The 54715-nt window shown below is 68.6% G+C and carries 62 protein-coding genes and 1 pseudogene (1 of these 63 cut by a window edge); 30 read left to right on the top strand and 33 right to left on the bottom strand.

Features of this window, described 5'->3' with window-relative positions:
- Positions 1-263 (top strand): annotated as a pseudogene (locus ACIQF0_RS15945) (molybdenum cofactor biosynthesis protein MoaE) (it extends 630 nt beyond the left edge of the window).
- 686 nt (positions 264-949) lie between these two features.
- On the opposite strand, the gene ACIQF0_RS15940 reads toward ACIQF0_RS15945, so the two are convergent.
- A complete protein-coding gene (locus ACIQF0_RS15940; protein WP_401030108.1) occupies positions 950-1591 on the bottom strand; it encodes a transglycosylase family protein in 642 nt (213 codons plus the stop codon).
- A gap of 410 nt (positions 1592-2001) precedes the next feature.
- Between ACIQF0_RS15940 and ACIQF0_RS15935 the strand changes: the two genes are divergently transcribed.
- Positions 2002-2496, top strand: coding sequence for a hypothetical protein (locus ACIQF0_RS15935; RefSeq protein ID WP_401030106.1), 495 nt, complete (start codon positions 2002-2004; stop codon positions 2494-2496).
- Here the strand turns inward: ACIQF0_RS15935 and ACIQF0_RS15930 are convergent.
- Both ACIQF0_RS15930 and moaA read right to left on the bottom strand, forming a co-directional pair.
- Positions 2460-2708 carry a MoaD/ThiS family protein gene (locus ACIQF0_RS15930; protein ID WP_401030104.1) on the bottom strand — a complete coding sequence of 83 codons (249 nt, stop codon included), beginning with the start codon at positions 2706-2708 and terminating at the stop codon, positions 2460-2462. The two genes, ACIQF0_RS15935 and ACIQF0_RS15930, sit on opposite strands and share 37 nt — an antisense overlap.
- 11 nt (positions 2709-2719) lie before the next feature.
- Positions 2720-3778 carry a GTP 3',8-cyclase MoaA gene (gene moaA / locus ACIQF0_RS15925; RefSeq protein WP_401030102.1) on the bottom strand — a complete coding sequence of 353 codons (1059 nt, stop codon included), beginning with the start codon at positions 3776-3778 and terminating at the stop codon, positions 2720-2722.
- A 115-nt stretch (positions 3779-3893) separates the two neighbouring features.
- Between moaA and ACIQF0_RS15920 the strand changes: the two genes are divergently transcribed.
- Genes ACIQF0_RS15920 through ACIQF0_RS15905 form a run of 4 tightly spaced genes read left to right on the top strand, consistent with a single transcriptional unit; the run spans position 3894 to position 7585 of the window.
- Positions 3894-4340, top strand: a complete 447-nt coding sequence (locus ACIQF0_RS15920) for a MarR family transcriptional regulator (RefSeq protein ID WP_319975810.1) — start codon at positions 3894-3896, stop codon at positions 4338-4340.
- Positions 4341-4344: 4 nt separating this feature from the next.
- A complete protein-coding gene (locus tag ACIQF0_RS15915; protein WP_360046565.1) occupies positions 4345-5136 on the top strand; it encodes an HAD-IIA family hydrolase in 792 nt (263 codons plus the stop codon).
- Positions 5137-5189: 53 nt separating this feature from the next.
- A complete protein-coding gene (locus tag ACIQF0_RS15910; protein ID WP_401031431.1) occupies positions 5190-5975 on the top strand; it encodes a metallophosphoesterase in 786 nt (261 codons plus the stop codon).
- A 14-nt stretch (positions 5976-5989) separates the two neighbouring features.
- On the top strand, positions 5990-7585 hold the full coding sequence (locus tag ACIQF0_RS15905) for an AMP-binding protein (protein ID WP_401030099.1): 1596 nt from the start codon (positions 5990-5992) through the stop codon (positions 7583-7585).
- Here the strand turns inward: ACIQF0_RS15905 and ACIQF0_RS15900 are convergent.
- Complete coding sequence (locus ACIQF0_RS15900) at positions 7582-8064, bottom strand: DUF3558 family protein (RefSeq protein WP_401030097.1); 483 nt, start codon at positions 8062-8064, stop codon at positions 7582-7584. The genes ACIQF0_RS15905 and ACIQF0_RS15900 overlap by 4 nt on opposite strands.
- Positions 8065-8170: 106 nt before the next feature.
- On the opposite strand from ACIQF0_RS15900, the gene ACIQF0_RS15895 reads away from it, so the two are divergent.
- Entirely contained in the window at positions 8171-8563 is a 393-nt protein-coding gene (locus ACIQF0_RS15895; protein ID WP_401030095.1) for a VOC family protein, read from the top strand.
- Positions 8564-8620: 57 nt separating this feature from the next.
- Here the strand turns inward: ACIQF0_RS15895 and ACIQF0_RS15890 are convergent, their stop codons facing one another.
- Positions 8621-8995, bottom strand: coding sequence for a YccF domain-containing protein (locus tag ACIQF0_RS15890; RefSeq protein ID WP_360046573.1), 375 nt, complete (start codon positions 8993-8995; stop codon positions 8621-8623).
- 22 nt (positions 8996-9017) lie between these two features.
- On the opposite strand from ACIQF0_RS15890, the gene ACIQF0_RS15885 reads away from it, so the two are divergent.
- Positions 9018-9968, top strand: a complete 951-nt coding sequence (locus ACIQF0_RS15885) for a Gfo/Idh/MocA family protein (RefSeq protein WP_401030093.1) — start codon at positions 9018-9020, stop codon at positions 9966-9968.
- On the opposite strand, the gene ACIQF0_RS15880 is transcribed toward ACIQF0_RS15885, so the two are convergent.
- Positions 9950-11152: an Nramp family divalent metal transporter gene (locus tag ACIQF0_RS15880; protein ID WP_401030091.1), complete on the bottom strand. Its 1203-nt coding sequence runs from the start codon at positions 11150-11152 to the stop codon at positions 9950-9952. The genes ACIQF0_RS15885 and ACIQF0_RS15880 overlap by 19 nt on opposite strands.
- A gap of 55 nt (positions 11153-11207) precedes the next feature.
- Positions 11208-11750 carry a TetR/AcrR family transcriptional regulator gene (locus ACIQF0_RS15875; protein ID WP_401030089.1) on the bottom strand — a complete coding sequence of 181 codons (543 nt, stop codon included), beginning with the start codon at positions 11748-11750 and terminating at the stop codon, positions 11208-11210.
- Positions 11751-11802: 52 nt separating this feature from the next.
- On the opposite strand from ACIQF0_RS15875, the gene ACIQF0_RS15870 reads away from it, so the two are divergent.
- Complete coding sequence (locus ACIQF0_RS15870) at positions 11803-12420, top strand: HAD family hydrolase (RefSeq protein WP_401030087.1); 618 nt, start codon at positions 11803-11805, stop codon at positions 12418-12420.
- On the opposite strand, the gene ACIQF0_RS15865 is transcribed toward ACIQF0_RS15870, so the two are convergent.
- Positions 12392-12595 carry a hypothetical protein gene (locus tag ACIQF0_RS15865; RefSeq protein ID WP_319975801.1) on the bottom strand — a complete coding sequence of 68 codons (204 nt, stop codon included), beginning with the start codon at positions 12593-12595 and terminating at the stop codon, positions 12392-12394. The two genes, ACIQF0_RS15870 and ACIQF0_RS15865, sit on opposite strands and share 29 nt — an antisense overlap.
- A gap of 124 nt (positions 12596-12719) precedes the next feature.
- Between ACIQF0_RS15865 and ACIQF0_RS15860 the strand changes: the two genes are divergently transcribed.
- Both ACIQF0_RS15860 and ACIQF0_RS15855 read left to right on the top strand, forming a co-directional pair.
- The gene (locus tag ACIQF0_RS15860) at positions 12720-13109 is read left to right on the top strand and encodes a cold-shock protein (protein ID WP_258947641.1); all 390 of its coding nucleotides are present in this window, start codon (positions 12720-12722) and stop codon (positions 13107-13109) included.
- A 13-nt stretch (positions 13110-13122) separates the two neighbouring features.
- Positions 13123-13707 carry an HD family hydrolase gene (locus ACIQF0_RS15855; protein ID WP_360046582.1) on the top strand — a complete coding sequence of 195 codons (585 nt, stop codon included), beginning with the start codon at positions 13123-13125 and terminating at the stop codon, positions 13705-13707.
- Here the strand turns inward: ACIQF0_RS15855 and ACIQF0_RS15850 are convergent, their stop codons facing one another.
- Genes ACIQF0_RS15850 through ACIQF0_RS15840 form a run of 3 tightly spaced genes read right to left on the bottom strand, consistent with a single transcriptional unit; the run spans position 13708 to position 16433 of the window.
- Positions 13708-14163 carry a DUF2771 family protein gene (locus tag ACIQF0_RS15850; RefSeq protein ID WP_360046584.1) on the bottom strand — a complete coding sequence of 152 codons (456 nt, stop codon included), beginning with the start codon at positions 14161-14163 and terminating at the stop codon, positions 13708-13710. It abuts the gene before it with no gap.
- A 10-nt stretch (positions 14164-14173) separates the two neighbouring features.
- On the bottom strand, positions 14174-15676 hold the full coding sequence (locus ACIQF0_RS15845; RefSeq protein WP_401030083.1) for an MFS transporter: 1503 nt from the start codon (positions 15674-15676) through the stop codon (positions 14174-14176).
- A 4-nt stretch (positions 15677-15680) separates the two neighbouring features.
- The gene (locus tag ACIQF0_RS15840; RefSeq protein WP_401030081.1) at positions 15681-16433 is read right to left on the bottom strand and encodes a glutaminyl-peptide cyclotransferase; all 753 of its coding nucleotides are present in this window, start codon (positions 16431-16433) and stop codon (positions 15681-15683) included.
- 58 nt (positions 16434-16491) lie between these two features.
- Here ACIQF0_RS15840 and ACIQF0_RS15835 point away from each other — a divergent pair, with 58 nt between their 5' ends.
- The gene (locus ACIQF0_RS15835; protein ID WP_401030079.1) at positions 16492-17229 is read left to right on the top strand and encodes a DUF3027 domain-containing protein; all 738 of its coding nucleotides are present in this window, start codon (positions 16492-16494) and stop codon (positions 17227-17229) included.
- Positions 17226-20000, top strand: coding sequence for a sacsin N-terminal ATP-binding-like domain-containing protein (locus tag ACIQF0_RS15830; protein ID WP_401030077.1), 2775 nt, complete (start codon positions 17226-17228; stop codon positions 19998-20000). Before ACIQF0_RS15835 ends, ACIQF0_RS15830 begins: the two co-directional genes overlap by 4 nt.
- 9 nt (positions 20001-20009) lie before the next feature.
- On the opposite strand, the gene ACIQF0_RS15825 is transcribed toward ACIQF0_RS15830, so the two are convergent.
- Positions 20010-20579: a TetR/AcrR family transcriptional regulator gene (locus ACIQF0_RS15825; protein WP_401030075.1), complete on the bottom strand. Its 570-nt coding sequence runs from the start codon at positions 20577-20579 to the stop codon at positions 20010-20012.
- Between the two features lie 84 nt (positions 20580-20663).
- On the opposite strand from ACIQF0_RS15825, the gene ACIQF0_RS15820 reads away from it, so the two are divergent.
- Entirely contained in the window at positions 20664-21122 is a 459-nt protein-coding gene (locus ACIQF0_RS15820; protein ID WP_401030073.1) for a cupin domain-containing protein, read from the top strand.
- Here ACIQF0_RS15820 and ACIQF0_RS15815 read toward each other — a convergent pair.
- From ACIQF0_RS15815 to ACIQF0_RS15805, 3 genes are read right to left on the bottom strand one after another with little or no spacing between them, the layout of a single operon-like run.
- Entirely contained in the window at positions 21119-22381 is a 1263-nt protein-coding gene (locus ACIQF0_RS15815) for an MFS transporter (protein WP_401030071.1), read from the bottom strand. The genes ACIQF0_RS15820 and ACIQF0_RS15815 overlap by 4 nt on opposite strands.
- Positions 22382-22439: 58 nt before the next feature.
- Positions 22440-22865 carry a MarR family winged helix-turn-helix transcriptional regulator gene (locus ACIQF0_RS15810; RefSeq protein ID WP_396424978.1) on the bottom strand — a complete coding sequence of 142 codons (426 nt, stop codon included), beginning with the start codon at positions 22863-22865 and terminating at the stop codon, positions 22440-22442.
- Positions 22866-22905: 40 nt separating this feature from the next.
- On the bottom strand, positions 22906-24339 hold the full coding sequence (locus ACIQF0_RS15805; protein ID WP_401030068.1) for an NCS2 family permease: 1434 nt from the start codon (positions 24337-24339) through the stop codon (positions 22906-22908).
- A 17-nt stretch (positions 24340-24356) separates the two neighbouring features.
- On the opposite strand from ACIQF0_RS15805, the gene ACIQF0_RS15800 reads away from it, so the two are divergent.
- A complete protein-coding gene (locus ACIQF0_RS15800) occupies positions 24357-24620 on the top strand; it encodes a DUF2530 domain-containing protein (RefSeq protein ID WP_401030066.1) in 264 nt (87 codons plus the stop codon).
- On the opposite strand, the gene ACIQF0_RS15795 is transcribed toward ACIQF0_RS15800, so the two are convergent.
- Both ACIQF0_RS15795 and ACIQF0_RS15790 read right to left on the bottom strand, forming a co-directional pair.
- Entirely contained in the window at positions 24617-24739 is a 123-nt protein-coding gene (locus ACIQF0_RS15795; protein ID WP_401030064.1) for a hypothetical protein, read from the bottom strand. The two genes, ACIQF0_RS15800 and ACIQF0_RS15795, sit on opposite strands and share 4 nt — an antisense overlap.
- Positions 24740-25416: 677 nt before the next feature.
- Positions 25417-26040: a superoxide dismutase gene (locus ACIQF0_RS15790; RefSeq protein ID WP_401030062.1), complete on the bottom strand. Its 624-nt coding sequence runs from the start codon at positions 26038-26040 to the stop codon at positions 25417-25419.
- Positions 26041-26131: 91 nt separating this feature from the next.
- Between ACIQF0_RS15790 and ACIQF0_RS15785 the strand changes: the two genes are divergently transcribed.
- The 3 genes from ACIQF0_RS15785 (at position 26132) to ACIQF0_RS15775 (ending at position 29219) form a co-directional block, all read left to right on the top strand.
- The gene (locus tag ACIQF0_RS15785) at positions 26132-27784 is read left to right on the top strand and encodes an ABC-F family ATP-binding cassette domain-containing protein (RefSeq protein ID WP_401030060.1); all 1653 of its coding nucleotides are present in this window, start codon (positions 26132-26134) and stop codon (positions 27782-27784) included.
- Positions 27781-28191, top strand: a complete 411-nt coding sequence (locus ACIQF0_RS15780; RefSeq protein ID WP_360046606.1) for a hypothetical protein — start codon at positions 27781-27783, stop codon at positions 28189-28191. The genes ACIQF0_RS15785 and ACIQF0_RS15780 overlap by 4 nt, the downstream gene beginning before the upstream one ends.
- 65 nt (positions 28192-28256) lie before the next feature.
- Complete coding sequence (locus ACIQF0_RS15775) at positions 28257-29219, top strand: hypothetical protein (protein WP_401030057.1); 963 nt, start codon at positions 28257-28259, stop codon at positions 29217-29219.
- On the opposite strand, the gene ACIQF0_RS15770 is transcribed toward ACIQF0_RS15775, so the two are convergent.
- Positions 29216-30712 (bottom strand): glutamate--cysteine ligase, encoded by a 1497-nt coding sequence (locus ACIQF0_RS15770; protein ID WP_401030055.1) that lies wholly within the window; start codon positions 30710-30712, stop codon positions 29216-29218. The two genes, ACIQF0_RS15775 and ACIQF0_RS15770, sit on opposite strands and share 4 nt — an antisense overlap.
- 209 nt (positions 30713-30921) lie before the next feature.
- On the opposite strand from ACIQF0_RS15770, the gene ACIQF0_RS15765 reads away from it, so the two are divergent.
- Positions 30922-31713 carry a TrmH family RNA methyltransferase gene (locus ACIQF0_RS15765; protein WP_401030053.1) on the top strand — a complete coding sequence of 264 codons (792 nt, stop codon included), beginning with the start codon at positions 30922-30924 and terminating at the stop codon, positions 31711-31713.
- Positions 31714-31715: 2 nt separating this feature from the next.
- Here ACIQF0_RS15765 and ACIQF0_RS15760 read toward each other — a convergent pair whose 3' ends face one another.
- From ACIQF0_RS15760 to ACIQF0_RS15750, 3 genes are all read right to left on the bottom strand, one after another.
- Positions 31716-32312, bottom strand: coding sequence for a DUF2537 domain-containing protein (locus tag ACIQF0_RS15760; RefSeq protein WP_401030051.1), 597 nt, complete (start codon positions 32310-32312; stop codon positions 31716-31718).
- Between the two features lie 234 nt (positions 32313-32546).
- Complete coding sequence (locus tag ACIQF0_RS15755) at positions 32547-34382, bottom strand: ABC transporter ATP-binding protein (protein ID WP_401030049.1); 1836 nt, start codon at positions 34380-34382, stop codon at positions 32547-32549.
- Complete coding sequence (locus tag ACIQF0_RS15750; protein ID WP_401030047.1) at positions 34379-36118, bottom strand: ABC transporter ATP-binding protein; 1740 nt, start codon at positions 36116-36118, stop codon at positions 34379-34381. The genes ACIQF0_RS15755 and ACIQF0_RS15750 overlap by 4 nt, the downstream gene beginning before the upstream one ends.
- Positions 36119-36275: 157 nt before the next feature.
- On the opposite strand from ACIQF0_RS15750, the gene ACIQF0_RS15745 reads away from it, so the two are divergent.
- Positions 36276-36500: a hypothetical protein gene (locus tag ACIQF0_RS15745; RefSeq protein WP_360046619.1), complete on the top strand. Its 225-nt coding sequence runs from the start codon at positions 36276-36278 to the stop codon at positions 36498-36500.
- On the opposite strand, the gene ACIQF0_RS15740 is transcribed toward ACIQF0_RS15745, so the two are convergent.
- From ACIQF0_RS15740 to ACIQF0_RS15710, 7 genes are all read right to left on the bottom strand, one after another.
- Positions 36490-36909, bottom strand: a complete 420-nt coding sequence (locus tag ACIQF0_RS15740; RefSeq protein WP_360046621.1) for a hypothetical protein — start codon at positions 36907-36909, stop codon at positions 36490-36492. The two genes, ACIQF0_RS15745 and ACIQF0_RS15740, sit on opposite strands and share 11 nt — an antisense overlap.
- 68 nt (positions 36910-36977) lie before the next feature.
- Positions 36978-37325 carry a hypothetical protein gene (locus ACIQF0_RS15735; protein WP_401030044.1) on the bottom strand — a complete coding sequence of 116 codons (348 nt, stop codon included), beginning with the start codon at positions 37323-37325 and terminating at the stop codon, positions 36978-36980.
- A 29-nt stretch (positions 37326-37354) separates the two neighbouring features.
- A complete protein-coding gene (locus ACIQF0_RS15730; protein WP_401030042.1) occupies positions 37355-37759 on the bottom strand; it encodes a hypothetical protein in 405 nt (134 codons plus the stop codon).
- A 42-nt stretch (positions 37760-37801) separates the two neighbouring features.
- A complete protein-coding gene (locus tag ACIQF0_RS15725) occupies positions 37802-38170 on the bottom strand; it encodes a hypothetical protein (RefSeq protein ID WP_360046627.1) in 369 nt (122 codons plus the stop codon).
- A 16-nt stretch (positions 38171-38186) separates the two neighbouring features.
- Positions 38187-39128 (bottom strand): septation protein SepH, encoded by a 942-nt coding sequence (gene sepH, locus ACIQF0_RS15720; protein WP_401030039.1) that lies wholly within the window; start codon positions 39126-39128, stop codon positions 38187-38189.
- Positions 39129-39229: 101 nt separating this feature from the next.
- Positions 39230-40372 carry a sensor histidine kinase gene (locus ACIQF0_RS15715; RefSeq protein WP_401030037.1) on the bottom strand — a complete coding sequence of 381 codons (1143 nt, stop codon included), beginning with the start codon at positions 40370-40372 and terminating at the stop codon, positions 39230-39232.
- On the bottom strand, positions 40369-41028 hold the full coding sequence (locus ACIQF0_RS15710; protein WP_401030035.1) for a response regulator transcription factor: 660 nt from the start codon (positions 41026-41028) through the stop codon (positions 40369-40371). The genes ACIQF0_RS15715 and ACIQF0_RS15710 overlap by 4 nt, the downstream gene beginning before the upstream one ends.
- 89 nt (positions 41029-41117) lie before the next feature.
- Here ACIQF0_RS15710 and ACIQF0_RS15705 point away from each other — a divergent pair, with 89 nt between their 5' ends.
- The 4 genes from ACIQF0_RS15705 to ACIQF0_RS15690 are packed head-to-tail and all read left to right on the top strand — an operon-like array spanning position 41118 to position 44456.
- Positions 41118-41618 carry a hypothetical protein gene (locus ACIQF0_RS15705; protein WP_401030033.1) on the top strand — a complete coding sequence of 167 codons (501 nt, stop codon included), beginning with the start codon at positions 41118-41120 and terminating at the stop codon, positions 41616-41618.
- Positions 41619-41626: 8 nt separating this feature from the next.
- Complete coding sequence (locus ACIQF0_RS15700; RefSeq protein WP_401030031.1) at positions 41627-42667, top strand: peptidoglycan-binding protein; 1041 nt, start codon at positions 41627-41629, stop codon at positions 42665-42667.
- Positions 42664-43314, top strand: a complete 651-nt coding sequence (locus ACIQF0_RS15695; RefSeq protein WP_401030029.1) for an ABC transporter ATP-binding protein — start codon at positions 42664-42666, stop codon at positions 43312-43314. The genes ACIQF0_RS15700 and ACIQF0_RS15695 overlap by 4 nt, the downstream gene beginning before the upstream one ends.
- 29 nt (positions 43315-43343) lie before the next feature.
- Complete coding sequence (locus tag ACIQF0_RS15690; protein WP_401031429.1) at positions 43344-44456, top strand: ABC transporter permease; 1113 nt, start codon at positions 43344-43346, stop codon at positions 44454-44456.
- A gap of 59 nt (positions 44457-44515) precedes the next feature.
- Here the strand turns inward: ACIQF0_RS15690 and serC are convergent, their stop codons facing one another.
- From serC to ACIQF0_RS15665, 5 genes are all read right to left on the bottom strand, one after another.
- Positions 44516-45643 (bottom strand): phosphoserine transaminase, encoded by a 1128-nt coding sequence (gene serC / locus ACIQF0_RS15685; protein ID WP_401030027.1) that lies wholly within the window; start codon positions 45641-45643, stop codon positions 44516-44518.
- 138 nt (positions 45644-45781) lie between these two features.
- Positions 45782-46384, bottom strand: a complete 603-nt coding sequence (locus tag ACIQF0_RS15680) for a response regulator transcription factor (RefSeq protein WP_360046638.1) — start codon at positions 46382-46384, stop codon at positions 45782-45784.
- On the bottom strand, positions 46381-47436 hold the full coding sequence (locus tag ACIQF0_RS15675) for a sensor histidine kinase (protein WP_401030024.1): 1056 nt from the start codon (positions 47434-47436) through the stop codon (positions 46381-46383). The genes ACIQF0_RS15680 and ACIQF0_RS15675 overlap by 4 nt, the downstream gene beginning before the upstream one ends.
- Entirely contained in the window at positions 47415-48230 is an 816-nt protein-coding gene (locus ACIQF0_RS15670) for an ABC transporter permease (RefSeq protein WP_401030021.1), read from the bottom strand. Before ACIQF0_RS15670 ends, ACIQF0_RS15675 begins: the two co-directional genes overlap by 22 nt.
- Entirely contained in the window at positions 48227-49051 is an 825-nt protein-coding gene (locus ACIQF0_RS15665) for an ABC transporter ATP-binding protein (RefSeq protein ID WP_401030018.1), read from the bottom strand. Before ACIQF0_RS15665 ends, ACIQF0_RS15670 begins: the two co-directional genes overlap by 4 nt.
- Before the next feature lie 144 nt (positions 49052-49195).
- On the opposite strand from ACIQF0_RS15665, the gene ACIQF0_RS15660 reads away from it, so the two are divergent.
- The 6 genes from ACIQF0_RS15660 (at position 49196) to pdxH (ending at position 54232) form a co-directional block, all read left to right on the top strand.
- On the top strand, positions 49196-49795 hold the full coding sequence (locus ACIQF0_RS15660) for an urease subunit gamma (protein WP_360046642.1): 600 nt from the start codon (positions 49196-49198) through the stop codon (positions 49793-49795).
- A complete protein-coding gene (locus tag ACIQF0_RS15655) occupies positions 49792-51474 on the top strand; it encodes an urease subunit alpha (protein ID WP_401030014.1) in 1683 nt (560 codons plus the stop codon). The genes ACIQF0_RS15660 and ACIQF0_RS15655 overlap by 4 nt, the downstream gene beginning before the upstream one ends.
- A complete protein-coding gene (locus tag ACIQF0_RS15650; RefSeq protein WP_401031427.1) occupies positions 51471-52082 on the top strand; it encodes an urease accessory protein UreF in 612 nt (203 codons plus the stop codon). The genes ACIQF0_RS15655 and ACIQF0_RS15650 overlap by 4 nt, the downstream gene beginning before the upstream one ends.
- A complete protein-coding gene (gene ureG, locus ACIQF0_RS15645) occupies positions 52072-52707 on the top strand; it encodes an urease accessory protein UreG (protein ID WP_401030012.1) in 636 nt (211 codons plus the stop codon). The genes ACIQF0_RS15650 and ureG overlap by 11 nt, the downstream gene beginning before the upstream one ends.
- 10 nt (positions 52708-52717) lie before the next feature.
- Entirely contained in the window at positions 52718-53419 is a 702-nt protein-coding gene (locus ACIQF0_RS15640) for an urease accessory protein UreD (RefSeq protein ID WP_401030009.1), read from the top strand.
- Between the two features lie 156 nt (positions 53420-53575).
- Positions 53576-54232, top strand: a complete 657-nt coding sequence (gene pdxH, locus ACIQF0_RS15635; protein WP_401030006.1) for a pyridoxamine 5'-phosphate oxidase — start codon at positions 53576-53578, stop codon at positions 54230-54232.
- Positions 54233-54715 lie beyond the last annotated feature (483 nt).

Below are 54715 nucleotides of genomic sequence, written 5' to 3'. Positions count from 1 at the left end.
ACCCGTCTGCTTCGGACGTGGTGGCTGAGGTTGTTTCTTCCTTGGCTGAGAAGTACTCCGGGGTGCACGGGATTGCTGTTTCGCACCGGGTCGGGCCGTTGAAGATCGGCGATGTCGCGCTGGCCTGTGCGGTGGCTGCCGAGCATCGGGGGGAAGCGTTTTCCCTGTGTGCTGACCTGGTGGACGAGGTCAAGGCTCGGTTGCCGGTGTGGAAGCGGCAGGTGTTTCCCGGGGGCGAGGACGAGTGGGTCAACTGCCCCTGAGTCGTTGGGGTGCGGGAGCCGTGCGGGTCGGCTTGCGGGCGTTTGTCGCGTTCCAGCGGGGTTGGTCGCGTTCCTGACGTTCCGTCGCCTTGCGAGGGTGGTCCATCAGGCAGTGACGAAGTGCGGGGTTGCGATTGGGGCTTGACCTTGAGCCTCTAGCTGGGCGCGTAGTCGGCCTCACAAGCCGGGGTTGAAAGCGCCCCGGCCGAGCCCAGACAGGGTGGCACCCAGCCCCTCAAGGTCAAGCCCCAATCGCCATGAGCGGGGCTCACCGCTGCCCGGCGCTCTAGGTTCAGACGGCTCGCTTCGCATCGCCACGCCAGGACTTGTAGGTGGTTGCCTTGCGTTGCTGGCTTCCTGGTGGCACCGCGCGGGTCGTTTTGCGATGGCGGCAAGGGGGCTGCGCGGGTCGGCTTGCGGGCGTTCGTCACGTTCCAGCGGGGGGCGCTTTGCGTGCGGGTCGTTGCCCGGCTTCCGCCTGGCCCTGCTCCCGCCCGGCCCGTCGGCACTCGTTCGCCATGCGTCCGCCCTCGCCCCGCTCGCCGCCCTTGTGCGGATACGCAGGCAGGGACCTCACCGTCGGGGGGTAACGGTGAGATCCCTGGTCCTGTGTCAGCCCAAGTCAAAAGGACTGGCGTTCGTGCGGCCTGTCAGATCCGTGGTGGATCGGTCTGGTCTTGGAAGACTCAGATCAGGATCTTGTGGCCCGGGAAGATCAGGTCGGGGTTCGTGAGGAAGTCCTTGTTCTTCTCCACGATGGCCTGGTAACCGCCGGCGACCTTGTTGGCATCGGCGATCTTCGACAGGGTGTCGCCCGCCTTGATCTCGTAGTTGCCGGCCGGGTTCGTCTTCGAGCCCGCGAGCGTCACGGCCGGGGCCTGCTGCACCGGTGCGGACTGGCGCTGCTGCGGCTGGGCCTTGCGCTGCTGCTGCGGGACGGCCTTGGCGGCGGGGGCTGGGGCCGAGTTGGCGCCCAGCTTGCGGCTGCAGGCGGGCCAGGCGTTGCTGACGCCCTGGCCGGCGGCCACGCGCTCGGCGACAGCGATCTGCTGTTCGCGGGAGGCGTTGGCCGGGCTGCCCTGGCCGCCGTAGGCGTTCCAGGTCTGCTGGGTGAACTGCAGGCCGCCGTAGTAGCCGTTGCCCGTGTTGGCGCCCCAGTTACCACTTGCCTCGCACTGCGCGAGGGCGTCCCAGTTCACGGGGGCCGCGTTGGCGGTGCCAACGGCCAGGCCCAGAGGGGCGCCGGCGATGATGCCGACAGCCGCGACCTTGGCGATAGTGCGAGCGGCGGAACTCTGCTTGCCCTGCTTGCCTCGGTTGAAAGCCATGTGCCTCTCGGTCCACCGCACCTGCTGCCAGGAACTCGGGTTCGGGGCCCGGTGCGTTCCTGCGTCCCAGTCCGGCGGTTTCTCTCGCTCGGGGTTGTTCCGGAACACCGTTGGACTGGGCTCGGTGCTGGTGCTCCGGTAGTGCTCGTGGCCGGTTCGGGGCCAGCCGAGGAGCGACCGTACGTAACCGGCGGGGCCCTCACCAAATGTTTGCGGCTGTGACGCGCATCACAGTAACAGTTTGGCGCGTTGTGCGGAGCCTACAAACGAGCAGGTCAAAGGTGTCGTTATCGGTCCGTTTCCATTCTGAGATCGGGCGAAAACTATTACGGAAAGTGAGGCGTGGCTCACGCGCACTGGGCCATCGGAGGCGGGGACCGGTCCCCTGAAAGGGGCGCCACGCTGACCCCATGACCGAGCCGCTGCAACGCCCGAAGCGCCCCGCGGTGTTGATCACCGCCCTGGTTCTGCTGCCGCTGGCGTCACTGTTCTTCGCCATGGTCGAGACGAGGGTCGGCGCCAGGCAGGGGGCGAGCTACGGACTCGCCAACCTGAACTTCTTCTTCGCCCTGCTGGCGATCTGGTTCAACTGGGCCCGGATCACCTCGGTGGTCCTGCTGGCCTTCGAAACGGTCCTGTGGCTGCCCGGCGCCGTCATGTTCATCGCAGGCGAGGGCTGGAGCCAGCTCGCGAGCTACGCCGTGATCGGAACCGTCTTCTTCGCGGCAGGTGCCGTGCTGGTCTTCCAGGTCCCGTCGAACCTGTTCTACCGGCGGATCAAGCGCGTGCGGAAGATCCGGAGGCGCACCGTGGTCGACTGGGAGGGCGATCTGAAGGAGGAGGATCGACGCGCGGGCGGAGAGGTGCGTCAGCCGCCCGCGAACGGCGGCAGCACGTCCAGCTGAGAGCCCGCGGGCACGCGCACCGACGTGTCGCGGACCGCGACACCGTCCAGCAGGAAGCTCGACGCGGCGAGGACCTTGCCGAGCTTGTCGCCGTGCCGTTCGCCGATGGTGCTGACCACGAGGGCCACGGTCGGCTCGGAGGAGTCGAGCAGCAGGTCCTCGTCGGCCACCCCGGCCGCGGCTCTGGCGCCCGCGAAATAGCGGATCTTCACGGCCGTCACTGTCATCCTCCGATGGCGCTCATGGGGCGGTCCGGCTGCGAGAAGCCCGCGTCGTTGATGCCGTGACCGGCCGCCTTGGCCCACATCGTGGCACGCCAGGCGTCGGCGATCGCGGCGTCGGGGGAGCCGTCGCGCAGCAGCGCGCGCAGGTCGGTCTCGCCCTGGCTGAACAGGCAGTTGCGGATCTGGCCGTCCGAGGTGAGCCGGGTGCGGTCGCAGGCCGCGCAGAACGGCCTGGTCACCGACGCGATCACGCCGACCACCGCCGGGCCGCCGTCGACCAGCCAGCGTTCGGCGGGGGCACCGCCGCGCGGGGTCTCCTCCGGCGTCAGCGTGTAGGCGGACGAGAGCATCGTGAGGATCTCATCGGCCGTGACCATGTTCGTGCGCGTCCAGCCGTGCTGCGGGTCCAGCGGCATCTGCTCGATGAACCGCAGCTGGTAGCCGTTCTCGACGCAGAACCGCAGCAGCGGAACGGCCTCGTCCTCGTTCATGCCGCGCAGCAGCACGGAGTTGACCTTCACCGGTTCCAGCCCGGCCTCGCGGGCGGCGTCGAGGCCGTCCAGCACGTCCGTGATGCGGTCGCGCCTGGTCAGCGTCGCGAACCGGTCGGGGTCGAGGGTGTCGAGCGAGACGTTGATGCGGTTCAGGCCGGCGTCCTTGAGCGACTGGGCCCTGCGCTTGAGGCCGATGCCGTTCGACGTCATCGACATGCGCGGACGGGGCTCCAGCGCGGCCGTCGCGGCGATGACCTGCTCCAGGCCGCGCCGCAGCAACGGCTCGCCACCGGTGAACCTGATGTCCGTCACGCCCAGATCGACCACGGCGATGCGCATGAGCCGGATCAGTTCGTCGTCGGTGAGCAGCTCGTCCTTCTGCAGCCAGTCGAGGCCCTCGGCGGGCATGCAGTAGGTGCAGCGCAGGTTGCACCGGTCGGTCAGCGAGACCCGGAGGTCCTTCGCGACCCGGCCGAACCTGTCGACGAGCAGCGGCGAGTCCGGACGTGCGGACACGTCAGGGGTGCCGCGCACGATGGGTAGTCCCAGCTCAACTGCAGTCACCTTGTTCAGCTTAATGAACAACCCGTTGTAGGTGACTCCACAAACGAGGTTTCTCACTCTCTGCCCGTTTGGAGCACTCTCACAACCAATTGTCTTAGCGGCTAAGATGTTCAACATGGAACCTGAAGTGCTCGAGAGGTTCACCTGGTACATGCGGGAGCAGAGCGCGCTCACCGTCATGTTCCACACGAAGGTCGCCGCGCGGATGGGTCTGTCCGCGACCGACGAGAAGTGCATCGACCTGGCGATGAGGGCCGAGGGGCCGATCACGGCCGGTCGTCTCGCCGAGCTCTCCGGGCTCTCCACCGGCGCCGTCACGGGCGTGATCGACCGCCTCGAACACGCCGGTTTCGTCCGCCGTGTCCGGGATCCGCACGACCGCCGCAAGGTGCTGGTCGAGGTCACCGTCGGCGACGTGGAGAAGTTCGGGCAGCTGTTCGAGGAGGCCCGGCAGAGCCTCATCGAGGTGCTCGGCCACTTCGGCGACGATGAACTCCAGGTGATCGAACGTTATCTCCAGCTCCAGATCGCGACGTTCCGCGCCCGCGTGATCGATACTTAGACCCATGTGGCACTACTTGATGGACATGGACGGCGTCCTCGTGCACGAGGAGCACCTGATCCCGGGAGCGGACGAGCTGGTCGCGGAGCTTCGTGCCGCCGAGACCCCGTTCCTCGTGCTCACCAACAACTCCATCTACACGCCACGGGACCTCCGCGCGCGTCTGCAGCGCACCGGCCTGGACATCCCGGAGTCGTCGATCTGGACGTCCGCGCTGGCCACTGCCAAGTTCCTCGACTCGCAGCGCCCGAACGGCTCGGCGTTCGTCATCGGCGAGGCCGGCCTCACCACCGCGCTGCACGAGATCGGCTACGTGCTGACCGACCGCGACCCGGACTACGTGGTGCTCGGCGAGACCCGCACCTACAGCTTCACCGCGATCACCAAGGCCATCCGCCTGGTCGAGGAGGGCGCGAAGTTCATCGCGACCAACCCCGACGCGACCGGCCCGTCGCGCGAGGGCTCGCTGCCCGCGACCGGCGCCGTGGCGGCGTTGATCGAGCGCGCCACCGGCCGTGAGCCTTATTACGTCGGCAAGCCGAACCCGTTGATGATGCGCTCGGCCCTGCGCGCGCTGGGCTCGCACTCCGAGAACGCGCTGATGATCGGCGACCGCATGGACACCGACGTGCGCTCGGGCCTGGAAGCGGGTCTGTCGACCATCCTCGTGCTGTCCGGCGTCTTCACCGCCGAGAGCGCCGAGATGTTCCCGTACCGCCCCACGCGCGTGCTGAAGTCGATCGCCGAGCTCGTCGGTCACTCTCAGGACCCGTTCGGCGACTGGACTGACCACTGACGCGCGAGGGTTCATCACCTATCGTCGCGGAGGTGGACACGGATCGACGCCCTATGTACGTCGTGGGTGACGTGCACGGGCACCTCGAGGAACTGATCAGAGCGCTGCACGTGGCCGAACTGTGCGACGAGGACGGGCACTGGACGGGTGGCGAGGCCGAGCTCTGGTTCCTCGGCGACTTCGTGGACCGCGGGCCCGACGGGGTGGGCGTGATCGATCTGGTCATGCGCCTCGGTGAGGAGGCGGCGGAGGCGGGCGGCACGGTCAGCTCGTTGATCGGCAACCACGAGGTCCTGCTGCTCGGCATGCACCGGTTCGGCGACGAGCAGGTGCCGGACAGCATGGGGCCGCGGTCGTTCGCGCGCAGCTGGCTGCTCAACGGCGGGCTGCGCAGCGACCAGGACCGGCTGACCGACGAGCACGTCGAGTGGCTCACCAACCGGCCCGTGCTGAAGCTGCGCGACGACCACCTGCTGATGCACTCCGACACGGTGGCCTACCTCGAATGGGGGGCCTCGATCGAAGAGGTCAACGAGGCCGTCCGGCACGTGCTCAAGGGCGACGACCTCGTCGACTGGTGGGAGTGCTGGCGCAAGATGACGACCCGGTACGCGTTCCGGGGTCCGCAGGGGCCGGAAATCGCGGACGAGCTGCTCGCGACCCTCGGAGGCAGCACGATCGTGCACGGCCACAGCGTCATCGCCGACCAGCTCGGGGTGCCGCCGGACCAGATCGACGGGCCGCTCGTCTACGCCGACGACAAGGTGCTGGCGATCGACGCGGGCCTCTACAGCGGCGGTCCGTGCCTGGTCGTCCCCTTGCCATACGCCGGAGCCTGACTACCGTCTGGTGGATGACCGCCAGCTACTCCTCGGGCACGTCCGCCGCGCCGCTGCTGGGCGACACGATCCACGCGAACCTCGCGGCGACCGTCGCGCGCTTCGGTGACCGCGAGGCACTTGTCGACAAAGCCACAGATCGACGGTGGACGTACGCGGAACTCGCGCAGGAGGTCTCCCGCGCGGCCGCCGGGCTGCACGCGCTCGGGGTGCGCAAGGGCGACCGGGTCGGGATCTGGGCGCCGAACTGCGCCGAGTGGGTGTTCGTGCAGTACGCGACGGCCCGGATCGGCGCGATCCTGGTCAACGTCAACCCGGCGTACCGCGTGCACGAGCTGGAGTACGTGCTGAACCAGGCGGGCATCCACACGCTGGTGTCCGCGCGGTCGTTCAAGACCTCCGACTACGCGGCCATGATCGACGAGGTGCGGCCGCGATGCTTGTCGTTGCAGAACGTCGTCTTCGTCGACGATCCACAGTGGACCGGCGACGAGATCCCGGACGTCGAACTGGACCGCGACGACCCGATCAACATCCAGTACACGTCCGGCACCACGGGCTTCCCCAAGGGCGCGACGCTCTCGCACCACAACATCCTCAACAACGGCTACTTCGTCGGCGAGCTGATCAACTACACCGAGCACGACCGCATCTGCGTGGTGCCGCCGTTCTACCACTGCTTCGGCATGGTCATGGGCAACCTCGCCGCCACCAGCCACGGCGCGTGCGTCGTGATCCCCGCGCCCGCGTTCGACCCGGCTCGAACCCTTGCGGCCGTTGAGGAAGAGAAGTGCACGTCGCTCTACGGCGTGCCGACGATGTTCATCGCGATGCTGGACCTGATCGACGGCTACGACCTGAGCAGTCTGCGCACGGGCATCATGGCGGGCTCGCCGTGCCCGGTCGAGGTGATGAAGCAGGTCGTCGACCGGATGGGCATGCGCGAGGTCTCGATCTGCTACGGCATGACCGAAACCTCCCCGGTGTCAACGCAAACGCGCGTGGACGACTCCCTCGACCGTCGCGTGGGGACGGTCGGCCGGGTCGGCCCGCACCTCGAGGTCAAGATCGTGGACCCGGAAACGGGCCGCACGGTCCCCCGCGGCGAGCCGGGGGAGCTGTGCACGCGCGGCTACTCCGTCATGCTCGGCTACTGGAACGAGCCGGAGAAGACCGCGGAGGCCGTCGACGCGGCGGGCTGGATGCACACCGGCGACCTCGCGGTGATGGATGACGACGACTACGTGAACATCACCGGCCGCATCAAGGACATGGTCATCCGCGGCGGCGAGAACGTGTACCCGCGCGAGATCGAGGAGTTCCTCTACACCCACCCCGACGTGCTCGACGCCCAGGTGATCGGCGTGCCCGACGCCCGGTACGGCGAGGAGCTGATGGCCTGGGTGCGCCTGCGCGACGGGGTCTCCGGGCTGACCGCCGAGGCCGTCCGGGAGTTCTGCACCGGCAAGCTCGCCCACTACAAGATCCCGCGGTACGTGCACGTGGTGGACGAGTTCCCGATGACGGTCACCGGCAAGATCCGCAAGGTGGAGATGCGGGCGAAGTCGGTGGAACTGCTCGGCCTCGACGACAGCGCGAAGCACGCCTAGGACAGCTTCGGCTCGATCACCTTCATCACGGCCTGGGCGATCTCGCACGACCTGCCACCGGCGTCGGTGAGGACCTCCGCGACCGCGACGCCGCCGGGACGCGTCAGCACGACACCGCACGTGCCTGGTCCCCTGCTGTTCTCGGCGAGCAGCCCGGAGTGTCCGCCGATGGTGATCGGGGAGGTCTTCAGGCCCTCCGGCTTCGCGAGGTACTGCTCGGGCGTGGACCTCTCGCGAAGGCTGATCGAGAGCGGGCCGGAGTCGTCCGAGAGCCAGAAGCAGCTCGAAGCGTTCGCGTACCCGTTGTAGAACCGGTGCTCGGTCAGGTCGGCCGGATCGAACAGGCGGCACGCGGGCGTGTCCGCGGGCGTCGTCGACGGCGCCACGAAGGGCTCGACGGTCTTGACCGGAGGTCGGATCATCGCGCAACCGGACAGTCCGAGGGCAATGGCGAGCACAGCGAGGCGCAGAGCGTTCACGGAGCGAAATCGTCCCGCGAATCAACAATCTGCGCAGGTCAAAGTGCCTCTTGCGGGATAGGTGTGACCGGCGCAACATCAGTGGATTCCGCCGAAGGAGGCGCGCATGCTCACCGCCACCCGAACCACGACGATGCTGCCCGTCGAAGACCCCGAGCGCGCCGGCCGCTTCTACGCCGACATGCTCGGCCTCAAGCCCATCACCACGACCGAGGACGGCACGCGGATCTTCGCGCTCGGGCAGGGCGACGCGCTTGGCCTGAGGCCCGCCGAGAAGGGCGCGCAGAGCCGGCAGACGGCCATCAGCTTCGAGGTGCCCGATCTGGAGGGCGAGATCGCGGAACTCGAAGGCAAAGGCGTGCGCTTCGAGGACTACGACCTGCCCGACTTCAAGACCACCGGCCACATCGCGGTCATGGGCAGCGAACGCGCGGCGTGGTTCACCGACACCGAGGGCAACATCCTGTGCCTGCACGAGCTGTTGGACGGCGAAGCCTGACGGCGCGTGCTCCTGAGTGGTTCCCCGCGCCTCGCCCCGACGAGGCGCGGGGGACCCTCACGGGACCTCGATGATCTCCTTGCCCAGCGGCACCAGCGAGACCTTCACGAGCTTGAAGTTCGCGATTCCCAGCGGGATGCCGATGATCGTGATGCAGAGCGCGATGCCGGTGAGCACGTGGCCGATCGCGAGCCACAGGCCGGCGACGATGATCCAGATGACGTTGCCCAGCAGCGATCCGGTGCCCGCGCCCGGCTTGTCCACGACCTCGCGGCCGAACGGCCAGAGCGCGTAGTTCGCGATCCGGAACGACGCGATGCCCCACGGGATCGTGATGATCAGGACGCAGCAGATGAGGCCGGCGACCGCGTAGCCGACGGCCATCCAGAAACCGGCGAGCACCAGCCAGATCACGTTGAGGATGAGGCGCATGCCTCCAATCTAAGCTCAAGCCATGAAGTGGGGTGTGATCGCTACAGGTGGAATCGCGCATGCCGTGACCGCCGACATGCTCAGGGCGGGTGCCACCGTGCTCGCGGTGTCCTCGCGGGACATCACCAAAGCCCAGAAGTTCGCGGAGAACTTCGGCATCGAGCGCGCGTACGGCGACTACCGCGACCTGCTCGCCGATCCTGATGTCGAGGTCGTCTACGTCGCCACGCCGCACGGCCAGCACCACGAGGTGACGCTCGCCGCGCTCGACGCCGGCAAGCACGTGCTGTGCGAGAAAGCTTTCGCGCTCACGGTCGCGGACGCCGAGGAGATGATCGAACGGGCACGATCCAAGAACCTCTTCCTGATGGAAGCCATGTGGACGCGGTTCAACCCGCTGATCCGCAAGGTCCAGGAGGCGATCGAGGCCGGTGAGATCGGTGAGGTGCGGATGATCCGCGCCGACTTCGGCTTCCGGCACGCCTTCAGCGACGGCGATCGCCTGTGGGCCAAGGAGGCCGGCGGTGGTGCGACCCTCGACCTCGGCGTCTACCCCGTCGCACTCACGCACCAACTTCTCGGCGTGCCAACGCACATCCACGCGCACGGCAGCCTCGCACCGACCGAAGTGGACGCTGACGCGGGCATCTACCTGGCCTACGACAACGGTGCCCACGCGTTGCTCAGCTGCTCGCTCGTCGCCAACACCGGCGCACGTGCGGAGATCGTCGGCACGGAGGGCCGCATCGAGCTCGTCGACCCGATGTTCAACCCGACCGCCGTCGTGATCAACGGCATCGAGCACGCCATCGAGGACGAGGGCTACCAGCACCAGATCCGCGCCGTCGAGGAGAGCATCACCGCCGGACTGACGCAGAACCCGCGGATCACCTGGGAGAACACCCTGGAGGTCATGCGCACGCTCGAAGAGGCGCTGCGCCAGATCGGCGTCAGCTACGCCAGCGTCAAGTAGATCAACACCACGTTCAGCACGACGACCGCGAAGGCCACCACTCCAGCGGCGAACGTGACGGAGCGCCGGTTCGTGAACGAACCCATCACGGACCGGCGCGAGGTCAGCCAGACCAACGGCACCAGCGCGAACGGGATGCCGAACGACAGCACGACCTGCGACAGCACCAGGGCGAACGTCGGATCGACCCCGACCGCCAGGATCGCCAGCGCCGGCACCAGCGTGATCAAACGCCTTGCCGGCAAAGGGATCCGCACGCGCAGCAGTCCGTCCATCACCACGGCACCCGCGTAGCAACCGACGGCGGTGGACGCGAAACCCGAAGCCAGCAAACCCAAAGCGAACAGCAGCGCGATCCCGCCACCCAACGTGGCACCGACCGCCGCGTGGGCGCCTTCCAACGTGTCCACGCCTTCGTGACCCTGCAGAGCGGAAGCGGCGAGCAGCAGCATCGCCATGTTGACCGCGCCCGCCAGCACCATCGCGACCACGACGTCGACCTTGGTCGCGCCGAGCACCGACGGGTTCCTGCCGTGCCGGTCGCGGGCCAGCGCGGAGTGCAGGTAGACCGCGTGCGGCATCACGGTCGCCCCGAGCATGCCCGCCGCGAGCAGCACGCTGTCCGCGCCGTCGAACCGCGGCACCAGCCCGGAAACCGCACCACCGGCCGACGGCGGCGACACGAACAGTCCCGCCATGAACCCCACGGCGATCACGAACAGCATGGTCGTGATCACCCGCTCGAACGGCTTCTGCCCGTGCTTGTCCTGCACCAGCAGCAGAACGGTCGACACCACACCGGTGATCACGCCACCGAGCAGCAACGGCAGGTCGAAGAGCAGGTGCAGCGCGATCGCCCCGCCGAGCACCTCGGCCAGGTCGGTCGCCATCGCGACGACCTCGGCCTGGCCCCAGTACGCGAGCCGCACCGGACGCGGCAGGTGGTCCCGCGCCGCCTCGGGCAACGACTTCCCGGTGACCAGGCCGAGTTTCGCCGACAGGTACTGCACGAGTCCCGCCATGACGTTCGCGACGACGAGCACCCACACCAGCAGGTACCCGTACCGCGCGCCCGCCGCGGTGTTGGTGGCCACGTTCCCGGGATCGACGTACGCGATCGCGGCGACGAACGCCGGACCGAGCAACGCCGCACCCGCACGCAGGCGGGCCGAGACAGCGACCACCGGACACCTCCCCTTGTTGCAGGATTATTGCAACAAGGGTGGCGTGGCTACCCGATCATGCGTCCATCGTCACTCTGGCGACCCTGACGACGGCGTCCATCGCGCCGTCCAGATCCCCGCTCGGCATCAGCAGATGGCTCAGGGCGAGCCGCACGGTCGTCTCGGCGGTGAACCGCACGTGCCGGCCGGGGAAGTGGTTGCTGAGGTGCTGTTCGACGACCTCGGTGGCGTGGAACAGGATCGGATGGCCGCGGATCGTGATGAACGGCAGCAGGTCCTCGGCGTTCTGCCCGGTCAGCACGGCCGAGACCAGGCGGTCCTTCTCGGTCTGCTCGAAGGTGAAGCGGAACGCCGACCGCATCGCCTCCCACGGGTCGGGGTCCTCCTTGAGCCGGGTCGCGATCCCGGTCAGGTACTCCTCCGTCTTGTGCACGGCGACGGCCTGGACGAGCCCTTCCTTGTTGCCGAACTCGTTGTAGACGGTCTGTCTGCTCACTCCGGCGCGACTGGCGACCTCGATCATGCGCAGCCCGTGGAATCCACGGGCCGCCAGGAGGTCGGCGGCCGAGTCCAGCAAGAGCTCGGTGATGTCGCTCACCCATTCACCTTTACACGTTTACAGGTTTTGTAAAGACGTAGAGTGAGGTTCTGTGCCGTTCACCGTGGGCTTTGACCTGGACATGACCCTCATCGACCCGCGACCGGGCATGGCCGCCGTGCTGAACGAGGTGGGCGCCCGCACCGGGCACGCCCTCGACGGCGAGCACTTCGCGGCGAACCTCGGCCCGCCCCTCGACATGACCTACCGCGACATGGGCGTGCCCGAGGAGGAGATCCCGGACATGGTCTCGCTCTTCCGCGCGCTGTACCCGGAGCTCGTGATCCCCGGCACGGTCGCGCTGCCCGGCGCCGCCGAAGCCCTCGCCTGCGTCCGCGAACTGGGCGGCCGGACCATGGTCGTCACCGGCAAGTACCGCAAGAACGCCGCGCTGCACCTGGAAGCCATGGGCTGGGAGGTCGACCACCTCTACGGCGAGCTGTGGTCGACGGGCAAGGCCGAGTCGCTCAAGCTGCACGGCGCCGCCGTCTACGTCGGTGATCACATCGGCGACATGAACGGTGCCAGGGCCGCCGGCGCGCTCGGCGTCGGCGTCGTCACGGGACCGTGCTCGCGTGCGGAACTGACCGCGGCGGGCGCGGCGGTCGTGCTGGAGGACCTGCGGGAGTTCCCGGAGTGGCTCAGGACTTCTTCTGGCGTGATTTCCTGATCACCGCGACGATCCCGAGGCCGAGGCCGATCGCGGGCAGGTAGGTGCCGGCGAAGTTCAGCCACGCGGGCAGGTCGCTGTGACCCAGGGCGAAGAGCACGAAGACCGCGATGATCGCCAGTACGCCCACGGCGAACAGGCCGATGGCCAGCGGCATCAACTTCGGAACGGTCATAGGTGCAGGGTAGTCGCGCTAACGGAGGTGCCTTCCTCAAGGTCTTCTGGCTACTCTGGTGGGACGCGTCCTGGGTACGCCTGGGGCGCGTTCGTTGTGCACGAGCAAGGGAATGGTGAGCGCGGTGCCGACCGGCAAGGTCAAGTGGTACGACACGGAGAAGGGCTTCGGATTCGTCACCCAGGACGGTGGCGAGGACGTCTACGTCCGCAAAGCCGCCCTGCCTGCCGGTGTCGAAGGCCTCAAGGCCGGCCAGCGCATCGAGTTCGGCATGGCCGAAGGCCGCCGCGGTCCGCAGGCGCTGTCCGTGCGCCTGGTCGACCCGGCGCCGTCCGTCGTGGAGGCGCGCCGCCGTCCCGCCGAGGAGCTGCACGGCCTGATCGAGGAAGTGATCAGGCTCCTCGAGAACAAGGTCCAGCCTGACCTGCGCCGCGGCCGCTACCCGTCCGACAAGAAGACCATGAAGCTCGTCGCCGAGGCCGTCCGCGTGGTGGCGCGGGACCTCGATCCGTAAAAGGATCAGCGTCATGTCTGACGCTGACAGGATCGTCGAGTTCGTCTACGAGGTCGGCCAGCTCAAACGCCTGCCCAGAGCGGGGTGGCTCTTCGCCGGGGTGCAGAACCCCGAGTCGGTGGCCGCCCACTCGTTCCGGGTGGGTGTTCTGGCGTACGCGATCGCCGTGCAGGAGGGCGCGAATCCTGACAGGGCAGCGACTTTGGGCCTCTTCCACGACGTGCCCGAGGCACGCATCGGTGACATCCCGTACGTCGGCAAGCTCTACCTCGACGTGAAGATGCCGCCGGAGCAGGTCGCGCGGGACCAGGTCCAGCACCTGCCCGCGCCGCTGGCCGCGCACATCGAGGCGCTGGTGGCCGAACACGAGTCCGCCAAGGGCTTCGACCACACGCCAGAGGCGCGCTGCTCGCGTGACGCGGACAAGCTGGAGTTGTTGTTGCAGGCCAGGGAGTACCAGGCCGCGGGCATCACCAAGATGGAGCGCTTCATCCAGACCATGCAGGCGTCGGTGGTCACCGACACCGGCAAGGCCCTGATGGACTCGGCCCTGCGGATCGCCCCCAGCGAGTGGTGGGAGGCGTTCGGCAGGCGGTGATCAACGAGTGACGTCGACGACCCACGAGCCGCGCATGAGCGGCTGGCCGGTCTCCAGCACCGCGCCGGCCGCCTCGTGCACCTCGATGCGCAGCAGCTGGTCGGAGTCGTTCGGCACGGCCAGCGTGTACGTGTAGTCGTCGCCCTTGCCGAGCAACGGCGAGGAGCAGCCCTCCTGGACCTTCGCGGCGTTCTCGAACACGCACACGACCTCCCAGAGGCCGTCCGCGAGCCGCCCGTCCACGGAGATCTGCACGACCTTGCCCGCCGGCACCTTCAGCGTGCCGGGCGCGTTCTTCTCGGCGCAGTTGGAACCCTCGACGTCGCAGTAGATCGTCGGCTCCATGCGGATGGTCTTGCCGTTCGCGTAGAACGTGACCTCGGGGTCGTGCTGCTGGAGCGAACATCCGGACAGCACGAGAACGCTGGCGGCCATTACAGAAGCAAGTCGACGCACGTCAGGCAGCCTACGGGGTCGCCGGGGCCGGCCTGCGGACCAGGCTCTGCAACGACGTGCCGTTGCGGTACATCCACGTCTGCGTGAGGCCCAGCGCGAGCAGCACGGCGAGCACGAGGAAGCCGATCCAGAACGTCGCGGGCAGCAGCACGCCGAGCGCACCGCCGAAGACCCACGCGAGCTGCAGGATCGTCTCGGAGCGGCCGAACGCCGACGCGCGCGACTCCTCCGGCAGGTCGTCCTGGATCACCGCGTCGAGGCCGACCTTCGCCAGCGACGACGCCGTGGCGCCCAGCAGACCGACGACGGCGGCCGTGACCAGGCCCGGCAGCGCGGCGGCGACGATCGTGGCCGCCAGCGCCGTGCCGACGCAGGCGAGGATCACCTCGTCCGGCTTGGAGAAGTGCTGGCGCGCGCCGATCGCGTTGCCGAGGAAGCTGCCGACACCCGCCGCACCGGCGATCACACCGAGCAGGAGCAACTGCTGCACCGCATCGCCCTCGGTCTGCTCGCGGATCACGAACGCCGCGAACAGCGTCAAGAAGCCGGTCAGAACGCGGATGGAACCGTTGCCCCACAACGAGACCATGACGTGCCGCGAGACGCGCTGCCTGGCAGGCTTCGGGGTGAGCGTCGCCGGGACCTCGCCCTCGGTCACCTCGACCCACGACGGGATCTTCATGCACAGCCACGCGTTCACCAGGCACAGCACCGCGGTGAACCACAACGCGCCCGGCGAGCCGAACACGTTCGCGAAGCCGGCGGCGACCGCACCGAACACGCCGCCCGCCGCGAGACCGAAGATCGTCATGCGGGCGTTGGTCTTGGACAGCGTGATCTCCGGCGGCAGCACGCGCGGCGTGATCGCGGACTTGAGCACGGTGAACGACTTGCTCAGCACCATGCTGCCCAGCGCGGCCGGGTACAGCAGCCAGTTGTCGAAGTTCAGCGCCATCACGACCGACAGCACGATCCGCAGCACGCACGACGCCGCCAGCGCGAGCCGCCGGCCGCGCTGGATCTTGTCCAGCAGCGGGCCGATCACCGGCGCGATCAACGCGAACGGCGCGACCGTGATCAGGAGGTAGAGCGCGACCTTGGTCTTGGACTCGGCGCTCGCCGCGGAGAAGAACAGGGTGTTCGCCAGAGCCACGGCCATCGCGGCGTCGGCGGCGTAGTTCATCATCACCGCGTAGGTGACCGACGTCATGCCGGACTGGCCGGCACCGTCGGCGCGGGCCGCGCGCCGGAACGCCGCGAGCGCCTGCTGCGAGATCTGCTTGCCGCGGAACCACGCCACCCGCGTCACCGTGAGCTTGCGCGGCGGCTTGGGCGTCGGAGTCGTCTGCTGGTCGGAGTTGGGCAGCGGACGGGTGTTCTGGGGACGGCGGGGCGGGGCCTGGAAACCGTGCTCGGACGCAGGCCCTCGACGCTCCCGCGGCCGGTACTCGTCGTCCTGCCACGGGTAGCGCTTCGGAGCCGGTCCGTCACTCCGCCCGCGGTCGTCCGTCACACCCTCAATCCTGCCCCATCCCGTTGAACCTCACTCGGAAGATGGTCGGCCAGTTCTTGCCTGTGACCAGGAACTCGTCGGTTCCGGGGACGTGCGCGATGCCGTTGAGGACGTCCACGTCGCCCGCCGGCTTGAGCGAGGACAGGTCGTAGGTGTTCGTCACCTGTCCGTTGGCCGGATCGATGCGCACGATCTCGTCGGTCTTCCACACGTTCGACCAGACCTTGCCGCCGACGCACTCCAGTTCGTTGAGCTGGGTGAGGGGCTGGCCTGCCCGCGTGACCTGCACGCTTCCGGTCTCCTTGAACGACTTCGGGTCGCGGAAGGTCAGCTTCGCGGTGCCGTCGCTCATGATCAGCTGCTTGCCGTCGTCGCAGATGCCCCAGCCCTCGCCCTCGTAACTCACGCGGCGGAGCTCGTTCAGCGTCTTGCGGTCCCGTTCTATCGCGACGCCGTTCTGCCACGTGATCTGCCAGATGGTGTCGCCGACGACGGTGATGCCCTCGCCGAAGTAGTCCGGCGGCAGATCGACCTTCTTCTGGACGTTGCCGGTCGACGGATCGAGCGCGCGCATCGTCGACTCGCCCTCGAGCCCGGTGCCCTCGTAGAGGACGCCGTCGACCAGTTCCAACCCCTGGGTGAACGCCGAGGTGTCGTGCGGAATCTTCTGCAGGACTTCTACCTGCGGTTTCGTCTCCTGCGGAGTTGAGCAGGCGGCCAGCACCGCGACGAGGACCAGCCAGATGGGTGAGCGCACCCAACGGAGGGTGGCACGAGTTTTCGTCCCGGCGAAGACCTGCGGCACAATTCACCACGTGACCGCGACTGAGATGCTCCTCGACGCCGTTGATCTCGCCCGCGCAGCTGCGCAGGAAGAGGCCGGGGTGGAACGCGTCGGCGCTCACGTCGGGGTGCAGGACGAGGACGAGTACTCCGTCACCCATCTGTTCGAGGCCGAGCACGCGGGCTATCGCGGCTGGAGCTGGGCGGTGACCGTCGCCCACGCCGGCGAGGGCACGCCCGTCTCGGTCAGCGAGGTCGTGCTGCTGCCCGGCCAGGACGCCCTGGTGGCCCCGGAGTGGGTGCCGTGGAGCGAACGGGTCCGTGCCGGTGACCTGGGCGTGGGCGACCTGATGCCGCCCCGCGAGGACGACCCGCGCCTGATCGAGGCGTACGTGCAGTCCGACGACCCGGCCATCGAGGAGGTGGCGCTGGAGATCGGCCTCGGCCGCACCCGCGTCCTGTCCCGCGAAGGCCGCGTCGACGCTGCCGACCGCTGGGCGGCCTCCGACTTCGGCCCGCGCTCCGACATGGCCCGCAGCGCCCCCGCGCACTGCGGGACCTGCGGTTTCTACACCCGCGTGGCGGGTGCGTTCGGTGCCGCGTTCGGCGTCTGCGCCAACGAGATCGCTCCGGCGGACGGCCACGTCGTGCACGTCGAGTACGGCTGTGGCGCGCACTCGCAGGTCGAGGTCGACATCAGCCCGATGGTGCCGGTCGCCGACCTGGTCTACGACGACGCGCAGCTGGACGTTCTGGACGTCTCGGAGTGACCGACCCGTTCGGCACCGAGGTCCTGCGCACCTCGGTCCTGGCCGCGTGGCGTGGTTCGCCCACCCGCTTCCGTGAAGACGCGAACGCCGAGGAAGACCTCCGCATCGGTGGCTACCGGGACCGTTTGCTCGTCGAACTCGCCCAGAACGCGGCCGACGCGGCCGGTTCCGAGCCAGGTGTGTTGCGGATCACTCTCGTCGACGGCGAGCTGCGCGCGGCGAACACCGGTGCGCCCCTGACCGAGGCCGGTGTGGCCGCTCTGGCCTCGCTGCGGGCCTCCTCGAAGGAGTCCGGCGTCGGTCAGTTCGGCGTCGGCTTCGCGGCCGTGCTGGCCGTGTCGGACGCACCGCGCGTGGTCTCCACGACGGGTGGCGTCGAGTTCTCCCTGGCGCGGACCCGTGCCGAGGTGCCGGACCTGGCCTCCGAGCGCGGCGGCGACGTGCCGGTGCTGCGGCTGGTCTGGCCGGTCGTGGAGGACGTGCCGGCCGGGTTCGCGACCGAGGTCCGTCTGCCGCTGAAGGTCGACCTGTCGCTGGACGACCTGGCCGCGGAGGTGCCGGACCTGCTGCTGGCGCTGCCGGGCCTGCGTCGCATCGAGGTCGGCTCCCAGTCGTGGGAGCGCTTCGTCACCGAGGACGGCGTCGTCACCGTCGGCACGTCGCGCTGGCTGGTCGAGCGCACGGTCGGCGAACTGCCCGCGGAACTCGTCCAGGGCGTCGAGCACCGTCCTCAGTGGACCGTGTCGTGGGCGTACCCGCTGGATTCGGAACTGGGCGAGGACGTGCTGCACGCGCCGACGCCGACCGACGAGCGCCTGTCGTTGCCCGCCCGCCTGATCGCGACCTTGCCGGTCGAGCCCTCGCGCCGCCGGATCCTGCCGGGCCCGGCCGCGTGGTCGGTGCTGGACGCCGCCGCCGCTGCCTATCCGGCTCTGGTGGCACGGGTGCCGGCGATCGAGCGGACCGCTCTGGTGCCGTTGCCGGGCTTCCCCTTGTCCGAAGTGGACGATCGGCTGCGGACGGCCGTGGTGCGCTCGTTGCGCGCCTCCGCCTGGCTGCCGCTGGCTTCCGGAGAGTGGATCGAGCCTTCACGCGCTCGCGTCCTGGACGTCGGTTCCGAGGAACTCGTCGACCTGGTCGAGGACGCCCTGCCCGGGCTGCTGGACGCCGAGCTGTCCGCCCCGGTGCACGCCAAAGCCCTGGCAGCGCTGGAAGTTCCGCGCGTGACCACCGCCGAGGTCGTTGCGGCTCTGGCGGGCGTCTCCGGTGATCCCGGCTGGTGGCGTGACGTCTACGCGGCCTTCGCGCCTCTCGCCGAGGTGGATCCGGACGTCCGCGAGGCGTTGGCGTCGCTGCCCGTGCCGCTGGCCGACGGCCGCGTGGTGACGGGGCCGCGGACCACGTTGATCGCCGACGAGCCGTTGCCCGGTCTGCGGGTCGTGCACCCGGACGCCGTGCACCCGTTGCTGGTGCGGCTGGGCGCGGTCGAGGCCGGTGCCGCCGAACTGCTCGCGGATCCCTCGCTGCGCGAGAACGTGGCGCGGTCGTTGGAAGACGCCGAAGCCGGTCTCGACGGGCTTGACCTGGTCGAGACCGTGCTGCGCCTCGTGGACCGCGCCGGTCTGCGGGCAGGGGAGGAGCCCTGGCTGGGGTCGCTGGCCCTGCCGGACGGCGCCGGTGAGTGGCATCGCGCGGACGAGTTGCTGCTGCCGGACTCGGCGTTGGTCGGCGTGGTCGAGGCCGACGCTTTTCCGTTGCTCTCCAAGGAGATCGCCGAGACCTACCCGCGTTCCGCGCTGGTCGCCGCCGGTGTGGTGGACGGGTTCTCGGTGGTCGTCGACGACGAGCCCTCCGGACCGGATCACGACCTCGCCGACGAGTCCGCGTGGTGGGCGTCCGTGCCGGACGAGCCCAGTCGCGTCGTGGCCGTCCGGGATCTGGATCTCGTCGCGGACTGGCCGGCCGCACTGCGGTTGCTGGCCTCCGACCCGGTGACCTGGCGCGCGGTGACCGAGCCCGACGGCTACACGGGCTGGTGGATCGCCCGGCACGCGCTGCTGGCCGGCAAGTCGCCGCGGTCGTTCCGGCTGCCGGACGCCTCGTTGCTGGACGGGCTCTTCGACGCCGTGCCGGATCTCGAGCTGCCCGAGCACGTGCTGCGGGCCGTCGGCGTCCGGTCGTCGCTGGAGATCTGGGACGACGATGATGCCGAGTTCGTGCTGGAACGGCTCGGGGACGCGGACCGTGCGATCGCGGACGCCGTGGTGTTGCGCGCCTACGGGGCTCTGCCCGAGGGGGACTTCGCTCCGCCTGAGCAGGTTCGGGTGCTCTCCGGGGAGGTGGCCGCGGCCGAGGACGTCGTGGTGCTGGACCACCCGTGGTTGCTCGGTGTGGTGCCGGCTTCCCGCGTGCTGCTGGCCGACGGGTCGGAGGAGCTGGCCGACCTGCTGGACCTGGCGCTGGCCTCCGAGGAGTTCGAGGGTTCTCCCGACCACGTCGGCGAGATCGTCCAGTGGCGCGACCTCGGTGCCGTGCGGATGGCGTGTGAGCTCTTGGAGGTCGCGCTGCCAGACGGTGTTGTCGTCGTGCACGACGAACTGCAGGTCGACGGGCAACGGGTCGAGTGGTGGATGGCTGACGACGTTCCGCACGCCTCCGACACGCCTGAGGGGCTCGCACGGGCGTTGGCCTGGGTCACGCAGCGGTGGGCGGATCGGCACACGTTCGCCGCGCTGATCACCGATCCGAGGGCTGCGACCCTGCTGGGCTGAGCCGCTGGGTCAGGCCGGTTCGACGGTGGTGCGCAGGGAGCGCAGCGCGTCCTGCAGGAGGTCGTGCAAGGTCCGGGTCTCGCCCGGCCGGCACCAGTTCCGGAACGCCACCTGCTGCGCGAGCATGGCGGCACCGGCGGCGAGGAATGCCGTTTCAGCGTCACCGCACCGCGCTTGCAACACGGTCGCGATGGCCTCGGTGAGCGCTGCGTTCTTGGAGAGCTCGCGCTCCTGCAACTCCGGGTTGGCGGCGACAATGGCGTAACGGCGTGCCATCAAGGCACGGCGGTCCTCGAACATCCTGTCGCCAACGACTTCCAGCGCGCGCACGACGGCGTCGAGCGGCGGCAGGGTGTCGTCGCCGGCCTCGATCTCGCGGACGATTTCCTGCTGGAGCTGTGAGCTCAGCCGGAACAGCACCTCGCGCTTGTCGGCGAAGTGGTTGAAGAACGTGCGCTGGGTGAGTTCCGCCCGCTGGACGATCTCGGCGACCGTCGTGCGCTCGAACCCCTGGTGGTCGAAGAGTTCCAACGCGGCGGTCTGCAGGCGCTCGGGTGCGTCCGGTTTCCATCGCGGCATGCGCCGAAGCCTAGCGACTGCGCAATGTGCAGTCACTGCTGTACGGTGATTGCACAAGCTGCAATCATATCGGGAGGCTTCCACATGACTGAGGTGTCGATCGTCCGGCCCGGCGAGGGCGAGCTCATCGCCAGCGGTCCGTCGCAGATCCGGATCCTCGAAGACGGCAGCAACACCCACCGCCGCCTGGGCATCGGTGAAGTCGTCATTCCCCCGCGCACGCCCGGTCCTCCGCAGCACCGGCACGCGCAGCACGACGAAGGCTTCTACGTGCTCTCGGGCACCGTGCGGTTCACCATCGGGCAGGACGACCACGAGGTCGGTGCCGGCACGTGGGTGACCGTCCCGCCGGGCGCGCCGCACACCTTCGCCAACCCCGGCGACGACCCTGCGGTCATGCTGACCACCTTCACGCCGGACCTGTACGTGCAGTACTTCCGCGACCTCAAGGCCATGGTCGAGTCCGGGCAGCCCATGACGCGCGAGACGATGACGCCGATCTGGAAGAACTACGCCACCGAACCGTCCACCGAGTTCGCCTAGCTCGCTACCTCCGCCGGCTCCGGCAGTGCCTCCGCCGGGGCCTGCCGCCGCCGTCGCAGCCTCGGCTTCCCGATGTCGCCGCGCCTGACCAGGACGATCCACGCGGTGATCGTCACCAGCATCGACACGGCACCGCCGATGATGATCGGCGCCCGGCCGTTGATCTCGCCGAGCCAGCCCATGAGCGGGCCGCCGACGGGGTTTCCGCCGAGGAAGACCAGCATGTAGATACCCATCACGCGGCCGCGCATCTCGGGTTCCACGGCCAGTTGGACGGTGGCGTTGGCGGTCGTGTTGAAGGTCATCATCGCGACGCCGACCGGGATCATCATCAGACCGGTCAGGAGCATCGTCGGCATCATCCCGGAGACGATCTCCAGCAGCCCGAAGATCACGCCAGAGCCGATGAACACGGTCAGCTTCGGCGTTTTTCGCTTGGCTGCCAGCGTCGCGCCCGCGAGGGTGCCGACGGCGATCAACGTCGACAGGAGTCCGTAGGCGTCGGCGTCGCCGCCGAAGACGTTGCGGGCCACGATCGCGAGCGTCATGTAGAAGTTCATGCCGAACGTGGCGATGAAGAACACGAGCACCATGACCGTCAGCAGGTCAGGGCGGCTTCTGACGTAGCGCAGGCCCGAGAGGAGCTGGCCCTTTTCGCGCGGCAGCGGGTCGGCGCGCAGCAGTTGGGACGTGCGCATCAGCCAGATGCCGCCGACCACACCCACGAAGCTGATGGCGTTGGCCAGGAAGACCCAGCCGGTGCCGATCGCCACGATCGTCAGGCCGGCGATGGCCGGGCCGATGATGCGGGCCAGGTTGAACATCATCGAGTTGATCGCGACGGCGTTGGTCAGCTGGTCGCGGCCGACCATCTCGACCACGAACGACTGGCGCACCGGGGTTTCCACCGCCGAGAAGGCGCCCAGCAGCAGGCAGAGCAGGTAGACGTGCCAGAGCTCGACGACGCCGGTGACGTCGAGGATGCCCAGCGCCAGGGCGCAGATGCCCAGCGCGGACTCGAGCCACAGCAGGAGCTTGCGCTTGTCCATGCGGTCGGCGAGGACGCCACCCCACATGGACAGCAGCAGGACCGGGAGGAACTGGAGCGAGGCGGCGAAGCCGAGTGCGACGGGGGAGCCGTTCGAGAGTTCCAGGACCAGCCAGTCCTGGGCGACCCGCTGCATCCAGACGCCGACCAGCGAGATGATCTGCCCGGAGGCGTAGAGGCGATAGTTGTATATGCCTAAGGATCCGAACATTCCGGTACGACGAGGTGGCGAACTGTCTGCTCCACCACCCGCGTAACCCGACACGTTCTTACTGACCCGCCATCCTGTCGATGATTTCGGCGGCCCGTGTGAGCAGTTCCCGTTCCTCGGGGTCCAGCTCGGCCAGCCGCCTGTCCAGCCACGCTTCGCGGGCCGTGATCTCGTCTTCCAGGTACGACAAGCCTTCGCCCGTGAGCTCGACGATGGCTTGACGGCCGTCGGTGGGGTGCGGGCTGCGCGTGGCGAACCCGAACTCCTCCAGGGCGGCGATCACGCGCGTCATCGACGGCGGCTGCACGCCTTCCTTGGCCGCGAGCTCGCCAGGGGTCAGCGGGCCGCACTTGTGCAGTGTGGACAGCGCTGACACCTGGGTGAGCGACACCGACGAGTTGGTGCGCTGCGCTCGCAGGCGGCGGTTGAGACGAACGACGGCAAGCCTCAGCCTGCTCGCCAGTCCGTGCTGATCGATCGCCACGTAGTTAGCATACCTCACGAAATAGTTTCCTGCCGAAAGGTCAGCTCAGCAGGGCCTGGATCGGTCCCAACGAGAAGTAGACGACGAAAGCGGCCGCCACGATCCACATCAGCGCGTGGATTTCTCGTGCCTTGCCCGTCAGGGCCTTGAGCAGGACGTAGCTGACGAAGCCCGCGCCGATGCCGTTCGCGATCGAGTAGGTGAACGGCATGACGACGATCGTGAGGAACGCGGGCAGGGCGATGGTGAAGTCGCTGAAGTCGATCTCGCGGACCTGCATCATCATCAGCGCGCCGACGATCACCAGCGCGGGCGCGGCCGCCTCGATCGGCACGACCTCGTAGAGCGGCGTGAAGAACATCGCGAGCAGGAACAGCACGCCGGTCACGACGTTCGCGAGCCCCGTCCGCGCGCCCTCCGCGATGCCGGACGCCGACTCGATGTAGACGGTGTTCGACGAGCTGGACGCGGCACCACCGGCGACGGCACCCAGGCCGTCGACGAACAGGGCCTTGCTGACGTCGGGCAGCTGGCCGTCCTCCTTGATCAGGTCGGCTTCCTTGCCCAGGCCGGTCATCGTGCCGACGGTGTCGAAGAAGTCGGTCAGCACCAGCGTGAAGACGATCAGCGCGGCGGCCAGCGCCGGAATCCGCGTCCACGCGCCGAACGACACCTCGCCGAGCAGGGAGAGGTCGGGGATGCCGAAGACCTGGTCGGGCAGCGCGGGGTAGCCGAGGTTCCAGCCCTTGGCGTTGACGCCCGCGGACGGCCCGGCCTTGACGAGGGCCTCGAGGACGATCGCGAAGATCGCCGTCGCGACGATGCCGATGAGGATCGCGCCCTTGACCCGGCGCGCGAACAGCACACCCGTGAGCACGAGCCCGACCACGAACACCAGCGTCGGCCAGCTCGCGATCGATCCGTTGATGCCGAGCCCGACCGGCACGGTGGTGTTGGCGGCGTCCGGCAGCCGGCGCACGAACCCGGCGTCCACGAGTCCGATGAAGCAGATGAACAGACCGATGCCGACCGCGATCGCGGCCTTCAGTTCGTTCGGCACGGCGTTGAACACCGCGGTCCGCACACCCGTGACGACGAGCAGGAGGACGACGAGCCCGTTGACCAGGATGAGGCCCATCGCCTCTGGCCACGTGACCTTGGCGGCCACCGACACCGCGACGAACGAGTTGATGCCCAGCCCCGTGGCCAGCGCGAACGGGTAGTTGGCGATCAGTCCGAAGAGGATGGTCATCACACCGGCGACCAGCGCCGTCACCGCCGCGACCTGCCCCACCGGCAGGATGTTGCCGAGCACGTCGGGGTGCGAACCGGGCCCCGTCGGCGCGAAGCTGCCGATGATCAGCGGGTTCAGCACCACGATGTAGGCCATCGTGAAGAAGGTCACGACACCGCCGCGCAGTTCACGCGCCACGGTCGACCCGCGCTCGGAAATCTTGAAGAACCCGTCCAGCATCTGCTCTCCTTACCGATGTGTCCGAACGCGAGCACGCCCCACACCCGCCCGCACTGCCCCATCGACTGGCCGACCCCGTGCCGGTGGTGCTGGGTGGTACCGCGGTGTGGTTCCTCGGATTCCTGGTCGTGCTGCTCGTCGACCGCTCGAACAGCACCCTGATCTGGACGACGCTGTCCGGCGGTCTGCTCGGGATCATCGGGTACGGAGTCTTCTACTGGCAACGCCGAGCGGCGAGGCGCGGGTCACGCGGGGCGCAGCAAGGGCTGGAAGGCGCCTAGTCCGTCAACTTCGGGTGGCCTGTGCCCGCCCAGGTGGTCCAGACGGTCCTGCGCTCCTCGTTGATGAAGTACCAGATGCGCCCGCTGGACGTGACCTCGTACTGCCACTGGTCGAACACGACGCCGTCGACAACGAGGCGCGCCAGGTGGCGAACCGGACGACGTAGCCGCCTGGACGATGTGGTGGAGCGGCGCGATCGCCGCGTTTCGCAGGCAAGTCCTCACTCGTTCTCGTCGGGGTGGCCGGCGTCGAGGTCCTCGATGCTGATGGGTGTGCTGAGCGTCTGGTAGATCTCGGGGTCGCGTGAACGATCGCGGTGTTCGCCCACTCGTGCGTCATCGTTCCGAGCAGAGACCACTGACCGAGCTCGGCGGATGCGTTGATGGCTTGGATGAACTCCTGCACGAACTCCGCACGGTCTGGCTCGGGCAGTACCCCGATCCAGGGGAACTCGTCCTTCAACGCGTCAGCCACGACGTCAGGCCCGGCGGCCCTGTACGCCGATCGCATTGCGCGCGCAGCCATGGAAGCAGAGGTGTGCTGGTTCTGATGCTGGTCGGCTCGTACCAGCATCAGGTCCGCGCCATCGCGGCGCTTGACTCGGACTTCGTGCTGCTTGATCGGGTGAGATCGCGCCAAGACTTCCCAAGGAACCGAAGTTAGGCTAACCTAAGTCTCGTCGCTTCGTGGTGGGAGCGGCAGTCAGTTCGGGAACGGACGAGGCCCCCTCTGGGCAGAGGGGGCCTCGTCGTATTCAGCAGCGGGGAGCTTGTCGGAGCACCCACCGCCGAAGCTCTACGGCAGCCGCAGCCCGTTCTTGCCGGCGCGCGCCGCCTCGAAGCGAGCGGACACGTCCTCCCAGTTGACGACGTTCCACAGCGCCGAGATGTAGTCGGTCTTCAGGTTGCGGTACTGCAGGTAGTACGCGTGCTCCCAGATGTCGAACGCGAGCAGCGGCGTGGTCGCGATCGACAGGTTCGAGTGGTGGTCCTTGAGCTGCAGCGTGACCAGCTTCTGGCCGATCGGCTCCCACGCGAGGATGCCCCAGCCGGAGCCCTGGATCGAGGACGCGGCGGCGTTGAGCTGGCCGCGGAACTTGTCGAACGAGCCGAAGTGCTCGTCGATCGCGGCCGCGAGCTCGCCGACGGGCTTGTCGCCGCCGTTGGGCGAGAGGTTCTTCCACCACACCTGGTGCAGCGCGTGGCCCGCGAGGTGGAACGCCAGCGTGGTCTCCAGGCCGACGATGCCCCCGAAAGCCTCCTTGTCGCGGGCCTCCTCGATCTGCTCCAGCGTGTCGTTCGCGCCCTTCACGTAGGCGGCGTGGTGCTTGCCGTGGTGCAGCTCGTTGATCTCGCCGATGATCGCCGGCTCGAGGTCGCCGTAGTCGTAGTCGAGATCCGGCAGCACGTACTGGGCCATGACATCTCCCCAATTGCAATCTCTTGGTATTTGCAACTTACTAGCAACAAGGGTCAGTTAACCAGTTGCGCGCGGTCGTACCGTCGTAAGCGTGTCCGTGCTGACAGCCAGGAACATTTCGCTGTCGTTCGGTCCGAGGACCGTGATCTCGGAGGTTGATTTCGATGTTTCGCCTGGTGACCGCGTCGGCCTGATCGCGCCCAACGGCGTCGGCAAGTCCACGTTGCTCCGCCTGCTCGCCGGTGAGCTGCTGCCGGAATCCGGATCTGTCTCCAGCACCGGGACCGTCGCGCACCTGACGCAGGAGACCCTCCACGTGACTGGAGAGTCGCTCAGGGACCACCTCGCACGGCGCACCGGCGTCGCGCAGGCCGAGCAGTGGCTGCAACGGGAGGCAGAAGCCCTCGCGGACGGCGGCGGTGAGCGGTACTCCGACGCGTTCGACCACTGGACCGCCATCGGTGCCGGTGACTTCGACGAACGCGCGGACGCCGTCTGCGAACGTCTTGGCCTGCGGGCGGATCTGCTCGACGGCCGGGAGCCCGACGCGTTGTCGGGCGGTCAGCAGGCGCGGCTCAGGCTGGCGGCGGTCCTGCTCACCCGTGCCGATGTGCTGCTGCTCGACGAGCCGACGAACGACCTCGACGCCGCCGGGCTCGACCTGCTGGAGTCCCACGTCAGGGCGTATCAGGGCGCGATCGTGCTGGTCAGTCACGACCGCGAGTTCCTGGCGCGCACCACGACCGCGATCGCCGAACTGGACGAGTTCACCCACAGGATCACCGTGTTCGGCGGTGGGTGGGACGCCTACGTCGAGGAGAAGGCGAACGCGGGCCGTCGGGCGCAGGAGGAGTACGAGGCGTACTCGGCCAAGCGCGACTCGCTGGTGCAGCGCAGCAGGCAGGTCAAGGAGTGGTCGCGGCAGGGCGTGCACCGGGCGAACAGCGCCAAGGCGCGCAGGGACGAGCCGGACAAGAACGTTCGCGCGGGTCGCACGCAGTCGGCGGAGAACCTGACCGCCAAAGCGTCCGTTGTGGACCGTCAGCTGGCCAGGCTGGACGAGGTCGAGGAACCGCGCGAGGCCTGGGAGCTGCGGCTCACCCTGCCGTCGGCTGGGCGGGGCAGCTCGGTCGCGTTCACCCTGCGCCACGCCGTGGTCAGTCGCGGCGACGTGACGCTCGGACCGATCGACCTCACGATCGGCGCCGGTGAGCGGTGGCGCATCACCGGTCCGAACGGCTCCGGCAAGTCGACGTTGCTCGGCGCGTTGCTCGGCCGCGTCCCGCTGTCCGAAGGCGACCGTTCCATCGGACCAGGCGTGGTCGTCGGCGAGGTCGACCAGCTCCGGGCGGAGTTCGCGAGCGACGAGAGCGCGTTGCGGATCGTGGCGGACGCGACGGGGTTGCAGGACGTCGAGGTGCGCACGTTGCTGGCGAAGTTCCGGCTCGGCGCGGACGCCGTGCTGCGACCGGCGCGGGACCTCTCACCGGGTGAACGCACCCGCGCGGGATTGGCTTTGTTGCAAGCTCGTGGCACTACGTGTTTGGTCCTCGACGAACCGACGAATCACCTCGACCTGCCGGCCATCGAACAGCTGGAACAGGCGCTCGAAAATTACGAAGGCACGTTGTTGCTGGTCACGCACGATCGGCGGCTCGCATCGGCCGTGCGGGTGGATCACGAGATCAACGTCCGCGACCTTCTCACGTTTCCTCGTGTGAAGGGTGGAAGATATGAGGCATGACCACCGAGGAGGACTGGCCGGTCGAACAGACCTGGTCGATGCGCAACACCCACTGGCACGCCTATGTGGAACACACTTCGCTCGATCACGCCTCCCCTCGCCAGGTTCGGCTCGAACGCACCCCTGAGGAAGTGCTGACGTCGCCGGCGGAGGTGGCCGCGTGGCTGGAGGTCAACCTCCGCAGCGCCACCAGGCCCGAGGAGACCGGCAAGAAGCGGGTGACGGACGAGCGCGACTTCACCGACTCGAACCGCGTGCACGCCTCACTGGCGTCGCGCGGCGAGTCGATCTACACGGGTGTGAAGGGCGAGCTGACGCTGGCGGTCGAGGCCGTGACGCCGGACGAGTGCCGGATCTCCCACGACGGCGCGGACGTCGCGCCACTGAAGGCGGGGCGCCGCCGCTGACGTTCTGAGGCTGGACGCCGCCGCTAGATTCGATTCCCTGGGGGAGTTTCACGCTGGGGGATGCGATGAGGCGGGTTCTGGCTGTGCTGGGAGCGCTGGTCCTGGTGATCGCCGGCGTCGTGGTGTGGCAGCGGTCCGACGAACCGCCGCCCAGGTACGTGGTGCTGCAGTTCGCGGACGCGTCGGAGCTCTGGCGTTCCGGCGACCCCGAGACACCGCTGGTCAGGCAGGTCGCCAGAGAACTCGCCACGCGCGGGTCGCTGTCCCTGGACAAGCTCCGCCGGGACGGCGCCGTCGTGGTGACGACGATCGACGCGAAGGCGCAGTCCGGTGCCGCGGCCGCGATCCGGGAGAAGGCGTCCGGGCGTTCGGGACTGGTGGCCGTCGACCCCGCCAGAGGCGCCGTGCGGGCGTACGCGCCGGGGGAGGACGCTGCCGTCGATCGCGCGGGCGGTGTGGTGAAGCAGCCCGGTCCGGTGTTCTTCCCGTTCAGCGCCGCCGCTGCGGTGCAGGAGGGCAAGGCGCTGGACCAGGGCGACGCGGAACGGGCGGTCAGGATCGCGCAACGGGCCGGGGTGCCGGAGTACGCCGACGTCGAGGGCACCCGGACCAAGCTGCTCGACGGGCCGGACGGCGGACTGCGGCCGCTCGACCTCGCGTCCGGGTACGCGACGTTCGCCGCGGAAGGCGTGCACCGCGACGCCCACTTCGTCACGCACGTCACCGACGTGCACGGTGCGACGCTGTACCAGGCGCTGGACACGCCGCAGCCGGCGTTCGACCGGGATCTCTTGCGCAGCAAGGAGATCGCGAACCAGGTCAACGAGGTGCTGAGGAACGACCCGGCGTGCGGCAACGACCTCTGGATGGCCTGCCGTGCGGGAGTGTGGCCGGGGCACGCGTGGTTCGCCGGGGCCACCCCGGAGCTGTCGGTGGCGGTGCTGGCAGAGGACGAGGCCGGCGGCGCCGTTGACGCCGGCCTGCCCAAGGCCGTGTGGGAGAAGTTCCTCGAGAAACTGCGGCCCTAACCCACGTGCCACGTGTGCACGGGCTCGCCCGCGTGCATCAGCTCCATGTACCGCTTGAGCATGCCGGACAGGGCACCGTCCCTCGACAGGCCGCGCTCTTCCAGCAGCGCAACGGTTTCCCGCTGCCACGACGATCCCGTGCGCCGCGCGAGGCAGCGCTGCTCGATCACGCCGAGGTAGCGCTCACGGGCCTCGTCGGAGACGCCGCAGTCGCGCAGGCCGTCGTGCGCCATCGGCAGCAGCCGGCGCAGCACCAGCTCGTCCGGTGGGATCCACCCGATGCCCGGCCAGTACAGCTGGGCGTTCATGCCGTGCCGGGCACCGGTGTAGAGGTTCTCCTCGGCCGCCTGGAACGACATCTGTGTCCACAGTGGACGTTCCTGGGAGGTGAGCGCGCGCTGGGCGCCGTAGAAGAAGGCGGCGTTGGCCATCGTGTCGAGCACGGTGGGTCCCGCGGGCAGGACCCGGTTCTCGACGCGCAGGTGCGGCACCCCGTCGACGACGTCGTAGACAGGGCGGTTCCAGCGCCAGATCGTGCCGTTGTGCAGTCGCAGCTCGGAAAGACGAGGCGCGCCACCGGCTTCCAGGACCTCCAACGGGTCCTCGTCGTCGGTTTCGGGCAGCAGGCTGGGGAAGTAGCGCACGTTCTCCTCGAACAAGTCGAAGATCGACGTGATCCAGCGTTCACCGAACCACACGCGCGGACGGACGCCCTGGTTCTTCAGCTCGTCCGGACGGGTGTCGGTGGCCTGCTCGAACAACGGGATGCGGGTCTCGTGCCAGAGCGCTTTGCCCAGCAGGAAAGCCGAATTCGCGGCGATGGCGACTTGCACGCCCGCGAGGCACTGCGCGGCGTTCCAGTGCGCGGCGAAGTGCGTCGGCTCGACCTGCAGGTGCAGCTGCACGGACGTGCAGGCGGCCTCCGGCAGGATCGACTCCGCGTACGTGTCCAGCTTCTCCGGGTTCTTGCCCGGCATCGCCGGGCCTTCCATGCGCAGCACCATCTCCTCGCCGCGGGCCTTGAAGATGGTGTCGTTGAGGAGCGCGTACCTCGGCGCCTCGGAGAGCCACTTGCGGTCGAAGTGCCTCTCCCGCAACGTGGGCAGCACGCCGATCATGGCGAGGTTCGCGCCCGCGTCGTTGGCCTTCGAATCGGCGTTGTCGAGCGACGTGCGCAGTTCCTCTTCCAGGCCAAGCATCTCACCCCCGGCCAGCTCGCGCGGGGGGACGTTGATCTCCAGGTTCTGCTGCCCCAGCTCCAGCGTGTAGGAGGGATCGTCGATCTTCTCGAGCACCTCCGAGTTCGCCATCGCCGGCCGCATCGCGTCGTCGACGAGGTTCAACTCGATCTCGAGCCCCATCTGCCGACGGGGAAAGGAAAACGTGTCTTCGGCCAGCATCGTGGCCAATGCGTCGAGACTTCGCTGCATCTTCTCGCGATAGCGCTGGCGATCGTCTCTGGTGAAAGTGCGGCTGGACACTTCACTTCCCATGCCGCTACCCCTTCGCTCGGCGCCGGTGGGCGCGGGCCAGGCGGAACGCCAAAAGTCGCACAGCACAATCCCCCTTTACATCGCCCAAAACGGTGCTCTCTGTCACATGGAGGTAACAACCAGCGATCATCCCCTGGTCGGACGTGTGCGGTTCCGCCCTCCGGACTACCTCGCCTGTTCCACCTCCGGCCGGATGCGAAACTTCCGGCGTGGCGAAGGTGATCGAGATCAACGACCCGGCGGACCCTCGGCTGGACGACTTCCGCGACCTGTCGACGGCCGACCGCAGGCCTGATCGGCCGGGCGGACGAGGACTCGTCATCGCCGAGGGTGTCGTGGTGGTGGAACGTCTGCTGGCGTCGCCGTACCCGGTGCGCGGGCTGCTCGGGGTGCGGCGGCGGATCGAGGCGCTGGACCTTTCTGACCTGGACGTTCCCGCCTACGTGACGTCAGCAGAGGTTATGGCGTCCGCCGTTGGTTTCCACTTGAACCGGGGTGTACTCGCGGCGGCGGATCGCGCTCCCGCGGTGTCGTTCGAGGAGCTCGCCGAGACCTCCCAGCGCCTCGCCGTGCTCGAAGGCGTGGGCGATCACGAGAACCTGGGTTCGATCTTCCGCAACGCCGCCGCGCTGGGCGTCGACGGCGTCGTGCTCGGCCCCGGTTGCAGCGATCCGCTGTACCGGCGCAGCGTGCGGGTGTCGATGGGCCACGTCCTGCGCGTGCCGTTCGCTACCACAGATGAGTGGCCCGCGGCGCTGAACATGTTGCGGCAAAAGGGTTATACCGTTGCCGCTCTGACGCCGCGCCCATCCGCTCTGCATCTTGCAGACGCCGGGTTGCGCGGCCGTCGCGTGGCGGTGCTGCTGGGTTCGGAGGGGCCGGGCCTCACCGACGAGGCGATCGACGCCGCGGATCTGGCCGTGCGCATCCCGATGTCGTCCGGCGTCGACTCGCTGAACGTGGCCACCGCGGGCGCGGTGGCGTTCTACGCCCTGCTTTAGATTCAGAGCAGCGTCAGGATCAGGGCCAGCCAGGCGACCAGCACCCCGGTCACGACGCCGTACGCGACCCAGCGCCACACCGGCACCTTGCGCCCGAGCCAGACCGACGGGGCCAGCCCGCCGACCACCAGCACGTTCGCGACGAGCGCGAGCCACCGGCTGGTCTCGCCCAGGCCGAGCGACAGCGACACGACGGTCACCGTGACGATCGCGGCCGTGATGACGCTGACCGTGAGCCCGGTGCCCCAGGGCGTCGGCTCGGGTTCGTCCTCGACCAACGTCGGAACCGGCACCTCGGCCGCCTCGGGGGCGTCGACGCTGACCAGTTCGCCGCTGACCGGGTCGGTGTAGCTGACGGGGGAGTTCATGACCGACGCGATCCTGCCCGCGAGCTGCTTGCCCCTGCGCGCGACCAGCGCACTGGCCACGCCGTCGGCCGGCGTCTCGGAGCGCACCACCGCGTCGGCGACCTTGGCCCACTCGTGCAGCGCCTCCGCGAGATCCGCGCCGAGGGGCAGGCTGTGCGGGTCGACCTCGCGCTCACCGGAGTCGTCTTCCCCGGCCAGCACGGCGCGGCCGTCCCGGACTCGCAACTCCACTGCGTCCTCCTCGGTCTGGACCTTCGGCCAGAAACCTATCGGACGCGGTGACCCGTGGTGTGACTCGGAACGTTGGCGAGGTGATCCACGCTCAGCGCGACACCACGATGCACCCGTCTGACCGCGAATTCCCCCGGCAGCGTGCCGAGCCACACCACAGGGAGAACGACCGAGCTGGAGTCGTGAGGTCGCGTTCGCGCCAGATCCCCATTGGCGCGAACGCGACCTGCAGGCCTAGGCGAGCGAGTCGCGCCAGGCCGTGTGCAGGGCCGCGAACCGGCCCCGCTCACCGATCAGCTCCGCGGGGGAGCCGTCTTCCACCACAATGCCACCATCCAGCACCAGAACGCGGTCCGCGATCAGGACCGTCGACAGGCGGTGGGCGATGATGAACGCGGTCCGGTCGGCCAGCACTGTCTCCAGCGCTGCCTGCACGGCGCGTTCGGTGGGTACGTCCAGGGATGATGTTGCCTCATCGAGGACCAGCACCGCCGGGTCGGCCAGGAAAGCACGCGCGAAAGCGACCATTTGGCGCTGTCCCGCGGACAACCGGCCGCCCCGTTTGCGGACGTCCGTGTCGTAGCCGTCCGGGAGAGCGGCGATGAACTCGTGCGCTCCCAGCTCGGCCGCGGCGGCCTCGATCTCCGCCCGCGACGCCGACGGACGGCCCAGCGCGATGTTGTCCGCGACCGAACCCGAGAACAGGAAGTTCTCCTGCGTCACCATCACCACGGCCTTGCGCAGGTCCGTGTCCGCGATCTCCCGCAGGTCGGTGCCGTCGAGCCGCACCGAGCCGGACGACGGGTCGTAGAAACGGCCCACGAGCTTCGCCACCGTGGTCTTGCCGGCGCCGGTCGCGCCCACCAGTGCCACGGTCTGCCCGGCCGGTACGTCCAGCGTGAAGCGCGGCAGCACCAGCCGGGACGTGCCGGGGTACTGGAACTCCACGTCGGCGAACCGGACGGCGCCCCGCGCGTGCGGGATGGCCACCGGTGACGACGGTTCCGGCACCGACGGCCGCTCCTCCAGGACGCCGGAGATCTTCTCCAGCGCGGCGGTGGCGGAGGAGTACGAGTTCGCGAACATCGCCAGCTCGTCGAACGGGTCGTAGAAGCGGCGCAGGTACAGCATGAACGCCGCCAGCACGCCCAGCTCGAGTGAGCCGCCCGCCACCCGGTAGGCACCCCAGGCGAGGACGAGCGCCAGCGACACGTTGCCGATGCCGCGGACCGTCGAGACGAACGTGGCCATCACGCCCAGCGCGTCGGTGTTCGCGTCGCGGAACTGGCCGTTGAAGCCCGTCATGATCTGCTCGTTGCGGGGCTGGCGGCGGAACGCCTGCACCGCGCGGATGCCGTTCATGGACTCCACGAACTGGACGATGATCTTGGCGATCGCGCCGCGCGTGCCCCGGTAGGCGTCCATCGAGCGGCGGCGGAACCAGCGCCAGATGAAGAAGATCGGCACGAAGCCCGCGATCACGACCAGGGCCAGCGGGGCGTCCAGGTAGAGCAGGATGACCGCGATGCCCGTCACCGACAGCGCGGCGTTGAACAGGCTGTCCAGGCCTTCTTCGAGGAGGTCCTGCAACGAGTCCACGTCGCTGGTCAGCCGGGAGATGACCTTGCCGGACGTGTAGGACTCGTGGAACCCGACCGACAGGCTCTGCGAATGCCGGAAGATCCGGCCGCGCAGGTCGAGCAGCACCTCCTGTCCCACGCGGCCGGAGAGCCGCAGGAACGCCCAGCGCAGGAACGTCATCAGCACGGCGGAGACCGTGTAGCCGGCGACGCACCACACCAGGATCGACGGACTGCCGCCCGTCGCGGCCGGGATGCCGCTGTCGATCGCGGCGGCGATCAGCAGCGGACCCGCGAGAGCCGCCAGGTTGCCGCCGACGACCGCGGCGATCGCCAGCGACGTGAGCCCGATGTGCGGGCGCAGCAACGATCCCAGCAGCCTGCGCGAGCGGGCCTGCAGACGCAGGCCCGTCGAGTGCGTGATCTCCTCGATCTCCTCGGCGGCGACGCCGCGCCATTCTTCTTCTTGTGTCACAGTCACTTCACTCACGACGCCACCTCCTCTTCGATCAGGTCTTCGTCCATTGAGGACAACAGACGCCGGTACTCGTCGTTGGTGTCCAGCAGTTCCCGGTGCGAACCGATCGCGGCGATCTTGCCGTCGACCAGCAACGCCACGCGGTCGGCGAGCTGCACGGTCGACGACCGGTGCGCCACGACCAGCGCCGTGGTGTCGCGCAACACCCTGCGCAGCGCGCCCTCCACCTCGGCCTCGGTGTGGACGTCCAACGCCGACAGCGGGTCGTCCAGCACCAGCACGGCCGGCTTGCCGACGACCGCGCGCGCCAGCGCCAGTCGTTGCCGCTGACCACCGGACAGGGACAGACCCTGCTCGCCGATCCGGGTCGCGAGACCCCACGGCAGCGCGTCCACGAACTCCTCCGCCTTGGCCACCCGCAACGCCTCGCGGACCTGGGCCTCGGTGACGTTCGGCAGGCCCAGCCCCACGTTCTCGGTGACCGACGCGGAGAACAGCACGGGCTCCTCGAACGCGGTGCCCACCACGGTCCTCAGGTCCTCCAGCGAGAGGTCCCGCACGTCGGCGCCGTCGATCGTGATCCGGCCACCGGTGACGTCCGCGAGCCGCGGCACCAGCGCGGTCAGCGTCGTCTTGCCCGACCCCGTCGCGCCGACCAGCGCCAGCGTCTCGCCTGGACGCAGGTCGAGATCGATGCCCGACAGCACCTCGCGGCCGTCCTCGAACGCGAACCGCACGCCCTCGAAACGAACGTGCCCGCGCAGCGGCGTGGGCAGCGGCGCGGGCGAGGCGGGGCTGGTGATCGTGACGGGGGAGTCGATGACCTCCCAGTAGCGTTCCAGCGCCGAGGCGGCCTGGTTCGTCTCCGCCAGCAGCCAGCCGATGGAGTCCATGGGCCAGCGCAGGTAAGCGCTCACCGCGACCGCCGCGACCAGCGTGCCGACCGTCATCCAGCCGTTCACGATGCCGATCGCGCCGACGCCGAGCATGCCCGCGATCGACAGCTCCGGCAGCACGATCAGGACCGACCACAGCGAGGCCAGGATCGAGATCTTGTTCAGTTCGGTCGTCCGCAGTTCCCGCGCCTGCGCCAGGAACCGCTTCGAGAGCTCAGGCCCGCGCCCGAACGCCTTGAGCACCCGGATGCCGAGCACCGACTCCTCGACCGTCGTGGTCAGGTCGCCCGCCTGGTCCTGCGCCCGCCGCGCGACGACCTTGAACTTCGACTCGAAGAAGTACGAGATGATGATCAACGGCAGCGAGCCGCACAGCGACACGACCAGCAGCCACGGCGAGAGCGCCGCGATGATGCCCAGCCCGATCAGCACGACCAGGGTGTTGACGATCAGGAACACGACCGCGAACGCGACGAACCGCCGCACGGTCGTGAGGTCGTTCGTCGCGCGCGACAGCAGCTGACCGGACTGCCACCGGTCGTGGAACGCCACCGGCAACCGCTGAAGGTGCTTGTACAGGTCGAACCGCATGCGCGCCTCGACCTCGGCCGCCGGCCGGGCGACGATCTTGCGCCGGATGTAGAACAGCGCCGCCTCGCCGAGCCCGAGCACCAGCACGCCCAGGATCAGCCACGGCAGCGGACCGGTCTGCTTGTTCTGAATCGGGCCGTCGACGATGCGCTGCGTCAGCAGCGGGATGCCAAGACCACACAGCATCGCGAGCATCGTCGCCGACAGCACGACAGTCATCCGTGCGCGGTGCGGCCGCACGTACGGCCACAACCTCCGCAAGGTCCTGATTGTCGAGTTTCGTTGATCGCTCACGCGATGAGCCCCCTCCAGGTCATCTCCAAAGTACGAAGTCGGACCCGTCTTCAGCATCCGGTTTTTCTCCCCACCGGAGGGTGCAGGCTCGACTTAGGTCGAGGTCAAGGGCACGATGACCACCATGACGCGGTTTCTGCGAACCGAGCAGACGATGGCGTTTCCACACGGACGGCTCATCGCCTCACGCGACGGATCGAACTACGTCCTGGCCCCGGACGGCTGGGACCACCTGGCCGGCCCACGCCCCAGACACGCGATGCTCGTCTCCCGAGAGGACGCCGAGGACTGGTGCGAACGCGAGGGCTGGGACCTGAACCTGCTGGACCAGGTACCGGTCACTTCCTGAAGGTGAACAGGCCGACCAGCCCGTAGGCGACGGCAGCCAGCAACGCCTCGGCGTGGTGCCGGTTGGCGAACCACCCGATGACGGGTTCGTGCACCTTGAAGTAGAGCCCGATGCCCAGCACGATCGGCCCGAGCAGGATGATCGGCCACACCGGCCGCACCCCGAAGACCCACAGGATCGGCCCGGCCAGCACCAGCGACGACACGAGCGCGAGCGGCAACCCGATCAGCACGAGCAGCAGGAACGCCGACATCGACGTGCTGTCGAGCCACGACTTGAGGAAGCCCGACTCGTACGCCCACGTCCACCCGAGCACCAGCCCGGCACCGACGGCCATCGACAGCACGACCCGGAACAACAGCCGGCGTCCCGTCCTGCCCGTCTTGCCCGCGGTGCTCTGCTCCGTCACGCCACCCACCGTAACCAGCGTCACCACGCGAGCCAAGGCATCGCGGGCACCTCCTGCCACCGCGAACATCACGTTTGCGCGCGCCGGCCGGTCGCCGCGCCCGCCACGGCGAAGGCCACCACCGGCACGAAGATCATCGAGAACTCGTCGCGCGTCCACCCCACATACAGACCCACGATCCAGACGACCGGCCAGAACATGCACCCGAGCCAGGTCGCCCGCCAGGCCCGCGGCAGGCGCAACAGGGTGAGCGTCCAGTAGTGGGCCGGGCTCGCCACAGCGGCCCAGCAGACGGGCAGGACCAACAGCCCCGAGAGCGACCACCTGTCACAGGTCCGGCCGACGGCGTCCACGCACTGATGCGGCAGCACCCACCACCAGCTCAGGTACCCCGCGATCCCGGCGACGGCTCCCACAAAGGCCCCGAGCAGCGTCCGCCTCAGCACTACCGCGCCCGACCCGCGCACAACGCGGCGACGCCGTAAGCAACGCAAGGAACGACCACGTACATCGTCGCCATGAACCGGTGCACGTCTTCCTGGTACATGTCCACCTGGAAGGTCCGGAAGAAGACGACCCCCACGAACAACAGGAGCCACAACGCGCTCCCGGTCCCCGCAACCCACCAACCGCGTTCCGTCCGCACCACCCGGAACCCCAGGTGGATCAGCACCCCGGCCACCACCATCCAGAACGCGAAGACGGGCCCGACGGTCAGCGGGAAACCGGAACCACAGCCGGCACGCCCGGGCCCGCCGTTGCAGTACCTCGTGAGCGTTTCCAGGGTCAGCAGAAATCCGGCGCCGACGACCGTTCCGACAACGGCCCCCAGAGCCGTGCGCGACAACATGCGCCCAGAACTACCTGATCAAGGCCCGCAAGAGCCGGGCCTTCACGAACCCTCCACAGCACCTTCACCGCGCGGAGGGTTGGTGAGCACGGCGATCAACGCGTACAGCGCGGCGAACACCGCGAAGGCCAGGAAGGTCATCCCCAGCAGCAGGATCATCGCGACCACCGCCATGAGGGTCGCGGGCACGGCCACCAGCCATGCCCGCGACACGCTCAACGAACGCAGTGCGATCCCACCCACGACCGCCCCGGCCACCGCGAACACCGGAGTGGCGATCACGAAGGCGCCGAGACAGCCCCAGTCGTCCTTCGAGCAGACCGCGCCCGAAGCGAGGAGCTCGAACATTCCCCACCAGGCCAGCCCGAGGAGTGCACCCACTCCGGCAGCCAGCGCGACACGACGTCCCACGGTGTCAGCGTCTCACTCAGCGGTTCGACCGCACGCCCAGTAAAACGTCTTCCCACGAAGGAACGATGGGGTGGTTCTTCTTCCCCCGCTTCGGAGGAGGGTCCTTGCGCACCGGCTTCTCCGCCGCGGGCTCCTGCTCCGTCTTCACCGGTGGCGGAGGCGGGGCAGGCGCGGGCTCCGGCTCAGGCAGCTTCTCCTGAGCCGGCTTCTCGGCCACGACAGGTGCCGCCACTGGGGCGGGCGCCTGCGCGGGAACCGGCACGGGTGCCGGCTCCTCGGCAACGGGCGCGGGGGCCGCGGGGAGGACCGGGGTCGTCTCCAGGGCCTGCCGTGCCAGCTGCGTCACCGGACGCACCGTGCGCAGCGTGCGGTTCGGGTTCGGGTCCATCAGGTCGACGGCGGCGTCGTCCAGTGCCGTCACCGTGCCGCCCTGCGCACCTGGGTGGAACGCCCAGTGCGCGCGGTTCTCCGAGCGACCGGTCTTCCAGTGCAGCTGCACGACCCAGCGGTTGTCGTCGCCGCGCCACGCGTCCCACTTGGTGTCGGACAGGTCGTGGCCGCGCAGGCCGAACGAGTGCGCGACGACCTCACCGAGCGTCTGCACGTCCGGGCCGTCCTCACGGACCGGGTGCGCGCGCTGGGCCAGGTCGGCCGTGCGCGAACGCTCCAGCAGAACGGGGTAGGCGAAGCGCTCGATGCGGTGCGTCGGCATGCCCGCGGCAGCGGCGACCTGCTCGATCGACTCGCCGGCGCGGATGCGGGCCTGGATCTCACGAGGCCGCATGAGGGCCTCGCCCGATTCGATCTGCATCTGGCCGAGGCGCGCGAGATCACCGCGCAGGGCAGCCCGAAGGCGCTCGTCTGCGGGGAGCGTGAAGCGCTCGCCGCGGTTTTCGGGGTCCTCGAGGATGACGGACTTGCCGTCCTCGTCGAGCCCGATGACTCGCAGCGCTCGCATCGTGGCCTCCCTGAATTCGCACCTCGCCAGCAGACAACGTTAGGACAACGAGCCGTCCTTGCGTGGGAGACTCGCCGATATCTCTACGTGATCTTGCCAGTTCACGAGGCCTGTCGCACGCCCGTTTCCGGAAGGTTCACCTGGACCACCAGTCCGCCTCCCCCGTTCGGGCGAGCCTTCGCCGAACCCTGATGAGCCTTCGCGACGGACTGCACGATCGACAGGCCGAGGCCGGATCCGGCGGTCCCGGTGCGGTCGCGCAGCCGCCGAAAGGGCTCGAACAATCCGGGTACTGCCTGGGCAGGCACGGTGGGGCCGGTGTTGGTGACGATCAGTTCTTGATCAAGCCGCACGGACACGGAGCCGCCCGGCTTGTTGTAGAGGACGCCGTTGCGCAACAGGTTGCCGACGAGCTGGGCAAGTAGGACCGGATCGCCGTCCACCAGATACCTGCGAGTCTGCACGGCAAACGTGACCTTTTTCTCCGAAGCCAATGCCGCGCACGACTCGATTTCGTCGTCGATCACCTCGTCCAGCCACACCAGCTCACGCGTGGCGAGCCCGCGATCACTGCGAGCGAGCAACAGCAGCCCGTCGATGAGCTTCTCGCTGCGCTCGTTGGTGTCGAGCAGGTGCGCGCCGAGCCTGCGGGTCTCGTCGGAGACGTCCGGGTCGGCCATCGCGACCTCGATCAGCGTCCGTTGCACGGCCAGCGGCGTGCGCAGCTCGTGCGAGGCGTTCGCGACGAACCGCTTCTGGCTGTCGAACGACGACGCGAGCCGGTCGAGCATCCCGTCGAACGTGTCCGCGAGCTCCTTCAGTTCGTCCGGCGGTCCGTCCAGCTCGATGCGCTGGTCCAGCCGCTCGGCCTCCAGCCGGTGCGCGGTCGTGGTGATCGAGTGCAACGGCGCCAGCACCCGTCCGGCCACCACCCAGCCGAGCCAGACGGCGATCACGGCCGCGACCAGCAGCGCGATGATCGACTGCCACAGGACCGTGTCCATCGTGTTCGCTTTGATCTGCTCGCCGGTGAACACCGCGGTGTCGGTCGGAAGCTCTCCCGCCACGGCCGTCGTGTACCCGGAGTACGGGTCGATCAGCTCCGCCGGCACCGTCCTCGCCATCGCCACGCCGTCGCCCGGCATCCACTCGGCGAGCAGCCAGTAGTTGAGCGCGATCAGCGCGATGCCCGCGATCAGGAACACCCCGGCGTACCAGGCCGTCAGCCTGGTCCGCAGCGTCACGAGCCGAACCGGTAGCCGGCGCCGGGCACGGTCTGGATGACCTGCGGCGCGCCCAGCTTGCGGCGCAGCGTCATCACCGCCACCCGCACGGCGTTCGTGAACGGGTCCGCGTGCTCGTCCCAGGCCTTCTCCAGCAGCTCTTCCGGACTCACCACGTTGCCCTCCGCCCGCATCAGCACTTCCAGCACCGCGAACTCCTTGGGAGACAAAGGCAGGAACGTCCCGTCACGGGACGCCTGGTGCCGCGGCAGGTCCAGCGTGACCCCTGCCCGTTCGAGCACCGGCGGCAAGGCAGGACGAGCCCGTCGGCCCAGCGCCTGCACACGGGCCACGAGCTCGGCGAACGCGAACGGCTTGGTCAGGTAGTCGTCGGCACCGAGCCCGAGCCCGGCCACCCGATCGTCCACTTCGGCCGCCGCCGTCAGCATCAGCACCCTTGCCTCGCCGCCGGTCGCGTGCACCGCCTTGCACACGTCGTCACCGTGCACGAGGGGCAGATCGCGGTCGAGCACCACGACGTCGTACGCGTGCACCCCTACCCGCTCCAACGCCGCTTCGCCGTCGTAACAGACGTCGACCGCCATCGAGAACCTGCGCAACCCCTCGGCGATCGTGTCCGCGAGCAGCTGTTCGTCCTCGACCACCAGCACACGCATGACACCTATTTTCCGCGCAACGGGCATAAGCGCCGGATAAGGCCTTTCGCTTAACGCCGCCGAATGGCCGCCTCCGTAGACCTGTCCCCATGAAATCCACCATCGCAGTGTTGCTGGGCCTGCTCCTGGCGCTCACGGCCTGCGGCTCGAAAGAGCAGCCTGCCGCGCAGAAGGACGAGAAGGGCGACATGGTCAAGTTCGCCCAGTGCATGCGGGAGAACGGCGTGAACATGCCGGATCCCAAGGACGACGGCAGTGGCGGCGTGATGATCGAGGCCATGCCCGCCGACGGCGGAGGCGAGGGCGGCGCTCCGGACATGGAGAAGATGAACGCCGCCAACGAGGCCTGCAAGAAGCACCTCCCCAACGGCGGCGAGTTCAAGCCGCCGTCGCCTGAGCAGCAGGACAAGATGCGCAAGGACGCGAAGTGCATGCGGGACAAGGGTTACGACTGGCCCGACCCGAACTTCGACGGTGGAGGCACCGCCGAGGTGCAGGAACTGCCCGACATGTCCGACGACAAGGTCAAGCAGGACATGAAGGACTGCGGCATGGGTGAAGGCATGGTCTCCGTGAGGCCCGTCGGATGAAACGCGGTGTGAACAGGAAGGTCGTCGTCTCCGCACTCGTCGTGGCGGTGGTGCTCGGCACCGGCGGGGTCGTGGTGCTCACCAGGATCGCGTCCAACCAGGCCAACGCCGCGCCGTTGCAGAACGACCCGTCGAAGACCGCGCAGGTCAAGAAGACGAACCTGGCGGACCAGCAGTCGGTGACCGGCCAGCTCGGCTACGGCGCGGAACGAGCTCTGGCCAGCCGGAAAAGTGGCACCGTCACCGGGCTGCCGAAGCAGGGCGATGTCATCGAACAGGGCAAACCCGTGTTCCACTCGGACGCCAAACCGGTGCCGCTGTTCTACAGCTCGATGCCGCTCTACCGCGACCTCGAGTCGGGCATGTCGAACGGACCCGACGTCAAGGTGGTGGAGGAGAATCTCGCCGCGCTGGGATTCAAGGACTTCGGCGCCCCCGACGAGAAGTTCACGTACTACACGGCCACCGCGCTGAAGAAGTGGCAGAAGGCCAACGGTCTGGAGCAGACCGGAAAGCTCGGCGCCGGTGACGTGATCGTCCAGCCGGGAGCGATCCGCGTCTCCTCGTTGAACGCCCAGCTCGGCGCACCCGCCGGCGGCGACCTGATGAAGGTCACCGGCACCGAACGCGCGGTGACCGTCGAACTGGAGCAGTCCAAGCAGCGCCTCGCCAAGCAGGGCGAGAAGGTCGAGCTGTCGATCACCGGCGGCAAGCCCACCACGGGCACGATCACCGGCGTCAGCCGCACCACGGGCGACCCGAACCAGGGCTCCAAGCCCAAGATCGTGCTCACGATCTCCGTCGACGACCCCAAGGCCGCGGAAGGCATCGACACCGGCAGCGTCACCGCGCTGTTCACCGTGACGAAGAAGCAGAACGTGCTCGCGGTCCCGATCGGCGCGCTGCTCGCGTTGAACGAGGGCGGCTACGGCGTGGTCACCGACGACGGCAAGACCATCCCGGTCACCGTCGGCATCTTCGCCAAGGGCCAGGTCGAGGTGCAGGGCGAGGGCCTGCGCGAGGGCATGAAGGTGGTGACCACCGAGTGATCACCGTCGACCACGCGAGCCGGACGTATCCCGGTGGTGTGCAGGCGTTGCGCGACGTCTCCCTGACCGTAGGAGGCGGCGAGATGCTCGCGATCGTGGGACCGTCCGGCTCGGGCAAGTCGACGCTGCTGCACCTGATGGGCACGCTCGACAAGCCCACGACGGGCACGGTCGAGATCGACGGCAACGACATCTCCACCTTGTCCGACAACGCTTTGTCGGCGCTGCGGGCCCGCACGATCGGGTTCGTGTTCCAGCAGTTCTTCCTCACCGACGGACTGTCCGCGATCGAGAACGTGGCCTCCGGGCTCGTCTACGCCGGCGTGCCGCGTTCGAAGAGACGCTCCATGGCGATGTCCGCTTTGGACAGAGTGGGGCTGATCCACCGCGCGCTGCACAAGCCGCACGAGCTGTCCGGTGGTGAACGCCAGCGGGTCGCGATCGCGCGGGCCGTGGTGAACACGCCGGGAATCCTGCTGGCCGACGAGCCGACCGGAAACCTGGACACGAAGAACGGCGCGGGTGTGCTGGAGCTGCTGGAGAGTCTCAACTCCGACGGCACGACGATCGTGATGATCACGCACGACCGGGACATCGCGGCGTGGGCTCCGCGCAGGGTCGAGGTCCGCGACGGGGTGATCATGTGATCGACCTCCTCCGCCTCGGGTTCTTCGGCATGCGGACCCGCCCGATCCGCGCGGTGCTCTCCGCGCTGGGCATCGCGATCGGTATCGCCGCGGTGGTCGCGGTCGTCGGCATCCCGGCCTCCAGCGCGGCGGCGTTGAAGGAGAAGATGTCCAAGCTGGGCACCAACCTCCTGACCGCGGCACCCGGCCAGGACTACTTCGGCCAGGACGCGAAGCTGCCGGAGACCGCGGTGCCGATGGCCAAGCGGATCGGCGCGGTGTCGGCCGCCAGCGCCACCGGCAAGATCTCCGCGAGCGTCCGCAAGAACGACCTCGTGCCGACGAGCGACACGCTCGGGTTGCAGGTGCAGGCGGCGGAGAAGGACCTGCTGAAGGTGCTGGGTGCCGAGGTCCGCGAGGGCCGGTGGCTGTTGCCGGGCGAGAAGTCGGTGGTGCTCGGGGGCACCGCGGCCTCGCGCCTGGGCATCGACAAGCCCGGTGTGCAGCTGTGGATCGACGGGCAGTGGTTCACCGTGGTCGGCATCCTCGGGCCGCTGCCGCTCGCGCCGGAGATCGACAGGTCCGCGCTGGTCGGCTGGGACGCGGCCAAGGAGGCGTTCGGCTTCGAGGGCAACGCGAACACGGTCTACGTGCGCACGTCCCCGGACCAGGTCGACAACGTCCGCAACCTGCTCGGTCCGACGCTGAACCCGCAGAAGTCCAACGAGGTCAAGGTTTCCCGGCCGTCCGAGGCGCTCGAAGCGCAGCAGCTGGCCGAGAGTTCCTACAACGCGCTGTTCCTGGGCTTGGGCGGAGTCGCGTTGTTGGTGGGTGGCGTCGGCGTGGCGAACACGATGGTGATCTCGGTGCTGGAACGCCGCAGGGAGATCGGTCTGCGGCGGGCGCTCGGGGCGACCCGGCGGCAGATCAGGTGGCAGTTCCTCACCGAGTCGGTGTTGCTGTCCGGCCTGGGCGGACTGGTCGGCGTGATCGTGGGAATCGCGGTCACGGCCGGATATTCGATCAGTCAGCAATGGCCGGCGGCACTGCCGTGGCCGGCCCTGCTCGGGGGAGTGGGCTCGGCGATCCTCATCGGCGCCATCGCCGGCGTCTATCCCGCGGTGCGGGCGGCACGTCAGTCACCCACGGAAGCACTTGCCTGAAAAGCCCTGGGGTGCACCGAGAACTCATCGGTGCACCCCAGGCCGCTGCTTCAAGAACGTCAGATCTGGCCGACGACCCAGTCGATCGCCTGCGTCAGGATCGTGACGTCGTCCGGCTCGATGGCCGGGAACATCGCGACGCGCAGCTGGTTCTTGCCGAGCTTGCGGTACGGCTCGACGTCCACGATGCCGTTGGCGCGCAACACCTTCGCGACCACGGCCGCGTCCACGTCGTCGGTGAAGTTGATCGTGCCGACGACCTGCGAGCGGTCAGCGGCCTTCTCCACGTACGGCGTGGTGTAGGCGGTCTTCTCGGCCCAGGTGTACAGGCGGTCCGAGGAGTCCTTGGTGCGCGCGACGGACCAGTCGAGGCCGCCGTTGCCGTTGATCCAGTCGATCTGGTGCGCCAGCAGGAAGAGCGTGGCGACCGACGGCGTGTTGTACGTCTGGTCCTTGGTGGAGTTGTCGAGCGCGGTCGGCAGCGACAGGAACTCGGGAACCCAGCGGTCCTTGAGCTCGTCGACGCGGGCGAGCGCGGCCGGCGACATCAGCGCGAGCCACAGGCCGCCGTCCGAGGCGAACGACTTCTGCGGCGCGAAGTAGTAGACGTCGAAGTCCTCGGCCTTGACCGGCAGGCCACCGGCGGCGGACGTCGCGTCGATCGCGATCAGCGCGTCGCCGGAACCCTCGATGCGGGTGACGGGCATCGCGACACCGGTCGAGGTCTCGTTCTGCGCCCAGCCGACCAGGTCGGCGCCCTCGGCGTAGAAGAGCTCGGGCGTGGTGCCCGGCTCGGCCTTGGTGACCAGGGAGTCCTTCAGGAACGGCGCGGTCTGCGTGACCTTCGCGAACTTGGAGGAGAACTCACCGTTGGTGAAGTGCTGCGCGGTCTCGCGGACCAGGCCGAACGACGCCGCGTCCCAGAACGCGGTGGTGCCACCGTTGCCGAGCACGACCTCGTAGCCGTCCGGCAGCTGGAACAGGTCGCGCAGTCCGGAGCGGACGCGGCCGACGAGGTTCTTGACGGGCTTCTGCCGATGGGACGTGCCGAGCAGTGCCGCACCCTCGGACGCGAGCGCCGCGACGGCCTCGGGACGCACCTTGGACGGTCCACAGCCGAAGCGGCCGTCAGACGGCTTGAGCTCGGCGGGAAGCACCAACGAGGTCGGATCGGCGGTCTGGGTCATGTGGTCACGCCTCCGGGGCGATTGACGAGCTTCAGGGACCTGACCGGCGCCGTTGCCGGAGTTCACAGTGTTGCAGGCCGGTGGCCGGGAGGTGACAGCCGGGTGTCCTGGGTCACTTCACCACGGCCCGGCCGCGGCTCACTGCAGCATGCCTCGATCCATCGCCGTCGTCACCGCGGCGGTGCGGTCCGAGACGCCCAGTTTGTTGAACACCCGCAGGAGATGAGTCTTCACAGTCGCCTCGGAGATGAACAGAGTCCTGCCGATCTCGACGTTCGACATGCCCTTCGCGACCAGCTTCAACACCTCGGCCTCGCGTGCCGACAGAGGCGGCGTGCGCACCTGCCCGACCACCTTCGCGACCATCGACGGCGCCAGCACGGTCTCGCCGCGCGAGGCCGCCCGGATCGCCGCGATGAGGTCCTCGGTCGTCGAGTCCTTGAGCAGGTACCCCGACGCACCGGCCTCGACCGCGCGCAGAATGTCCGAATCCGTCTCGTACGTGGTGAGGACCAGAACGCGCGGCCCGGTTCCGACGATCTTCGCGGTCGCGGCCACACCGTCCATTTCGGGCATTCGCAGGTCCATCAGCACGACGTCCGGCTTCAGCAGGGCGGCCTTCTCGATGCCCTCCTGGCCCGAACCCGCGTCGCCGACGACCTCCAGATCGTCCGCGACGAGCATGCCCTTCAAGCCCTGACGCACCACCGGGTGGTCGTCCACCAGCAGAATCCTGATCACAGCGGTACCTCCACCAGCACGGACGCCCCCTCGTCGGAGAACAGGGAAAGCGTTCCACCCACCTGTTCCAGCCTCGCACGCATGCCCCGCAGGCCGAAGCCCTCCGGCGCGTCCCCGAACCCGCGGCCGTCGTCGCGCACCTCCAGCGACACGCTGTCCTCGTCGAACCTCATCACCACGTCGACCCGCGACGCCCCGGAGTGCCTCGCCACGTTGGTCAGCGCCTCCTGAACAGTCCGCAGCAGCACCACCTCGGCCGAGGTCTGCAGCCCCACCGGATCGCCGATGACCCGGAAGGAGGACTCCAGCTCCACGCCGTTCACCAACCGCCGCAACGCGTCCTCCAGCGAGGAACCGTCCAAAGGCGACGGTGAGTTGGAGGCGACCAGGGCCCGTGCCTCACGAAGGTTCTCCCGCGCGGTCTGCAGTGCCAGTTCGACGTTCGGCCGGGCGCCCTGCAGCAGCGTGATGATCGAGGTGAAGCCCTGCGCCAGCGTGTCGTGGATCTCGCCGGCCCAGCGGGCCCGCTCGGCCTCGATGGTCAGCGCCTCGATGCGTTGCAGCAGCTCACCGCGCTGCTGGTTCTGCTGCGCGATCCGGCTGATCGCCCACCCGAACGCCTGGGAGAAGCCGATGATCAGCAGCGCGGCCGGCCACGGCAACGCCGGTACGGCCCCCGCGACCCAGGTGAGGATCTGCGGTGTCATCACGAACAACACCATCGGGACGAACGCCTGCGCGATCGGCAGCACCATGTAGATCTGCGGGACCAGGCCGAACAGGGCGAAGGTCGCGCTGCCGCTGAACCAGACCGCCGGGGCGAAGGTGGCGAGCGAACCCGCCGCGTAGACGAACCCGTGCCAGTCGTCCTCCCCGCGGACGACCAGCCTCCTGCCGTAGAGCAGGAACCACACCCCGTTCAAGCACAACAACCCCGCCGCCGTCAGGCGGTCGGCGAGGCTGTTGTTGTCGATCAGGACGAGCACCAGGGCCGTGACCTGGGTGATCGCGAAGAGCACGTACCAGGTGATCAGCTGGCGGTGTTGCTCCACTTGAAGGTCCTGCTCACGAGCACCAGTCCACCGATGGTCCACGCTCCCAGCACCAGCGCGATCTTCCCGAGCTCCCATGATCCCGCCGCCTCCATGACCGCGTAGCCGTCGTTCAGTGCGAACACCGAGCGGAAACCCTGGCACACCCACTTGAGCGGGAAGAGCGAACCCGTCACGCGCAGGGACTCCGGCAGCACCGCCTGGCTGATGAAAACACCGGAGAGGAACTGCAGCACGATGTAGGGCAGGTTCAGCACGCCCGCCGCGTTCCGGGTGGACTTGGCGATCGAGCTGAGCGCGACGCCGATCAACGAGCACGAGATGACGCCGAGCACGAACACCCAGCCGAACGTGAACCACTTCCCGGCGCTCGACGGCAGCTCGACGTCGAACCGCACCATGGCGACGATCATCAGCAGCACGGCCTCGAACAGGCTCGACACGAAGACCAGGACGATCTTGCCGATGAAGTAGGACGTGAACGGCATCGGCGTGCCGCGCAGGCGCTTGAGCGTGCCGTCCTCGCGGTCGGCCACGACGCTCATGCCGAGTCCGACGAACGACGTCGAGATGATGCCGGCGCCGATCATGCTGGCCGCGAACATCTGGCCCTGTGCGACCTCGTGCACGTAGACGGTGCCGAGCAGCAGCATCAGGATCGCGGGCAGCGACACCGTGAAGATGAGGTTTTCCTTCTGCCGGAAGAACTCCCGCAGCTCGGTCGCACCCCTCGAGAGACCGAGCGACAGGGTTCCGGGAAGCACAGCCGCTTTGGACGTGACGGCGGTGGTCATTTGATCAGCTCCAGGTAGACGTCTTCCAGCGACGGGCGGGTGACGGTGAGTTCGGCGAGCTCGCCGTTGCGGGACAGCTCGGCGATGGCCTTGGTGGGCTCGGAGGTCTTGATCTCCGTGTAGCCCCGGTCGGACAGCCAGCGCACGGTCGCGTCGGCGTGCGCACGGCCACCGAGCGTCTGCGGCGTGCCCTCGGCGACGATCTTCCCGCCGGCGAGCACCGCGACGCGGTCGGCGAGCGCCTCGGCCTCGTCCAGGTAGTGCGTGGTCAGCAGGATCGTGGTGCCCTCGGCGGCCAGCAGCTTGATCAGGCTCCAGAACTGGCGGCGCGCCTCGGGGTCGAAGCCGGTGGTCGGCTCGTCGAGGAACACCAGCTCGGGGCGGCCGATGATGCCGAGCGCGACGTCGAGCCGGCGCCGCTGGCCACCGGACAGCGTGCCGCCGCGGGACTTGGCCTTCTCGGTGAGCCCCACGAGGTCGATGACCTCGTCCGGGTCACGCGGGTCGCCGTAGTACCTGGCGTAGTGCTGCACGGCCTCGCGGACCGTCAAAGTCGCGGCGTCGGTCGCGCTCTGCAGGACGATGCCGAGCTTGGAGCGCCATTCCCTGGTGCCCTTGGCCGGGTCGACGCCCAGCACGCTGACCTCACCGGCGTCGCGGTCGCGGTGCCCCTCCAGGATCTCGACGCTGGTGGTCTTGCCGGCGCCGTTCGGGCCGAGGACCGCGAACACCTCGCCCCGTGCGACGTCGAGGTCCACCCCTGCCACCGCCTGGTGGCCCTTGTAGGCCTTCTCGAGGCCCCTCACTCGGATCGCGTTCATGGGGTAAATCCTGCGTTTTCGAGGGGTTCTCGCGGGACGACCGCACCGCTGACTCCGGCTGTCAACCGGTCGGTGGACACGCGGTCGTGTTTCGGCCGTGTTTCCACTCCGCGATAGCCCGCTTTCGCGTGTTAGAACAGCCGGGTGCATCTGACGCCGCATGAACGGGACAAGCTCCTCGTGCACGTCGCCGCCGACGTGGCGCGGAAGAGGCTCGAACGCGGGGTGCTGCTCAACTACCCCGAGGCCGTCGCGTTGATCACCGACCACGTGCTGGAAGGCGCGCGGGACGGCCGCACGGTCAGCGAGCTCATGGAGAGCGGGCGGACCGTGCTCGCGCCGGAGCAGGTCATGCGCGGTGTGCCGGAGATGATCGACTCGGTGCAGGCCGAGGCGACCTTCCCGGACGGCACCAAGCTCGTCACCGTCCACCACCCGATCGCGCCTTCGGCAGGTCCGGCACCGGGCGAGGTGATCGTCGGCTCCGAGCCCGTCGAGCTGAACCCGGGACGGCCGCGCGTGACGATGGTCGTCGTGAACGTCGCCGACCGGCCCGTCCAGGTCGGGTCGCACTTCCACTTCGCCTCGGTCAACACGGGGCTGTCGTTCGACCGCGAGGCCGCGTTCGGCTACCGGCTGGACATCCCGGCGGGCACGGCCGTGCGGTTCGAGCCCGGCGTCGAACGCGAGGTCACGCTGGTTCCGCTGGCAGGGTTGAGGATCGTCAGGGGGCTGCAGCGATGATCGACCGCGAGCGTTATGCCGAACTGCTCGGACCGACGGTCGGCGACCGGATCCGGCTCGCCGACACCGACCTGTTCATCGAGGTCACCGAGGACCGTTCGCGCGGCGCCGGTTCCGGCGACGAGGTGATCTTCGGCGGCGGCAAGGTGATCCGCGAGTCGATGGGGCAGGGCGTCGCGACCCGTGCCGAGGGTGCTCCCGACCTGGTCATCACGGGTGCGGTGATCCTCGACCACTGGGGTGTCGTCAAGGCGGACGTCGGCGTGCGGGACGGCCGGATCGTCGCGATCGGCAAGGCCGGCAACCCGGACACGATGGACGGCGTCCACCCGGCGCTGGTCATCGGTCCGTCGACGGAGATCCTGTCCGGCAACGGGAAGATCCTGACCGCGGGCGGCATCGACTGCCACGTCCACTTCATCTGCCCGCAGATCGTGGACGAGGCGCTGGCGTCCGGGCTGACGACGCTGATCGGCGGCGGCACCGGCCCGGCGGAGGGCACGAAGGCCACCACCGTCACGCCCGGCGCCTGGTACCTCGACCGGATGCTGACGTCGATGGACCACATGCCGATCAACGTCCTGTTGCTGGGCAAGGGGAACACGGTCTCGGTCGAGGGCCTGCGCGAACAGCTCGCCGGTGGGGCCGGCGGGTTCAAGCTGCACGAGGACTGGGGCACGACGCCCGCCGCGATCGACGCCTGCCTGCGGGTGGCGGACGAGTCCGGTGTGCAGGTGGCGATCCACACGGACACGTTGAACGAGGCAGGGTTCCTGGAGTCCACTGTGGACGCCATCGGGGGCCGGTCGATCAACGCCTACCACTCCGAGGGTGCCGGTGGCGGGCACGCGCCGGACATCATCCGCGTGGTGTCGTTGCCGAACGTGCTGCCGTCGTCCACCAACCCGACGCGCCCGCACACCGTCAACACGCTCGAAGAACACCTCGACATGCTGATGGTGTGCCACCACCTCAACCCGTCCGTGCCGGAGGACCTGGCGTTCGCGGAGTCGCGCATCAGGCCGACCACGATCGCGGCCGAGGACGTGCTGCACGACATGGGCGCGATCTCGATGATCTCGTCGGACTCGCAGGCGATGGGCCGCGTCGGCGAGGTGATCATCCGGACCTGGCAGACCGCGCACGTGATGTCGTCGCGTCGTTCGCTGGACGCCAACCTGAGGGCGCAGCGGTACGTCGCCAAGTACACGATCAACCCCGCGCTGGCGCACGGGATCGCGTCCGAGGTCGGGTCGGTCGAGATCGGCAAGCTCGCTGACCTGGTGCTGTGGGAGCCCAAGTTCTTCGGCGTTCGGCCGTCGGTGGTGGTGAAGGGCGGGTTCATCGCGTGGGGCGCGATGGGTGACGCGAACGCCTCGATCCCGACGCCGCAGCCGGTGTGGGCGCGGCCGATGTTCGGGGCGACGGCCGGGGCAGCGTCCTCGGTGTTCTTCGTCGCGCCCTCGGCGATCGAGGCCGGGATCGGGGAGCGGTATTCGCGGCGGGTGCTGCCGGTGGAGTCGACCCGGTCGGTGACCAAGGCCGACATGGTGCTGAACGACGCGATGCCGGACGTCCAGGTCGATCCGGACAGCTTCGCCGTGCACGTCGACGGCGAACTGGTCGAGCCCTCGCCGGTCGCGGAACTGCCGATGGCGCAACGGTACTTCCTGTTCTGATGCTGACCGCGCTGATCCTCGCCGACTCCCGGTTCCCCGGTGGCGGCCACGTGCACTCCGGCGGGCTGGAGGAGGCTGCCGCGCGCGGGCTGGTCGTCGACGAGCCTTCGCTGCGGTCGTTCCTGCACGGGCGGTTGCTCGGCGCTGGACTGCTGGCGGCCGGGTTCGCGGCTGCCGCGGCTCGTGGCGACGATCTGGCGATGCTGGACGCGGAGTTGGATGCCCGCACGCCTTCGCCTGCTCAGCGTGCTGCTTCGCGGGCGCAGGGACGGGGGATGCTCCGGGCGGCTCGGCGGGCCTGGCCCTCTGCCCGGCTGGAGTCGTTGCCGCGCGATCCGCACCAGCCGTTGGTGATCGGCGTGCTGGTCGCCGATCCTTATGAAGCCGCTCTGACCTGCGCCTATCTTGCTGTCAGCGGGCCGGCCTCCGCGGCTGTGCGGTTGCTGGGGCTGGATCCGTTCGGGGTCAACGCGATCGTGGCTTCGCTGGACGTGGAAGACGTTGCTTCGCGGGCGTGCAAGGAACTGCCCGCGCTGGGTTCGCCTGCCTTGGATCTTCTGGCCGAGGCACATGATCGACGTGAAGGGGTGCGTCTCTTTGGGAGCTAACCACGGGCCCGACCCGCATGATCACCACCACGGAGCCGCGCCGCGCATTGGTATCGGCGGGCCGGTCGGTAGCGGCAAGACCGCGCTGACCGCTGCTCTGTGTCGCGCTCTGGGTTCTCAGCTGGAGTTGGCGGTCGTCACCAACGACATCTACACGACTGAGGACGCGGACTTTCTGCGTCGCGCCGGGGTGTTGGATCCGTCGCGCATCGAGGCGGTGCAGACCGGGTGCTGTCCGCACACCGCGATTCGAGATGACATCACCGCGAACCTCGATGCGGTGGAGCGGCTGGAGCATCGGTACTCGTCGTTGGATCTCGTGATCATCGAGAGTGGTGGCGACAACCTGACCGCTGTGTTCTCGCGCGGGTTGGTCGACGCGCAGATCTTCGTCGTGGACGTGGCCGGCGGGGACAAGGTGCCGCGCAAGGGTGGGCCTGGGGTGACGACCGCTGATCTGCTGGTCATCAACAAGATCGACCTCGCGCCGTACGTGGGCGCGGACATGGACGTGATGATCTCCGACGCGCACCGGATGCGCGGGGAACTGCCGGTCATCGCCCAGTCGCTGGTCGAGACGCCCGATGCGCCCGAGGTCGCCAAGTGGGTGCTGGCCCAGCTGTGAAGGCGGTTCTGTGAAGGCGTCCGCTCGGCTGGTGGTCACCTTGGACTCGCACGGCAACAGCGTCGTGCGAGTCCTGCGGTCGATGACACCGTTGACATTGGTGCCGCACCGGCGGGTGGGACCCGTTGCCTTGGTGCACCTGGTTTCTTCGGTCACCGCGCCGTTGGGCGGCGATTCGTTGTCCCTGACCGTCGAAGTCGGTCCTGGAGCCTCGCTCGAGCTTCGAGGTGTTGCGGCGACTCTGTTGCTGCCCGGTTCGTCCGGTGCGGTTTCTTCGTCCGTCGTGCGTTTTTTGGTCGAGGGAACCGTGTCCTACCTGCCGGAACCGACCGTTGTGACGAGCCGTGCCCGCCACACCGCAGTGGTGGAGGCCGAATTGGACGGTCACGCACAGTTGCGAACCCGCGAGGTCCTGGTGCTCGGCCGGGCCGGCGAGAAGCCGGGCACGTTGTCCACGACGGTGCGCGCAACCCGTTGTGGCAAGCCGTTGTTGCACCAGCAACTGGTCGTGGGGGATCCGTTGGTCGACGCTTCCTCCGCCGGCTTGGCGGGCAAGCGGGTCGTCGGCACCGATCTGGTGCTGGATTCGGTGGAGCGTGCGAGCGACGGCGGGGAGTGGTGGAGCGTCGTTCCGTTGGCAGCAGGCGGAACCCTTGCCACCGCACTGGGTGATGACGTGGTCACCGTCACACGTGTGCTCGATGCCATCTGACTCGATCACGAGCTCGATCCAGAACTGTTCTTTGCACGGACAGTCACCGTTCAGGTGGTGGTCATCACCGCGCAGGCGGTTTCGGGATCCGTTCGCCGTGCGTATGGTCGCGGGTCCAGGGACCACGAGTTCTGCCCGCCGCTTGGAGGTTCGCCGATGACGGAGACCACGAACATCGCACTACCGGCGATGCGCGTGTCCTACGAGCAGGGCTCGCTCAGCGAGTCGGAGCTTGCCGCCACCTGGCACGAACAGCTCCAGCTGTGGCTGGACGACGCGACCAACGCCGGCCTCGCCGAGCCCAACGCGATGGTGCTCGCGACTACGGATGTGAAGGGCCGTCCTTCGTCGCGGACCGTGTTGGCCAAGGGGTTGGACGTACGTGGGTTGGTGTTCTTCACCAACTACACGTCCAACAAGTCTCACGATCTGATGGCTACTCGCTACGCGTCCGCCACCTTCCCGTGGTTTGCGATGCAGCGGCAGGCTCACGTACGTGGGGTTGTGGAGAAGGTCGGGCCCGTGGAGACCGCTGAGTACTGGAACTCGCGGCCTCGGGGGTCGCAGATCGGGGCGTGGGCTTCGCCGCAGTCCCGGGTGGTGACTGGGCGGTCCACTTTGGATTCCGCGTTGCACAAGATCGAGCGGCAGTTCGCCGACACCGAGAAGATTCCTGTGCCGCCGCATTGGGGTGGGTGGCGGATTCGGCCTGAGGAGGTCGAGTTCTGGCAGGGGCGGCGGGATCGGATGCATGATCGGTTGCGGTTCCGGGATGGTCGGGACGGGTGGTCGGTGGAGCGGGTTGCTCCGTAGGTCGCCGGTTGTTTGGGTGTAGAGCTTTTGCGGATGGGGTGTCTCCTGTGGGCGGGAGGCGCCCCTTTTGCTGTTCCTGGTCGGTGACCGGGTGGGTGGCTGGCTTTGCGGGTGGTCACCTTGGGGGTGGCGACCTTTGCGGGTGGTCACCTTGGGGGTGGCGACCTTTGCGGGTGGCGACCGGGCAGGTGGGTCACCTTGCGGGTGGCGACCTTGCGGGTGGGGGTGGCGACCTTGCGGGTGGGTCACCGTGCGGGCGGCCAGCTTGCGTTGGGTGCTTCCCCTGGGGGCTCTGCCCCCAGACCCCCGGCAATCTGATCGGGGGATAGCGCCACACGCGGGTAGATGGCACGCCTGTTGCTTTGGGCGGCCGCCGGTTGCGTAGTTGGGTTGCGTTGGCGGTGGGGTCCCGTCACGAGCCGCACCAAGAGCGGGCCACATGCAGGTAGGGGTGTCAAGCGGGCGAAAAGCGTGCCCGCTTGA

Origin of the sequence: Lentzea sp. NPDC092896 (assembly GCF_044754905.1) — a bacterium.
In the GTDB taxonomy this organism is placed as follows: domain Bacteria; phylum Actinomycetota; class Actinomycetes; order Mycobacteriales; family Pseudonocardiaceae; genus Lentzea.
Note: the sequence above shows the minus strand (reverse complement) of the source record. Positions and strands in the feature narration are given on the sequence as shown.

Excerpts from the sequence above, each read along its gene's own strand:
- ACIQF0_RS15815 (WP_401030071.1), bottom strand. The coding sequence starts at position 22,381 with ATGTTCGGATCCTTAGGCATATACAACTATCGCCTCTACGCCTCCGGG.
- ACIQF0_RS15690 (WP_401031429.1), top strand. The coding sequence starts at position 43,344 with ATGCGGACCCGCCCGATCCGCGCGGTGCTCTCCGCGCTGGGCATCGCG.
- ACIQF0_RS15710 (WP_401030035.1), bottom strand. The coding sequence starts at position 41,028 with ATGCGTGTGCTGGTGGTCGAGGACGAACAGCTGCTCGCGGACACGATC.
- ACIQF0_RS15730 (WP_401030042.1), bottom strand. The coding sequence starts at position 37,759 with ATGTTGTCGCGCACGGCTCTGGGGGCCGTTGTCGGAACGGTCGTCGGC.
- ACIQF0_RS15905 (WP_401030099.1), top strand. The coding sequence starts at position 5,990 with ATGACCGCCAGCTACTCCTCGGGCACGTCCGCCGCGCCGCTGCTGGGC.
- ACIQF0_RS15820 (WP_401030073.1), top strand. The coding sequence starts at position 20,664 with ATGACTGAGGTGTCGATCGTCCGGCCCGGCGAGGGCGAGCTCATCGCC.
- ACIQF0_RS15705 (WP_401030033.1), top strand. The coding sequence starts at position 41,118 with ATGAAATCCACCATCGCAGTGTTGCTGGGCCTGCTCCTGGCGCTCACG.
- ACIQF0_RS15780 (WP_360046606.1), top strand. The coding sequence starts at position 27,781 with ATGACCACCGAGGAGGACTGGCCGGTCGAACAGACCTGGTCGATGCGC.
- sepH (WP_401030039.1), bottom strand. The coding sequence starts at position 39,128 with ATGCGAGCGCTGCGAGTCATCGGGCTCGACGAGGACGGCAAGTCCGTC.
- ACIQF0_RS15920 (WP_319975810.1), top strand. The coding sequence starts at position 3,894 with ATGGAACCTGAAGTGCTCGAGAGGTTCACCTGGTACATGCGGGAGCAG.
- ACIQF0_RS15940 (WP_401030108.1), bottom strand. The coding sequence starts at position 1,591 with ATGGCTTTCAACCGAGGCAAGCAGGGCAAGCAGAGTTCCGCCGCTCGC.
- ACIQF0_RS15775 (WP_401030057.1), top strand. The coding sequence starts at position 28,257 with ATGAGGCGGGTTCTGGCTGTGCTGGGAGCGCTGGTCCTGGTGATCGCC.
- ACIQF0_RS15935 (WP_401030106.1), top strand. The coding sequence starts at position 2,002 with ATGACCGAGCCGCTGCAACGCCCGAAGCGCCCCGCGGTGTTGATCACC.
- ACIQF0_RS15655 (WP_401030014.1), top strand. The coding sequence starts at position 49,792 with ATGATCGACCGCGAGCGTTATGCCGAACTGCTCGGACCGACGGTCGGC.
- serC (WP_401030027.1), bottom strand. The coding sequence starts at position 45,643 with ATGACCCAGACCGCCGATCCGACCTCGTTGGTGCTTCCCGCCGAGCTC.
- pdxH (WP_401030006.1), top strand. The coding sequence starts at position 53,576 with ATGACGGAGACCACGAACATCGCACTACCGGCGATGCGCGTGTCCTAC.
- ACIQF0_RS15915 (WP_360046565.1), top strand. The coding sequence starts at position 4,345 with ATGTGGCACTACTTGATGGACATGGACGGCGTCCTCGTGCACGAGGAG.
- ACIQF0_RS15805 (WP_401030068.1), bottom strand. The coding sequence starts at position 24,339 with ATGCTGGACGGGTTCTTCAAGATTTCCGAGCGCGGGTCGACCGTGGCG.
- ACIQF0_RS15865 (WP_319975801.1), bottom strand. The coding sequence starts at position 12,595 with ATGACCGTTCCGAAGTTGATGCCGCTGGCCATCGGCCTGTTCGCCGTG.
- ACIQF0_RS15855 (WP_360046582.1), top strand. The coding sequence starts at position 13,123 with ATGTCTGACGCTGACAGGATCGTCGAGTTCGTCTACGAGGTCGGCCAG.
- ACIQF0_RS15790 (WP_401030062.1), bottom strand. The coding sequence starts at position 26,040 with ATGGCCCAGTACGTGCTGCCGGATCTCGACTACGACTACGGCGACCTC.
- ACIQF0_RS15670 (WP_401030021.1), bottom strand. The coding sequence starts at position 48,230 with ATGACCACCGCCGTCACGTCCAAAGCGGCTGTGCTTCCCGGAACCCTG.
- ACIQF0_RS15770 (WP_401030055.1), bottom strand. The coding sequence starts at position 30,712 with ATGGGAAGTGAAGTGTCCAGCCGCACTTTCACCAGAGACGATCGCCAG.
- ACIQF0_RS15890 (WP_360046573.1), bottom strand. The coding sequence starts at position 8,995 with ATGCGCCTCATCCTCAACGTGATCTGGCTGGTGCTCGCCGGTTTCTGG.
- ACIQF0_RS15825 (WP_401030075.1), bottom strand. The coding sequence starts at position 20,579 with ATGCCGCGATGGAAACCGGACGCACCCGAGCGCCTGCAGACCGCCGCG.
- ACIQF0_RS15910 (WP_401031431.1), top strand. The coding sequence starts at position 5,190 with ATGTACGTCGTGGGTGACGTGCACGGGCACCTCGAGGAACTGATCAGA.
- ACIQF0_RS15885 (WP_401030093.1), top strand. The coding sequence starts at position 9,018 with ATGAAGTGGGGTGTGATCGCTACAGGTGGAATCGCGCATGCCGTGACC.
- ACIQF0_RS15745 (WP_360046619.1), top strand. The coding sequence starts at position 36,276 with ATGACGCGGTTTCTGCGAACCGAGCAGACGATGGCGTTTCCACACGGA.
- ACIQF0_RS15895 (WP_401030095.1), top strand. The coding sequence starts at position 8,171 with ATGCTCACCGCCACCCGAACCACGACGATGCTGCCCGTCGAAGACCCC.
- ACIQF0_RS15665 (WP_401030018.1), bottom strand. The coding sequence starts at position 49,051 with ATGAACGCGATCCGAGTGAGGGGCCTCGAGAAGGCCTACAAGGGCCAC.